At 64.2% G+C, this 57671-nt stretch carries 53 protein-coding genes (2 of these 53 cut by a window edge); 36 read left to right on the forward strand and 17 right to left on the reverse strand.

Going from position 1 to position 57671, the window contains the following annotated elements; translation table 11 throughout:
* Together FHR22_RS06525 and FHR22_RS06530 are read left to right on the forward strand one after the other, a co-directional pair.
* Positions 1 to 72, forward strand: the 3' end of a protein-coding gene (locus FHR22_RS06525; RefSeq protein WP_166940110.1) for an NAD(P)H-hydrate dehydratase. It extends 1281 nt beyond the left edge of the window; 72 of the gene's 1353 nt are visible here — the last part of the coding sequence; the start codon falls outside the window, past its left edge; the stop codon is at positions 70 to 72.
* 1 nt (position 73) lies between these two features.
* On the forward strand, positions 74 to 1273 hold the full coding sequence (locus FHR22_RS06530) for a class I SAM-dependent RNA methyltransferase (protein ID WP_166940112.1): 1200 nt from the start codon (positions 74 to 76) through the stop codon (positions 1271 to 1273).
* A gap of 2 nt (positions 1274 to 1275) precedes the next feature.
* On the opposite strand, the gene FHR22_RS06535 is transcribed toward FHR22_RS06530, so the two are convergent.
* The 3 genes from FHR22_RS06535 to FHR22_RS06545 all read right to left on the reverse strand — a co-directional run bounded on the left by FHR22_RS06535 (position 1276) and on the right by FHR22_RS06545 (position 3496).
* A complete protein-coding gene (locus FHR22_RS06535) occupies positions 1276 to 1710 on the reverse strand; it encodes an MAPEG family protein (protein ID WP_166940114.1) in 435 nt (144 codons plus the stop codon).
* A gap of 12 nt (positions 1711 to 1722) precedes the next feature.
* Positions 1723 to 2157 carry an MAPEG family protein gene (locus FHR22_RS06540; protein WP_166940825.1) on the reverse strand — a complete coding sequence of 145 codons (435 nt, stop codon included), beginning with the start codon at positions 2155 to 2157 and terminating at the stop codon, positions 1723 to 1725.
* A 145-nt stretch (positions 2158 to 2302) separates the two neighbouring features.
* A complete protein-coding gene (locus FHR22_RS06545; protein WP_166940116.1) occupies positions 2303 to 3496 on the reverse strand; it encodes a type III PLP-dependent enzyme in 1194 nt (397 codons plus the stop codon).
* A gap of 254 nt (positions 3497 to 3750) precedes the next feature.
* On the opposite strand from FHR22_RS06545, the gene FHR22_RS06550 reads away from it, so the two are divergent.
* A complete protein-coding gene (locus FHR22_RS06550; RefSeq protein ID WP_166940118.1) occupies positions 3751 to 5412 on the forward strand; it encodes an FAD-dependent oxidoreductase in 1662 nt (553 codons plus the stop codon).
* On the opposite strand, the gene FHR22_RS06555 is transcribed toward FHR22_RS06550, so the two are convergent.
* The 5 genes from FHR22_RS06555 to FHR22_RS06575 all read right to left on the reverse strand — a co-directional run bounded on the left by FHR22_RS06555 (position 5405) and on the right by FHR22_RS06575 (position 9764).
* Positions 5405 to 5809: a hypothetical protein gene (locus tag FHR22_RS06555; RefSeq protein ID WP_166940120.1), complete on the reverse strand. Its 405-nt coding sequence runs from the start codon at positions 5807 to 5809 to the stop codon at positions 5405 to 5407. The two genes, FHR22_RS06550 and FHR22_RS06555, sit on opposite strands and share 8 nt — an antisense overlap.
* Before the next feature lie 4 nt (positions 5810 to 5813).
* A complete protein-coding gene (locus tag FHR22_RS06560) occupies positions 5814 to 6986 on the reverse strand; it encodes a carboxynorspermidine decarboxylase (protein WP_166940122.1) in 1173 nt (390 codons plus the stop codon).
* A 16-nt stretch (positions 6987 to 7002) separates the two neighbouring features.
* A complete protein-coding gene (locus FHR22_RS06565) occupies positions 7003 to 7353 on the reverse strand; it encodes a DMT family protein (RefSeq protein ID WP_166940124.1) in 351 nt (116 codons plus the stop codon).
* On the reverse strand, positions 7350 to 8447 hold the full coding sequence (locus FHR22_RS06570) for an alpha/beta fold hydrolase (RefSeq protein ID WP_166940126.1): 1098 nt from the start codon (positions 8445 to 8447) through the stop codon (positions 7350 to 7352). The genes FHR22_RS06565 and FHR22_RS06570 overlap by 4 nt, the downstream gene beginning before the upstream one ends.
* A 108-nt stretch (positions 8448 to 8555) precedes the next feature.
* Positions 8556 to 9764 carry a saccharopine dehydrogenase family protein gene (locus FHR22_RS06575; protein ID WP_166940128.1) on the reverse strand — a complete coding sequence of 403 codons (1209 nt, stop codon included), beginning with the start codon at positions 9762 to 9764 and terminating at the stop codon, positions 8556 to 8558.
* A gap of 66 nt (positions 9765 to 9830) precedes the next feature.
* Between FHR22_RS06575 and FHR22_RS06580 the strand changes: the two genes are divergently transcribed.
* The 5 genes from FHR22_RS06580 (at position 9831) to FHR22_RS06600 (ending at position 13972) form a co-directional block, all read left to right on the forward strand.
* Positions 9831 to 10820 carry a threonine ammonia-lyase gene (locus FHR22_RS06580; protein WP_166940130.1) on the forward strand — a complete coding sequence of 330 codons (990 nt, stop codon included), beginning with the start codon at positions 9831 to 9833 and terminating at the stop codon, positions 10818 to 10820.
* A 52-nt stretch (positions 10821 to 10872) separates the two neighbouring features.
* Positions 10873 to 11343 carry a hypothetical protein gene (locus FHR22_RS06585; protein ID WP_166940132.1) on the forward strand — a complete coding sequence of 157 codons (471 nt, stop codon included), beginning with the start codon at positions 10873 to 10875 and terminating at the stop codon, positions 11341 to 11343.
* Between the two features lie 124 nt (positions 11344 to 11467).
* A complete protein-coding gene (locus tag FHR22_RS06590; RefSeq protein ID WP_166940134.1) occupies positions 11468 to 12688 on the forward strand; it encodes a BtaA family protein in 1221 nt (406 codons plus the stop codon).
* A gap of 2 nt (positions 12689 to 12690) precedes the next feature.
* Entirely contained in the window at positions 12691 to 13338 is a 648-nt protein-coding gene (locus FHR22_RS06595) for a class I SAM-dependent methyltransferase (protein WP_166940136.1), read from the forward strand.
* Between the two features lie 40 nt (positions 13339 to 13378).
* A complete protein-coding gene (locus FHR22_RS06600) occupies positions 13379 to 13972 on the forward strand; it encodes a GNAT family N-acetyltransferase (RefSeq protein ID WP_166940138.1) in 594 nt (197 codons plus the stop codon).
* Positions 13973 to 13974: 2 nt separating this feature from the next.
* On the opposite strand, the gene FHR22_RS06605 is transcribed toward FHR22_RS06600, so the two are convergent.
* Positions 13975 to 14664: a nitroreductase family protein gene (locus FHR22_RS06605; protein ID WP_166940140.1), complete on the reverse strand. Its 690-nt coding sequence runs from the start codon at positions 14662 to 14664 to the stop codon at positions 13975 to 13977.
* Positions 14661 to 15875 carry a 5-aminolevulinate synthase gene (gene hemA, locus FHR22_RS06610; protein WP_166940142.1) on the reverse strand — a complete coding sequence of 405 codons (1215 nt, stop codon included), beginning with the start codon at positions 15873 to 15875 and terminating at the stop codon, positions 14661 to 14663. Before hemA ends, FHR22_RS06605 begins: the two co-directional genes overlap by 4 nt.
* Before the next feature lie 204 nt (positions 15876 to 16079).
* Between hemA and FHR22_RS06615 the strand changes: the two genes are divergently transcribed.
* A complete protein-coding gene (locus FHR22_RS06615; RefSeq protein ID WP_166940144.1) occupies positions 16080 to 16604 on the forward strand; it encodes a hypothetical protein in 525 nt (174 codons plus the stop codon).
* On the opposite strand, the gene murI is transcribed toward FHR22_RS06615, so the two are convergent.
* Positions 16601 to 17407 carry a glutamate racemase gene (murI, locus tag FHR22_RS06620; protein WP_166940146.1) on the reverse strand — a complete coding sequence of 269 codons (807 nt, stop codon included), beginning with the start codon at positions 17405 to 17407 and terminating at the stop codon, positions 16601 to 16603. The two genes, FHR22_RS06615 and murI, sit on opposite strands and share 4 nt — an antisense overlap.
* Before the next feature lie 173 nt (positions 17408 to 17580).
* Between murI and plsY the strand changes: the two genes are divergently transcribed.
* The 14 genes from plsY to FHR22_RS06695 all read left to right on the forward strand — a co-directional run bounded on the left by plsY (position 17581) and on the right by FHR22_RS06695 (position 37146).
* Positions 17581 to 18183, forward strand: a complete 603-nt coding sequence (plsY, locus tag FHR22_RS06625; protein ID WP_166940148.1) for a glycerol-3-phosphate 1-O-acyltransferase PlsY — start codon at positions 17581 to 17583, stop codon at positions 18181 to 18183.
* Positions 18180 to 19265: a DNA-processing protein DprA gene (gene dprA / locus FHR22_RS06630; RefSeq protein WP_166940150.1), complete on the forward strand. Its 1086-nt coding sequence runs from the start codon at positions 18180 to 18182 to the stop codon at positions 19263 to 19265. The genes plsY and dprA overlap by 4 nt, the downstream gene beginning before the upstream one ends.
* A 114-nt stretch (positions 19266 to 19379) precedes the next feature.
* On the forward strand, positions 19380 to 20993 hold the full coding sequence (locus tag FHR22_RS06635) for a VWA domain-containing protein (protein WP_243853495.1): 1614 nt from the start codon (positions 19380 to 19382) through the stop codon (positions 20991 to 20993).
* Positions 20994 to 21007: 14 nt separating this feature from the next.
* Entirely contained in the window at positions 21008 to 21520 is a 513-nt protein-coding gene (locus tag FHR22_RS06640; RefSeq protein ID WP_166940152.1) for a hypothetical protein, read from the forward strand.
* 135 nt (positions 21521 to 21655) lie between these two features.
* A complete protein-coding gene (locus FHR22_RS06645) occupies positions 21656 to 22648 on the forward strand; it encodes a hypothetical protein (protein ID WP_166940154.1) in 993 nt (330 codons plus the stop codon).
* 130 nt (positions 22649 to 22778) lie between these two features.
* Positions 22779 to 25334, forward strand: coding sequence for a type I DNA topoisomerase (topA, locus tag FHR22_RS06650; RefSeq protein WP_166940156.1), 2556 nt, complete (start codon positions 22779 to 22781; stop codon positions 25332 to 25334).
* A gap of 430 nt (positions 25335 to 25764) precedes the next feature.
* Positions 25765 to 28068, forward strand: a complete 2304-nt coding sequence (locus tag FHR22_RS06660) for a TonB-dependent receptor (RefSeq protein ID WP_166940158.1) — start codon at positions 25765 to 25767, stop codon at positions 28066 to 28068.
* 93 nt (positions 28069 to 28161) lie between these two features.
* Positions 28162 to 28566: a hydrolase CocE/NonD family protein gene (locus FHR22_RS06665; RefSeq protein WP_166940160.1), complete on the forward strand. Its 405-nt coding sequence runs from the start codon at positions 28162 to 28164 to the stop codon at positions 28564 to 28566.
* Complete coding sequence (locus FHR22_RS06670) at positions 28563 to 28745, forward strand: hypothetical protein (RefSeq protein ID WP_166940162.1); 183 nt, start codon at positions 28563 to 28565, stop codon at positions 28743 to 28745. The genes FHR22_RS06665 and FHR22_RS06670 overlap by 4 nt, the downstream gene beginning before the upstream one ends.
* A gap of 29 nt (positions 28746 to 28774) precedes the next feature.
* Entirely contained in the window at positions 28775 to 30835 is a 2061-nt protein-coding gene (locus tag FHR22_RS06675; protein ID WP_166940164.1) for a M13 family metallopeptidase, read from the forward strand.
* A 13-nt stretch (positions 30836 to 30848) separates the two neighbouring features.
* Positions 30849 to 32165 (forward strand): MFS transporter, encoded by a 1317-nt coding sequence (locus tag FHR22_RS06680; RefSeq protein ID WP_166940166.1) that lies wholly within the window; start codon positions 30849 to 30851, stop codon positions 32163 to 32165.
* Positions 32162 to 33973 carry a M24 family metallopeptidase gene (locus FHR22_RS06685; RefSeq protein WP_166940168.1) on the forward strand — a complete coding sequence of 604 codons (1812 nt, stop codon included), beginning with the start codon at positions 32162 to 32164 and terminating at the stop codon, positions 33971 to 33973. The genes FHR22_RS06680 and FHR22_RS06685 overlap by 4 nt, the downstream gene beginning before the upstream one ends.
* A gap of 109 nt (positions 33974 to 34082) precedes the next feature.
* The gene (locus FHR22_RS06690) at positions 34083 to 35207 is read left to right on the forward strand and encodes a lipase family protein (protein ID WP_166940170.1); all 1125 of its coding nucleotides are present in this window, start codon (positions 34083 to 34085) and stop codon (positions 35205 to 35207) included.
* A 133-nt stretch (positions 35208 to 35340) separates the two neighbouring features.
* The gene (locus FHR22_RS06695) at positions 35341 to 37146 is read left to right on the forward strand and encodes a vWA domain-containing protein (protein ID WP_166940172.1); all 1806 of its coding nucleotides are present in this window, start codon (positions 35341 to 35343) and stop codon (positions 37144 to 37146) included.
* A gap of 40 nt (positions 37147 to 37186) precedes the next feature.
* On the opposite strand, the gene era is transcribed toward FHR22_RS06695, so the two are convergent.
* From era to lepB, 3 genes are read right to left on the reverse strand one after another with little or no spacing between them, the layout of a single operon-like run.
* The gene (era, locus tag FHR22_RS06700; protein ID WP_166940174.1) at positions 37187 to 38080 is read right to left on the reverse strand and encodes a GTPase Era; all 894 of its coding nucleotides are present in this window, start codon (positions 38078 to 38080) and stop codon (positions 37187 to 37189) included.
* Positions 38077 to 38757: a ribonuclease III gene (rnc, locus tag FHR22_RS06705; RefSeq protein ID WP_208417500.1), complete on the reverse strand. Its 681-nt coding sequence runs from the start codon at positions 38755 to 38757 to the stop codon at positions 38077 to 38079. The genes era and rnc overlap by 4 nt, the downstream gene beginning before the upstream one ends.
* A complete protein-coding gene (gene lepB / locus FHR22_RS06710; protein WP_166940176.1) occupies positions 38754 to 39644 on the reverse strand; it encodes a signal peptidase I in 891 nt (296 codons plus the stop codon). The genes rnc and lepB overlap by 4 nt, the downstream gene beginning before the upstream one ends.
* A gap of 204 nt (positions 39645 to 39848) precedes the next feature.
* Here lepB and pgi point away from each other — a divergent pair, with 204 nt between their 5' ends.
* The 3 genes from pgi to FHR22_RS06725 all read left to right on the forward strand — a co-directional run bounded on the left by pgi (position 39849) and on the right by FHR22_RS06725 (position 43884).
* The gene (gene pgi, locus FHR22_RS06715; RefSeq protein ID WP_166940178.1) at positions 39849 to 41354 is read left to right on the forward strand and encodes a glucose-6-phosphate isomerase; all 1506 of its coding nucleotides are present in this window, start codon (positions 39849 to 39851) and stop codon (positions 41352 to 41354) included.
* 106 nt (positions 41355 to 41460) lie between these two features.
* Positions 41461 to 42807 carry a glutathione-disulfide reductase gene (gene gor, locus FHR22_RS06720; RefSeq protein ID WP_166940180.1) on the forward strand — a complete coding sequence of 449 codons (1347 nt, stop codon included), beginning with the start codon at positions 41461 to 41463 and terminating at the stop codon, positions 42805 to 42807.
* A gap of 60 nt (positions 42808 to 42867) precedes the next feature.
* Entirely contained in the window at positions 42868 to 43884 is a 1017-nt protein-coding gene (locus FHR22_RS06725; protein WP_166940182.1) for an NAD-dependent epimerase/dehydratase family protein, read from the forward strand.
* A gap of 86 nt (positions 43885 to 43970) precedes the next feature.
* Here the strand turns inward: FHR22_RS06725 and FHR22_RS06730 are convergent, their stop codons facing one another.
* Positions 43971 to 45380 carry a helix-turn-helix domain-containing protein gene (locus FHR22_RS06730; RefSeq protein ID WP_166940185.1) on the reverse strand — a complete coding sequence of 470 codons (1410 nt, stop codon included), beginning with the start codon at positions 45378 to 45380 and terminating at the stop codon, positions 43971 to 43973.
* 214 nt (positions 45381 to 45594) lie between these two features.
* Here FHR22_RS06730 and FHR22_RS06735 point away from each other — a divergent pair, with 214 nt between their 5' ends.
* The 10 genes from FHR22_RS06735 (at position 45595) to FHR22_RS06780 (ending at position 55431) form a co-directional block, all read left to right on the forward strand.
* Positions 45595 to 47127, forward strand: a complete 1533-nt coding sequence (locus FHR22_RS06735; RefSeq protein WP_166940187.1) for a carboxyl transferase domain-containing protein — start codon at positions 45595 to 45597, stop codon at positions 47125 to 47127.
* 94 nt (positions 47128 to 47221) lie between these two features.
* Positions 47222 to 47971 (forward strand): hypothetical protein, encoded by a 750-nt coding sequence (locus FHR22_RS06740; protein WP_166940189.1) that lies wholly within the window; start codon positions 47222 to 47224, stop codon positions 47969 to 47971.
* 10 nt (positions 47972 to 47981) lie between these two features.
* The gene (gene mce / locus FHR22_RS06745) at positions 47982 to 48422 is read left to right on the forward strand and encodes a methylmalonyl-CoA epimerase (protein WP_166940191.1); all 441 of its coding nucleotides are present in this window, start codon (positions 47982 to 47984) and stop codon (positions 48420 to 48422) included.
* A gap of 110 nt (positions 48423 to 48532) precedes the next feature.
* Positions 48533 to 50680, forward strand: a complete 2148-nt coding sequence (scpA, locus tag FHR22_RS06750; RefSeq protein ID WP_166940193.1) for a methylmalonyl-CoA mutase — start codon at positions 48533 to 48535, stop codon at positions 50678 to 50680.
* A complete protein-coding gene (locus tag FHR22_RS06755; RefSeq protein WP_166940195.1) occupies positions 50677 to 51120 on the forward strand; it encodes a hypothetical protein in 444 nt (147 codons plus the stop codon). The genes scpA and FHR22_RS06755 overlap by 4 nt, the downstream gene beginning before the upstream one ends.
* 21 nt (positions 51121 to 51141) lie before the next feature.
* Complete coding sequence (gene bioB, locus FHR22_RS06760) at positions 51142 to 52179, forward strand: biotin synthase BioB (RefSeq protein ID WP_166940197.1); 1038 nt, start codon at positions 51142 to 51144, stop codon at positions 52177 to 52179.
* Positions 52176 to 52427, forward strand: coding sequence for a hypothetical protein (locus tag FHR22_RS06765; protein WP_166940199.1), 252 nt, complete (start codon positions 52176 to 52178; stop codon positions 52425 to 52427). Before bioB ends, FHR22_RS06765 begins: the two co-directional genes overlap by 4 nt.
* Positions 52424 to 52816, forward strand: coding sequence for a lysozyme inhibitor LprI family protein (locus tag FHR22_RS06770; protein WP_166940201.1), 393 nt, complete (start codon positions 52424 to 52426; stop codon positions 52814 to 52816). The genes FHR22_RS06765 and FHR22_RS06770 overlap by 4 nt, the downstream gene beginning before the upstream one ends.
* Positions 52817 to 52942: 126 nt before the next feature.
* The gene (locus FHR22_RS06775; protein WP_166940203.1) at positions 52943 to 54949 is read left to right on the forward strand and encodes an ATP-binding protein; all 2007 of its coding nucleotides are present in this window, start codon (positions 52943 to 52945) and stop codon (positions 54947 to 54949) included.
* A gap of 110 nt (positions 54950 to 55059) precedes the next feature.
* Positions 55060 to 55431, forward strand: a complete 372-nt coding sequence (locus tag FHR22_RS06780; protein WP_166940205.1) for a tRNA-binding protein — start codon at positions 55060 to 55062, stop codon at positions 55429 to 55431.
* Here the strand turns inward: FHR22_RS06780 and FHR22_RS06785 are convergent, their stop codons facing one another.
* Together FHR22_RS06785 and FHR22_RS06790 are read right to left on the reverse strand one after the other, a co-directional pair.
* Positions 55432 to 56814, reverse strand: a complete 1383-nt coding sequence (locus FHR22_RS06785) for a peptide MFS transporter (RefSeq protein ID WP_166940207.1) — start codon at positions 56812 to 56814, stop codon at positions 55432 to 55434. It lies immediately after the preceding gene.
* A gap of 380 nt (positions 56815 to 57194) precedes the next feature.
* On the reverse strand, positions 57195 to 57671 hold the 3' portion of the coding sequence (locus tag FHR22_RS06790; RefSeq protein WP_166940209.1) for a cyclase family protein. It continues 288 nt past the right edge of the window; 477 of the gene's 765 nt are visible here — the last part of the coding sequence; its start codon lies off the right edge, out of view; it ends in the stop codon at positions 57195 to 57197.

Genomic DNA, 57671 nt, shown 5'->3' on the forward strand with positions numbered 1-57671 from the left:
GTGGGCTGGCATATCGCGCAGGCAGCGCGTATAGGCCCCGGCCTTGTCGCCGACGACCTGGTCAGGAAATGAAATGAGTGAAGCTGCGCTGATCGAGCGCATCGCCGCGCGCGGCGATGGCGTGACGGGCGACGGGCGCCATGTGATGGGCGGAGTCCCCGGCGACCGGGTGCGCGACGACGGCATCATCGTCCCCGGCCCGAACCGTGCCGATCCGCCGTGCCGTCATTTCGGTAAATGCGGCGGCTGCCAGCTCCAGCATGTCGCTGAACCGGCGCTGGCCGACTTCGTGCGCGACCGCGTCGTTGGCGGGCTCGAGGGCCAGGAAATGAGGGGCGTCCATGTGCTGCCCGCGCTGCTATCGCCGCCGCAGAGCCGCCGCCGCGCCACGCTGACGGCACTCCGGACCGGGAAGCAGGTCGCGATCGGCTTCAACGCGGCGCAGAGCAACCAGATCGTCGACATGCGGATGTGTCCGCTGCTCCTTCCCGAACTGTTCGCGCTGATCGCGCCGCTGCGCGAGCTGTTGGGCATCATCGCGCAGCAGCGACGGCCGGTGAAGGTCAAGTTGCAGATGCTCGATCAGGGTGCCGAGGTGATATTGGAAGGCGTGAAGGCCGAGGGGCTTGACGCTGCGATGGGGCTGCAGGACTTTGCCGCCGCGCACGCGCTGGCACGGCTGGCGATCGATCAGGGCGACGGGATCGAAACCATCTGGCAGCCCGAACCGCCGACGATGCGCTTCGGCGACATATTGGTCGAAGTACCGCCCTTCGCCTTTTTGCAGGCGACGGATGCGGGGCAGGCTGCGCTGGTCGATGCGGTCCGGCGCGCGATTGGTGATGCGGGCGCGGTGGCCGATCTGTTCGCGGGTGTCGGCACCTTTGCGCTGTCGGTGCAGGCGGGCCGGAAAGTCTATGCCGCCGAGGGCGCGCGCGATGCGATCGCGGCGCTGACCGGCGCCGCGAACCGTGCACGGGCGCTGGTCGCGACCGAACATCGCGACCTGTTCCGGCGGCCGCTGATCCCTGCCGAGCTGAATCGTTTCGGCGCGGTGATCCTCGACCCGCCACGCGCGGGAGCGGAGGAGCAGGTGAAGCAACTCGCGGCGTCCGACGCGCCTGTCATCGCCTATGTCAGCTGCAACCCGGCAAGCTTTGCCCGCGACGCGAAGATGCTGGTCGCGGGCGGCTATACGCTCGACTGGGTCCAGCCCGTCGGCCAGTTCCGCTGGTCGACGCATGTGGAGCTGGCCGCGCGCTTTTTGCGCTGACGTCAGTTCAGCACGAAGCCCATGAAGGCGTGGATGCACAGCGCCAGGAGCGACAGGCTCGCCAGTGCGAAGATGCCGAAACGCCAGATCACGCGGTTGACGGTCACCTGGATCAGGCTGTGGACGATGCGCAGCACGACATAGGCCCACGCGATCTGCGCGTTGAGCCCGCCGCCCATGCCGCCGATCGCGAGCGCCAGCGCGACGGCATAGAAGACCGTCGGCTGCTCCATCAGATGGTTGTAATTATGGGCTTTCCACTGGACCTCGGGTGGCAGCAGGTCGTCGAGGCCCTTGCCGGTGCCGCCGACCATCTTCGCGGCATCGATCTTGGCGCGCTGCATCGCGGGAATGCGCGTCGCATACATCCAGACCCACATCACCATCGACCAGAGCGCAAGCGTCGCAACGGGCCCCAATATCGCGTTATTATCCATTATCTTTCCCCCTCAATTGCCGAGCGTCGCGATCACCGCCAACAGCGTCAGCGCGAGCAGGCACAATGTCGACAGCGCGAAGATGATGAAGCGCACCGGGATGCGGTTGACCGTCGACTGCCACAGGCTGTGGATGATGCGCAGGACGACATAGGCCCAAGCCAAACCGCGCGTATAGCCAACGTCGCCGCCTGACAGGTGCAGGAAGATAATGACGGCGTAGAAGAGCGTCGGCTGTTCGAGCAGGTGCGTATAATTGTGCGATTTCCAGTTGGTGAGCGGCGGCAGTACGCCTTCGAGGTCGACGCCGCGGCCACCGGGCGGCGCGGCTTTCAGGTCTATACCGGCTTTTCCGAATGCCTGGAAACGCGTCACAGCGGCCCAGATCAGCATGGCGAGCGTCCAGAGCACAAGCACGGCACCGGGCGCGAGAATATTGCCGGGCATCATCTTTCCCCCTGTTGTCTGCGGCGTCGTTTTGCCGCCCCTAGGCGGCGATGCTAGGGCACGCGAACGACAATGCAACAGCGGACAGGAAAAGGGCCGGTCGCATCGCTGCGCCGGCCCCTTCGTTTTGCGTGATCGGTTCGGTTCAGAACAGCTTGGTCACCGTCGCGGTGCGGCGTTCCTGTTCGACTTCGCCGGTATAGAGGCTGACCATCGGTTCGTCGCTGACAACGTGAGTTTCGTCGGCGCCGAAACCGTTGAACTTGGTGCGCATCGCACAGCCATAGGCGCCGAGCATGCCGATTTCGATGAAATCGCCTGCCTTGACGTCGGCCGGCAGGAAGAAGGGGCCTGCCATATGATCGAGATCGTCACAGGTCGGGCCATAGAAGCTGAACGGCACCATCTCGGCATCGCTTTCGACATCGCGTTGCAGCGAAACCGGGAAGCGCCAGCCGACATGCGCGGCATCGAACAGTGCTCCATAAGCGCCGTCGTTGATGTACAGTTCCTCACCGCGGCGCTTTTCGACGCGGACGATCAGCGAGCTATATTCGGCGGACAGCGCGCGGCCGGGCTCGCACCACAGTTCAGCCGAATAGCTGATCGGTAGGCTTTCGAAGCTGCGGTGAATCGTCTCGAAATAGGCGTCGAGCGGCGGGGGCTCCATGCCGGGGTAGGACGACGGGAAGCCGCCGCCGACATCGATGATGTCGACCGTGACCGACGCCGCGACGATCGCGGCGCGGACGCGTTCCATCGCCTGCGCATAGGCGTGCGGGGTCATGGCCTGGCTGCCGACATGAAAACAGATGCCGAGCGCGTCGGCGGCCTGACGGGTCGCCATCAGCAGCTCGACGACTTCGTCGGCCTCGGCGCCGAACTTGGCGGCGAGGCTGAGCTTCGAATGGTCCGAAGAGACGCGGAGGCGAACCAGCAGGTTCAGATCCTGCGCGCCCTCGGTTGCCCGGACGATCTTCTCGAGCTCGTCCATTGTGTCGAGCGAGAAGGTGCGGACGCCATGCTTCCAATAGGCTTCGGAAATCGCTTCTTCGGCCTTCACTGGATGCATGAAGCAAAGCGTTGCGTCGGGCAGGGTGCGCGCGGTCAGCCGCACTTCGGCGATCGAGGCGACGTCATAATGCGTCACACCCGAATCCCAGAGGACGTGCAGCAGGTCGGGCGACGGATTCGCCTTGACCGCATACATGGTCGTGCCGGGAAATCGCTCGATGAAGAAACGCGCTGCGCGCCGCGCGGCGTGCGGGCGGACAAGCGTAACAGGTTCGACCGGCGAAAGTGCCTGAATCAGCCCGTGGGCGCTATGATGCTGGTGCAACTCAAGGGACCCCCAAAAATAACGTTCAACTTACAAGGCTGCCTTGCGGTTATTGGAAGTCCCCCTGGGGCAGCGGAGGGCGATATATGCAGGGGGGTCCCCCCTGTAAAGACCCTATCGCGCAATTTTGTAATAGAGCGGTAACCGTGGGGCCGAACCGGGGCCCATCTGCGCCAAACCGCGCAAATGCGAGACAAGGGCGAACCGCCACGTTAGGGATGGCGCATCGCCCAGCCCGAAGAGGATTTCCCCCCATGGTCTCCCGCGTCGATGTGAATCATGACTTTTCCGACACCGAACTCGATGAGCTGAGGGCGTTCGGCAAGGTCGAATCGCACCGGGCCGGCGACCTTCTCGTCGAGGAAGGCGCTATGGCGCCCGATTGCATCGTGACGCTGTCGGGGCATACCGACATCTTTGCCTCGACCGACGAAGGGCGAAAGCGCGTCGGGTGGATGGAGCGCGGGCAATTCGCGGGCGACCTGTCGGTGCTGACCGGGCAACGCCATTTGTCGCGCGTCGAAATGGGTGTCGACGGCGAGATATTGCGCATCGCCCACGCCGACTTCCAGCGCCTGATCGCCGGCAATTCGCATTATTCGGATATTTTCGTGCGCGTCCTGTCGGCGCGGCGCGAGTTTAGCAATCACCGTGGCTTTGCGGTGACGATCGTCATCGGTGCGGCGATGGACCGCAGCGTCTATGCGCTGCGCGACCTGCTGATGAAGCATGGCGTCGCGCACCGCTGGTTCGACCCTGCCGACGGACCGGTCGCCGGGCATCTGCTGGCCGAGCGCGGGCTGACCGACGCGCAATTGCCCGCGGTCATCCTGGGCGCCGCCGACGTGCTGATCCAGCCGACGCCCGAGCAACTTGCGGCGGGGCTCGGGCTCGATCTGCTGCCCGACGGCGCGACCGCCGACGTCATTGTCGTCGGCAGCGGCCCGGGCGGGCTGGCGGCGGCCGTCTATGCCGCGTCGGAAGGTCTGACCGCGATCGCGATCGATTCGCTGGCTCCCGGCGGGCAGGCGGGTACCTCGTCCAAGATCGAAAACTACCTTGGCTTCCCGACCGGGATATCGGGGAATGAACTGGCGCGCCGCGCGACGGTGCAGGCGCAGAAGTTCGGCGCGCGGCTGGTTTCGCCCGTGCGCGCCGCATCGATCGTCCGCGACGGCGACGCCTATTGCCTCCATCTCGCCGACGGCCGCAAGCTGCGCAGCCGTGCGGTCGTGATCGCGAGCGGGGCGCAATATCAACGACTGCCGATCGATGGCATCGAGAGCTACGAAGGGCGCGGCATCTATTATGGCGCGACCCCGATGGAGGCGCAGCTGTGCGGCAACGCCGAGGTGACCGTCGTCGGGGCGGGCAATTCGGCAGGGCAGGGCGCGATCTATCTCGCCAGTGTCGCCAAGAAGGTCCATGTGATTTTCCGCCGGTCGAGCCTGCGCGACACCATGTCCGAATATCTGGTCAAGCGGCTGGAAGAGCATCCGAATATCGAAATCATCCCGTCAACCGACGTGACCGCGCTGCATGGCGAGGAGGGGCTTGCCGGGCTGACCTATCGTTGCCGCGAGACGGGGGCCGAAGGCCATTGTGATTGCCGCTTCCTGTTCCTCTTTCTCGGTGCGAGCCCGAACACCGGCTGGCTGCCCAAGGAAATGGTGTGCGACGAACGCGGCTTCGTCAAAACCGGCACCGACATCGCGCCGATGGAACTGGTCAAGGCAGGCTGGTCGCTCGACCGCATGCCCAGCCGCTATGAAACGAGCTGGCCGCGCATTTACGCGATCGGTGACGTGCGCAAGGGATCGGTCAAGCGCGTCGCCTCGTCGGTTGGCGAGGGATCGGTGGTGGTCAGCGACATCCATCAGGCGCTGGCGGAAGTGCAGAACGACGCGCTCAGCTGACGGGCGCTCGAACCTCGACGCTCTCTTCCCGCTCCTCTTCGTGAAACGATTGAAGACTACGAGACATGACGAAGGTGCCCGAGTAGTCGTCTATGGACCAGCAGCCCTCCACCTGTTGGCCATCGGTACTGAGCGTGCCGTCATAGGTCACCGCATGGCCATAGGCGCCGTCACCATCATAATATTTGCGAAAGCTCACCGCCGTGCCGGTTCGCACGCCGCGGATATCGGCACGTTCGTCGACGCTCGCCAAAAACTCGGAGGCTTCGGAAGTCGAGCCGGTCAATAGGCCCGCGTTGTCGCCTATTGTCGCTACAAAACCCATCGGCGGCTCCCAAGGCTCCGGGTACCAATATTGCCCGGTCCATAGCCCGGTCATATCCATCGGGTCTTGCATGGCCTCACCCCAGCCGCGTCTTGAAATCCTCGTAACCGAATTCGCGGATCAGCTTGAGTTCGTCACTCTCGCTGTCCCACAGCCAGATCGAGGGCAGCGGCACGCCGTTGAAGCTGTTCGTCTTGACCATCGAATAATGCGCCTGGTCGAGGAAGGCGAAGCGTTGGCCGACGCGCGCGCCGCCAGGCAGGCGATAGTCGCCGATCACGTCGCCCGCGAGGCATGACGGCCCGCCGAGGCGCGTCGGCATGCCCTCGCTGCCTTCGTCGAGCATGGCGGGACGATAGGGCGCTTCGATCACGTCGGGCATGTGGCAGGTCGCCGAAATATCTGTGATGCCGATCGGCATCCCGTTGTCGAACAGGTCGAGGATTTCGCCGACGAGGATGCCGGCGTCGAGCGCGATCGCTTCACCGGGTTCGATCATCACCTCGCAGTCGGTCGCGGCGCGCACCTGCTTCAGGAAGGCGATCAGATCATCGATCTGGTAGTCGGCGCGGGTGACATGATGGCCGCCGCCGAAATTGATCCATTTCAATTGGCCGAAGAAGGGACGGAGCATCGGCTGCACCGCGTTCCAAGTCCGCTGGAGCGGCGGGAAATCCTGTTCGCACAGGCTGTGCATATGGATGCCGTCGACACCCTCCAGATGTTCCGGGAGGAGCTGGGTTACCGGGAATCCAAGCCGGCTGCACGGCGCGGCGGGATCATATTTCGCCACTTCGCCCTCGCTGTGCATCGGATTGATCCGCAGCCCGACGTCGAAGCTTTCGCCCTTCGTGCGCAGCTCATCGAGCAGCGGCCGGAAACGGGCGATCTGGCCAGGCGAGTTGAAGATCAGATGATCGGACAGGTGCACGATCTCGGGAAGGTCGGCCTCCTTGTAGCCGGCGCAATAGGTCGCGACCTCGCCGCCATATTCGGCACGGCCGAGCTTCGCTTCATACAGCCCTGAGGCGCAGACACCGTCGAGATATTCGGCGACCGTCGGTCCCAGCGACCACATCGAAAAGGCCTTGAGCGCCGCGAGTACGCGCGCGCCCGATGCCTCGCCGATATGGCGCAGAACCGCAAGATTGGCGCGCACCTTTGCCGCATCGACGACGAAAGCGGGCGAGGGAACGCGCGCGAGGTCGAAATGGGCGAAAGCTCCGGGGTCGCCGGCTCTGGTTTCCATTGGATTCTTGTTCCTGTCAGGCCGCAATCGGCCCCTTGAAGATGAAAAAGGCGCCGCCCGCGATCAATGCGAAGCCGACCAGATGGTTGATCGTCAGCTTTTCGCCAAGCCAGAAAACGGCAAAGCCTGCAAAAACGAGCAAGGTAATCACTTCCTGCATCGTCTTCAATTCGGCGGTCGAATAGACGGCATGACCGATCCGGTTCGCGGGTACGGCCAGGCAATATTCGAAGAAAGCGATCCCCCATGCGACCAGAATCGCGAGCCACATCGGGCGCGAAACATCGCCGAGATGACCGTACCACGCAAAGGTCATGAAAATGTTCGAGATGACGAGCAGGCCGACCGGCGCGAGATAGGGCGTCATTTCGTCTCCTTCATATCCTTCGTTAGCGGGAGCACGTCGCGCAGCAGCGCGGCGAAGAACAGCCCCGGCTGCTCGACCATCGGCATATGCGCCGAATGTTCGAGCCAGACGAGGGTCTTCGACGGCGCCTTCACTTTCGCAAACCAGCCGGCCGCCACCGGCGACGGCACGGTATAGTCGTGCCGCCCGAGCAGGAAGACGATGGGCACGTCCATCTTCCCGACCTTCGCAAAGCTGATATCGGCGAGGCGCGGCCAAAGCGTCGTCACCGAAAATTCGCTGCCCTTGCCCCACGCTTGTATGTCGGCCGCCGTATATTCGGGTGACAGGCGCGGGGTCTGGAAATAATATTCAAGGTCGGGCTTGTTGTAGACCAACGAGCCATAGGGAATAGCATATTTGCGCCAGCCGTCGGCCTTGGCGATCGTGAAGTCGCCTGCCGGGTAAGGGGCGAGTGCGTCGATTGCAGCGACCGCCTCCTTATCGCCTGCGGCGAGTGCCTTGGCGCGGGTCCATGCCATGCCGGCCTTTTCGCCCGCGCGGAAATCGATGCCCTGCCCGACGCCGACATAGGCGTAGAGCAGGTCGGGGCGTTTCACCGCGACCGACAGGCCGATGATAGAGCCCCAGCTATGCCCCATCAGCACGACCTTGCGCTTGGCGTAACGCTTCTTGAGGAGTTCGATCAGTTCGATGGCGTCGTCGCGATAGCGATCGGGCGTCATCGTCGGGGCGAGCGCGCCGGGATCGTTCAGCGGATAGGAGCGTCCGGCCCCGCGCTGGTCATATTGGACGATGGTGAAGACATCCTCCCACGGCCGCTGGAATGCCCAGGCAAAGGGCATCTCGACCGCACCCGGGCCCCCATGGACGAAGATGAGGATAGGATTGTCACGGTCGGCGCCGCGGACGTTGACGACCTGCCGCGTCCCGCCGAGTGTGACTTCGAACGTTTCCTGCACGCCATTGGGCGTCACGATCTTGCCGATATCGGCGACGATCGCACGCGCCGGGGTGTAGGCGTCATCGGATTGGGCGGCGGCGGGCGCCGCCAAGGCGGCGAGCAATAGCGTCACCGCGATGCGGATCGTCATGGCATATACCCTTTGTCATCCCCGTGAAAACGGGGATCCAGTTCTGGCGTTGCTACCGGGTTCCCGCTTTCGCGGGAACGACAAAAAAGAGATTGGCTGGCAAGCGGATCAGAAATCCAGCGGTCCGTCCAGTTCCTTTACCTGCCATGGCAGGCCGTGCCTGTTCAGCATGTCCATGAACGGGTCGGGATCCATCTGCTCCATGTTGAACACGCCGTCGCCGGACCAGCTGTTGGTGACCATCATCGCGGCGCCGATCATCGCGGGGACGCCGGTGGTGTAGCTCACCGCCTGGTTGCCCGTTTCGGCGAACGCGTCCTCATGGTCGCAGATATTGTAGAGATAGAGCGTCTTTTCCTTGCCGTCCTTGCCGAGGCCGGTTGCGATGACGCCGATGTTGGTCTTGCCCTTCGTCGTCTCGCCGAGGCTCGAGGGTTCGGGGAGGACGGCTTTCAGGAACTGGAGCGGGACGATCTCGCGGCCTTCGTAGATGACCGGGTCGATGCGCGTCATGCCGACATTCTGCAGCACGGTGAGGTGGGTGATATAGGCCTCGCCGAAGGTCATCCAGAACCGGATGCGCTGGATCTCGGGCAGGTGCGTCTTCAGGCTTTCGATCTCCTCATGATACATGAGGTACATCGTCTTTTCGCCCACCGCCTCGAAGTCGAATTTCTGCTTCACCGACATCGGGGGAGTTTCGACCCAGTCGCCGTTTTCCCAATGGCGCGCGACCGCGGTGACTTCGCGGATATTGATCTCGGGGTTGAAGTTGGTCGCGAAATGCTGGCCGTGATCGCCGCCGTTGCAATCGAGAATGTCGAGCGTGTCGATGCGGTCGAAATGATGCTTCCGGAGCCAGGTGGTGAAGACGCTGGTCACGCCGGGGTCGAAGCCCGAACCGAGCAACGCCATCAGCCCGGCGTCCTTGAAACGGTCCTGATATGCCCATTGCCAGTGATATTCGAACTTCGCCTCGTCGCGCGGCTCGTAGTTCGCGGTGTCCATATAATGCGCGCCGGTCGACAGGCACGCCTCCATGATCGTCAGGTCCTGATAGGGCAGCGCGAGATTGACGACATGCGTTGCGCCGATCGAGCGGATGAGCGCCGCGGTCGCGTCGATATGGTCGGCATCGACCTCTGCGGTCTTGATCGTGACCCCGGTGCGGGCCTTCACCGATTCGGCGATCGCATCGCATTTGAACTTGCGGCGGCTGGCCAGCGTGATGTCGGGAAAAATGTCGGGGTTCATCGCCATCTTGTGCACCGCGACCGAACCGACGCCGCCTGCGCCGATCACCAGAACCTTGCTCATCGAAAAATCTCCTGTCGCGATCGTATGTCGCCTTGTCTTGTATGGCCGGCCCTATAGGACGAAGCCATGACAGAACAAAGCCCCGATCCCTTGCTGAACCCGAACCGCGCGCCGACGCTCGCGGGTGTCGAACGCGCGGCGGCGAAAGTCGCTGCATTGCTGCCGCAAACCCCGCTGCTCCCGCTCGAAATCGAGGGCAAGACATTGTGGTGCAAGGCCGAGTGCTTGCAGCCGGTGGGCGCATTCAAGATTCGCGGCGCCTGGCACCGGCTGACCGACCTGACGCCCGAACAGGCGGCGGCGGGGGTGGTCGGCGTGTCTAGCGGCAATCACGCGCAGGGCGTCGCCTGGGCCGCCAAGCGGCTGGGCATCCCGGCGACGATCGTGATGCCGAGCAACGCGCCGCAGATGAAGCTTGCGGCAACGCGCGCGCTGGGCGCCGAGGTCGTGCTTTACGACCGCGTCACCGAATCGCGCGATGTCGTCGCGGCGAAGCTGCTCGAAGAGCGCGGCGGGAAGCTGGTTCATGCTTATGGCGATCCTTGGATCGTCGAAGGGCAGGGAACCGCTGGTATCGAGGCGCGGGCGCAGCTGGCAGCGCGTGGGATCGACGGCCCCGACAAGGTGATTGCCTGCTGCGGTGGCGGCGGACTGTCGGCGGGGCTCGCGCTGGCCTGCCCCGACGCAGAAATCGTGGCGGTCGAGCCCGAGGGCTGGGACGACCTGACGCGCAGCCTGGCGGCTGGCGAAATCCTGTCGGTCGAGGATTTGTCCTACCCGACCGAATGCGATGCGCTGCAAACGCCGCAGACTTGGCCGATCAACTTCGCAGTGCTGCAGGCGCGCGGGGTGCGCGGGGTCGTGGTGACCCGCGAGGAAGTGCGCCATGCGATGCGCGTCGCGTTCGAAAAGCTCCATCTGGTGGTCGAGCCGGGCGGAGCGGCGGCGCTGGCAGCAGTGCTCGCAGGCAAGGTTGACCCGGGCGTGGCGACGTTGGTCACCCTGTCGGGCGGCAACGTCGATCCCAAACATTATGCGGAGATATTGGCGGGATAAGCTGGGATATTTATTCGTCGCCGTGCGTTTGGACGAAATAAGGAGACACGAGATGCAAAAGAGCATGATCCTGGCCGGCGCCGCCGCGCTGACGATATTGACCGGATGCGAGAAGGCCGAGGCGCCGGCTCCCGCCGATACCACGACGACCGAAGTGCCGGTCGAGACGGTGCCTTCCGAAACATCGCCGACCGACGCAGCGCCGGCCGATGGGGCGGCGATGGACCCGGCTACGGCGCCGCATCGCTTTGCAAGCTGGGCGGGCAAATGGACGGGCGTCGAAGGCATGTATGTCACGATCACCCCGGGTGAACCGGGCAAATATAAGCTGGAAATGCAGTCGGACCTCGACACGAAGGGAACTTATGACGGCAATGACAGCGAGCATGGCATCAAGTTCAAGCGCGGTAAGGAAGAACTGAGCCTGCGCCGCGGCAACGGCGACGAGACCGGGCTCAAATATCTCGCCGGCAAAAAGGAATGCCTGATCGTCAAGGATGGCGAGGGCTATTGTAAGGATTGATGGCCGGAACGGCGACGGGATTTTTACATCCTGTCGCCGGTTTGTCATCGAAACGACGCGGAAAACGCATCAAAGCCTGTCATGCGCAGCCCCGGATCCACCTTTCTCCGGGAGACCTCGACCTATGGCCAGTCAGCCCAATCGCAAGATCGCCGCCGCCGTCGTTCGCGAGGACGGCGCGCAGAAACAACGCTTGCTCGATCGCGCTTTTGCGCTGGCTTTCAAGGGGCTGGTTTACGCTCAGATATGGGAAGATCCGGTCGTCGACATGGAGGCGCTGGCGATCGAGCCGGGCGACCGGATCGCCACGATCGCGAGCGGCGGCTGCAACGTCTTTTCCTATCTGGTCGCCGATCCGTCGGAGATCGTCGCGGTCGACCTCAACACCGCGCATGTTGCCCTCAATCACCTGAAACGCGTCGCGATCCAGCGGCTTCCCGATTATGGAAGCTTTCGCCGCTTCTTTGCCGAGGCCGATAGCAGCGCCAATATTAGCGACTATCACGCCTTCGTCCGCGGCCATCTCGACGACACGACGCGTCGTTACTGGGAGGGCCGTGATCTGCGCGGCCGCCGCCGCATTGATGGCTTTGCCCATGGGGTTCACAAGCGCGGCCTGCTCGGTGGTTTCATCGGTCTCGCACATCTGGTGGCGCGGATGCACCGCGTCGATCCGCGCGCATTTCTCGCCGCAAAGACGATCGAGGAGCAGCGGGCGATCTTCGATGCCAAATTCGCGCCCTTCTTCGACCGGAAATTTATCCGCTGGATCACCGATCAGCGCTCGTCCCTCTTCGGACTCGGTATTCCGCCGGCGCAATATGATGCGCTCGCGGACGGCAAGCCGATGGCCGACGTGCTGCGTGCGCGGCTTGAAAAGCTGGCGTGCGACTTCCCGCTCGAGGACAATTATTTTGCATGGCAGGCGTTCGGGCGCCGATATGGCAGGGGCGCTGCCGCCCCGCTGCCGCCCTATCTCCAGGCTGAAAATCACGCGGTGATAAAGGCGCGTGCCGCGCGGGTCACGATGCTGCATGCGAACATGACCGACATGCTCGCCGCCGCCGGTGATGCGAGCTTCGATCGCTATATCTGCCTCGATGCGCAGGACTGGATGAGCGACGCGCAACTGACGCAGCTGTGGACCGAAGTCACGCGCACCGCGCGCCCCGGCGCCCGCGTGCTGTTCCGGACCGCTGCCCAGCCGACCTTGCTGCCCGGACGGCTGCCCCCCGCATTGCTCGACCGGTGGGACTATCGTGAAGCGGCATCGCGGGACTATGCGCGCCGCGATCGGTCGGCCATTTATGGCGGCGTCCATCTCTATGTTTTGAAGGGCGTATGATGATGAATGACGCGCATGGCAGTTTGATGGATGGCATCTATCGCTACCAGCGACATTTCTATGATTTCACGCGGAAATATTTCCTCGTCGGCCGCGACGAGATGATCGCGAATCTGGCGCCGCCGCCGGGCGGCGCGGTGCTCGAAATCGGCTGCGGGACGGGGCGGAACCTCGTGCTGGCGGGCCGGGCGTGGCCCGGGGCGCAATTGTTCGGCATCGATATTTCCGAAGCGATGCTGGAAACCGCGCGCGGCGCAATGGCCAAGGCGGGGCTGGCGGACCGCGCTGTCCTGGAGCGCGGCGACGCGCGTGATTTCGACCCGGAGGCGCTGTTCGGGCGCCGGGCCTTCGACCGCATCTTCATCAGCTATGCGCTGTCGATGATCCCCGACTGGGCCACGGCACTTGCCCATGCGGCACAATTTCTCGCGCCCGGTGGGCGGATCGAGATCGTCGACTTCGGCCAGCAGGATCGCCTGCCCGGTTTGTGGAAACGGGCATTTTTCGGCTGGCTCGCCTATTCCCATGTCGTCCCGCGCGCCGATCTGGCGCCGGTGATCGCCGGGCTTGCCCGCGAAACCGGCATGGCGGGCCATTGCTGCAGTATGGCGCGGGGCTATGCGATTCGCGGCGGTCTCGCGCGCACCTGATTTGCTGCTATTCTCCCGCGCGGCATCGGCGGAGGGGCGAATGAACGACACGATCGAACGGGCGGCTGGCGATCAGCTTCGGGGCGTCATGGCGACGCTGGCGCTGGCGTTTCGGACCGACCCGGCGCTGGCGTGGATATTGCCGGGCGCCGACCATCGCGCGCGGGCCTTGCGCAGCCTGTTTCGCACTCTCGTTCCCGCTGACGCGCGGGCCGGCGTCGCCCTTCGTTCGTCAGGCGACGAGGCGGCGGCGCTGTGGCGCGCGCCGGGGGAAGCGCATAGCGGGACGTTCGAATTTCTGCGCACCGTCCTGCCGCTCGTCGCGACCTTCGGTACCGCGCTGCCGCGCGGGCTGAAAGTGCAGGGTGGCATCGACGCGCACCGGCCGAAGGGACGCTTCTGGTATCTCCACTATGTCGGCGTGCGGCCCGAACATCAGGGCAAGGGGCATGGCGGGCGGATCATCCGCGCGCAGACCGCGGTCGCCGATGCCGAAGGCCTGCCATGCTGGCTCGAAACCGCAACGCCGGGAAATGTGCCGCTATACGAACGGCTGGGCTTTATTACCGAGATCGAATGGGACGTGCCCGGTGGCGGGCCGCACTTCTGGGGGATGATGCGCCCGGCCGGTTGATATCAGTCGTCGAAGCCCACGAAGCGAACCGCATCGTCCACGCTCTTGCGGTTCGATACCACGGCGTTGGCCGGGAAATCGTCGTCGGGCCACCCCATTGCGACGCAGATCATGATGACCTGATCGTCGGGGATATGCGCATGTTCGCGCACGACGGGCGATTGCATAATGCCCTGGCTGTTGATCACGCAGCCGAGCCCGCGCGACCATGCCGCGTTGACCAGCGCATTGGTCACCGCGCCGCAGTCGAACGGCGCGATGTCGCTGCCCAGCAGCACGCGGTCATAGGTAACGACGATGCTGACGGGCGCATCGAATTGCCGGAAACCGCGCAGCACCCAATCCTGCCGGGCATCCTTGTCTTCGCGCGCGATGCCCATCGCGCCGAACAATTGCTTGGCGATCTCGATCTGGCGCGCGCGATGATCGTCGGCGATGCCGTCGAAACGGCGGAATTCGCGGCTGTCGGGTTTTCCGCCAAGGATGCCGTCGGTGTTGCCCTGGCGGATCGCGGCAAGCGGGGCGCCGGTGATGACCGAGAAATTCCAGCACTGATTGTTGAAGGAAGAGGGCGCGCGCATCGCGACCGCGATCACCTCGGCGACCAATTCCCTGGGCACCGGCTTGTCGAGGAAGCCGCGGATCGAGCGGCGCCCGACGACGACTTCGTCAAAGCCGGGCAAGTCCGTCACGCAGCCTTGCGCAGTTCCAGCCGATCCCAGATTTCGGCGAGCGCGTCGGTCAGTTCGCGCATCATCGCTTCGTCATGCGCCGGACCCGGCGTGAAGCGCAGGCGTTCGGTGCCGCGCGGGACGGTCGGGAAATTGATCGGCTGCACATAGACGCCATATTCGGCGAGCAATATGTCGCTGATCTTCTTGGCGCGCACCGGGTCGCCCACCATCAGCGGCACGATGTGCGTCGTCGAATCCATCACCGGCAGGCCGGCGTCGCGGAAGCATTGCTTCAGATAAGCCGCGGCCTCCTGCTGCGCTTCGCGTTCGACGCTCGACGCCTTCAGATGGCGGACGCTGGCGAGCACGCCCGCGACGAGCACCGGCGACAGGCTGGTGGTGAAGATGAAGCCCGGCGCATAGCTGCGGATGACGTCGATAATATTCTTGTCGGCGGCGATATAGCCGCCCATCACACCGAACGCCTTGCCCAGCGTACCTTCGATGATGGTGATGCGATCGGCCGCTTCATCGCGGTCGGAAATGCCGCCGCCGCGCGGGCCGTACATGCCGACGGCATGGACTTCGTCGCAGTAAGTCAGCGCATTATATTTGTCGGCAAGGTCGCAGATCGCGTGGATCGGGGCGACGTCGCCATCCATCGAATAGACGCTTTCGAACGCGATCAGCTTTGCCGCGTCGGGATCGTCGGCGGCGAGCAGTTCCTCGAGATGCGCGAGGTCGTTGTGGCGCCACACGCGCTTTTCGCAGCCCGAGTTGCGGATGCCCGCGATCATCGAGGCGTGGTTGAGCTCGTCCGAATAGATGATGCAGTTCGGGAGCAGCTTGCCCAGCGTGCCGAGCGTCGCCTCGTTCGAGATATAGCCCGAGGTGAAGAGCAGGGCGCCGTCCTTGCCATGCAGGTCGGCGAGTTCGGCTTCGAGGTCGACGTGATAGTGGGTGTTGCCGCCGATGTTGCGGGTGCCGCCCGAACCGGCGCCGACGTCGTGCAGCGCCTCCTCCATCGCGGCCACGACTTTCGGATGCTGGCCCATCGCGAGATAGTCGTTCGAGCACCAGACGGTGATCGGCTTCGGCCCGTTATGGCCGGCAAAGCAGCGGGCGTTCGGAAAGGCGCCGCGGTTGCGCAAGATATCGATGAAGACGCGATAGCGCCCCTCTTCGTGCAGTCGGTCGATCGCCCGGGCGAAAATATCGTTATAATTCACGGTTCAGCCCCGCTTGTCAGACTGGTCGCCGTTCCCCGCCAACGGCACTCAATAGGCGGGCCAATAGCGTTGAAGCTGGCCGAAATCCAGTGCGAACGATTCGCAAGTTACCGGGTCGATTTATGTGATCGAAAACACCACGGCATTGACGCCGAACCGCTAAACCGTGAAACGTGAACGACAAAATTTGATGGAGTTGCCCGAATGCGCCTTGTGATGATGATGATCCTGCCCGTTGCCGCACTCGGCACCGGGATTTCGGCGGCGAAGGCGCCGCCGCCGCCGTTCGAGGGGACATGGATGAGCTGCGAGACCTATCAGGGGTCGTCGATCTGCGCTTACACGGCGCTTGCGCAGCGCGGGACGCGGGTGTGCGGCGTGCAGAGCGATTTTGCGACCAACAGCTATTATGTCCAGCGCTTCATCGGAACGGCGCGGGGCAATGTCGTGGAGATCGACAAGATCTGCGGCGATCCCGGGTCGGAAACCGACACCTATTGCGCGGGACAGGCACCCGCCGGCGCCGAGAAGGTGGGCTGGGGAACGTCGGATCGGCAATTGTCGCTGTGCAAGGGAACGCTGAGCGGAGGAAAGAAGGGCGAAGCGTCCGCTTGCACGAGTGCGTCGGCGCGCAATGGCCTGCCGAAAGTTTCCAAGCTGAATGGCGAAGGTCCCGAAGCCGAAGACCGCGCATGGATGGCTTCGTGTTTGCAAGGAGAAGGCGGCTAGATCGTTTCGATCCGGCCGATGCCATACGGGGCCAGCGCCGCGAGTGGCGGCGGCGGCCGGTCGGCGCTGCGCGTGAACACCGCGATCCCGGGCGTTGCCGTCTGGGGCCACTCCTGCCCCTCGGTCAGATGGGCGATGCGGCGCGCGATGCCCGCGGCGCCGTCGATCAGCTTTACGCCGGGACCGGCCGCCGCCTGAAGCTCCTCCTCAAGCAGGGGGAAATGGGTGCACGCGAGCACGATCACGTCGATGGCATCGCCGCCGGGCTGGTCTCGTAGTCCCGCGACCGCACGCGCGACGACGGCGGGATCGATGGGGTCGCCGCGCAGCTTCGCCTCGGCGCCGGTGACGAGGCCGGGGCTGCCATGACGCAGCACGATCTTGTCACCCGCAAAGCGCGCGCTGAGATCGTCGACATAAGGCTGGCGCACTGTCGCTTCGGTGCCGAGTACGCCGATGACGCCGCTTCTCGTCAGCTCCGCCGCGGGCTTGATCGCGGGCACTGTGCCGACGATCGGCAGGTCGAGCGCGGCGCGCACATGCGCGAGCGCGATCGTCGATGCGGTGTTGCACGCGATCACCGCCAGACGCGGCTGGTAGCGTTCGACGAGACGCCCGAGCAGCGCGGGAACGCGCGCGGCAAGCTCCGCCTCGCTCTTCTGGCCATAGGGCAGGCCGGCATAATCGGCGGCATAGACGATCGGCGCGGTCGGCAGCAGCGCGCGCGTCGGCCCGAGCACGGTGAGCCCGCCAAGGCCGCTGTCGAAGAAGAGGAGGGGCGCGTCGCGAGGCGGTGATGACATGCGTGCGGCGTTAGCAGGAGGAGGGGCGGGGCTCAATTGTTCCGTTCCCTGCTTCCGTCATCCCGGCGAAGGCCGGGATGGATGCTGGTCCATTTTGATCGTCATCACTATCGAATCCATTGATTGCGCCGAACAACATCGCCACACTGGCCGCGAATGGAGCGGGGACTTTCATGACGATATTCTTGTTGATCGGTGCGGGCTATTTGCTGGGCTCGATCCCCTTCGGGGTCATCCTGACCCGGCTGTCCGGCGCAGGCGACCTCAGGCAGATCGGGTCGGGCAATATCGGCGCGACCAACGTGCTGCGCACCGGGCGCAAAGGGCTGGCAGCGGCGACGCTGATCCTCGACGGGGCAAAAGGCGCGGCGGCGGTCCTGCTGGCGCGCCATTTCGCCTCCGAATTCGGCCAGGATGGCGCGATGATCGCCGGCGCGGCGGCGATGATCGGTCATTGCTATCCAGTGTGGCTGAATTTCCGGGGCGGCAAGGGGGTCGCGACGTTGCTCGGCCTCGCGCTCGCGCTTGCCTGGCCGATCGGGCTGGTATTCGCTGCGGTGTGGCTCGGCACCGTGCTGCTGCTCCGCATCTCGTCGCTCGGCGGCATGCTCGGCGCGATTTCGGCGCCGGTTGCGGCGCTGGCGTTCGGCTATCCGGTTTACGCCATCGGCCTTGCCGGTCTCGCGGTGATCGTGCTGTGGCGCCACCGCGAGAATATCGCCCGGCTGCGCGCGGGAACCGAGCCGCGGATCGGCGGAAAGAAAGACGCGGCGTGACCCACGCCGAACGGCTGGCGCGGCTGCGGTTGATCCGCACACCGCATGTCGGCCCGGTCAGCTGGCACCAGTTGATGCAGCGTTTCGGGTCGGGCGAGGCGGCGCTCGACGCGCTTCCGGATCTCGTGCTGCGCGGCGGGGCAGGGAAGGCGCGCATTGCGCCCGCCGAGGTCGCGCTGCGCGAGTTCGACCGCGCGGCCGAGCTCGGCGCACGCCATGTCTTCAGCGACGAAGCCGATTATTCGCGGCTCCTGCGCGAGGTTGACGGGGCACCGCCGGTGATCGTCGTGCGCGGCGATGCGGCGATGGTCCACCGGCCGTGCGTGGCGATCGTCGGGGCGCGCAACGCCTCGGCGGCCGCCTGCCGCTTTGCGCGCCAGCTTGCCGCCGATCTGGCGGCGCGCGATGTCACGGTGGTGAGCGGGCTGGCGCGCGGCGTCGACACCGCGGCGCATATCGGCGCGCTTGGCGGGGCGACCGTCGGCGTGATCGCGAGCGGGATCGATATCGCCTTTCCCCCCGAAAACGCCGCGCTGCAGGAGAAAATCGCTACCGACCAGCTTCTGATCGCCGAACAGCCGCCTGGGGCCGAACCGCTGGCGCGGCATTTCCCGTCGCGCAACCGGATCATCGCGGGGATGGCACATGGCACGGTGGTGATCGAGGCGGCGCCGCGATCGGGGTCGCTGATCACCGCGCGGCGTGCGGGCGATTATGGGCGCGAGGTGATGGCCGTCCCGGGCTCGCCCCTCGATCCGCGGGCGCAGGGCTGCAACATGCTGATCCGCGAAGGCGCGACGCTGATCCAGAATGTCGACGATGTGATCGAGGCGGTCGGGCCGATCGATACGCGGATGGTCCGCGAACCGGTGCAGGCCTTTCGCGCGACGCCTATCGCGCCGGAGGCGGGCGACGGCGACCGGCGCGGCATCGCCGAACTGCTCGGGCCGACGCCCGTCGCGATCGACGAGATTGTCCGCCAATCGGGCCAGCCTCCGACGACAGTGCAGCTTGTCCTGCTCGAACTCGAACTCGCGGGCCGGATCGAGCGGCATGCAGGCGCCAAAATTTCCCTGCTGTGATGCGCCGCACAGCGAGCCAAGATGCAGTAATATAACGATTCGTCTTGGTTCAGCCACGGTTCAGCGGCCGAACGACAGGCTGATGATATGGTATCACATGCGGGGAGATTGTGGATGCGTAGCCGATATCTGACCGGAGCGACGATGCTGGCCGTTTTGGCATCTGCACCCGCGCCGCTGCCGATCGCGGCCGCTTATGCGAAGCCCGCCGGCGGCCAGCAGGGCTTCTGTCGCACCGCCGACCCGCTGCCCCGGCTCGATCCCGAAGTTCAGCCGCAGCAGCAATCGAACGGCGATCTCAAGACGAGCGGCACGAGGGCCGATCGCGAACGGAGCGACGAAGCGATCCCACCGCCACCGCCGCCGCCTCCACCGCCGCCGACGCCCACGCCATCCGCTCCGCCACCGAGCTATGCCGGCGATGACGATAGCGCGAGCGTATCCGAAGTGATCGTATCGGCCACACGGGTCGGTGGATCGAAAGCCGGATCATCGGCCTCGTCGGGCAAAAGCGAGCGCAGCGCCGAGCCCGCCTCGCCGGTCCCTGGATCGTCCGCCGACATGCGGATGCCGATGCCGCCGATCGAGCCGTCGCGTCCTTATCCCCAGCCGCAATCGGGCCTATTGACCGCCGGCGAGCATGACGACTTGCTCAACCCCGAACTTTACGCCGCTTATGTGAACCGCAGCAATCTGGGGCAGGAAATCCGGGTGCTGCCGCGCGTCGACACGATGCGCGTGGTCACGGTGAAGGTGAGCGACCGCAGCGGTCAGCCTATCCCGTTTGCCGACGTGATCGTGACCTGTTCGGACGGCAACAGCATCACCATGGCGACGCAGGCCGACGGCAGCGCCGTTTTCTTCCCCGGGCTCGACCGGCTGAGCGACCGGATTACGGTAACCGCCCGCAAGGCAGGGCAGACGATCGCCAATGCGCGGCCGGTGCTGGTCGCGGACGCCGCGGGAGGCCAGACCGTCGGGCTGACCGCGAACGCGGCGGCGTCGAAGGTCTCGAAGCTCGACCTGATGCTGGTCGTCGACACGACCGGCAGCATGGGTGACGAGATCAGCTATCTGCAGGCCGAATTGCGGTCGATCATCGCCGCGATCACCGCGAAGCATCGCGACCTCGATATCCGCGTCGGCTTTGTCTTCTACCGCGATATCGGTGACGAATATGTCACGCGCACCATCGCGTTCGACAGCGACATCGGGCGCGTGCAGGGCCAGCTTGCCCGGCAATATGCCAGCGGTGGCGGCGATTATCCCGAGGCGATGGACCAGGCGCTGATCCGTGCGGTCGGCCAGCAATGGCGGCCCGACGCGGCGAAATCGCTGCTGCTCGTCGCCGATGCGCCGCCGCACGACGAACAGTTCGGGCGGACGTGGGCCGCCGCCGAGGCCGCGCGCGCCAAGCGTATCCAGATCACGCCGGTTGCCGCATCGGGGGTCGCCGACAAGGCCGAATATGCGATGCGCGCGATGGCGGCGGCGACCCAGTCGCGTTACCTGTTCCTCACCGACGACAGCGGCATCGGCAACCCGCACGCACCGCCGGCGATCGACTGCTACCTCGTCACCCGGCTCGACGCACTTGTCCGCCGCGTGATCGACAGCCAGATCAGCGGCCGCCGGATCGAGCCCGAGGAACAGGAGATCATTCGCAGCGTCGGCAAATATGACGCGGGCAAGTGCATCCTGCCGGCCGACTTCAAGTGGAAGAATTGATCGGGGGATAGGCGATGATGATCTTGTCGCTGTTCGCTGCGCTGGCGACCGCCCCTTTGAACAATGAGCCTGTCGTGTCGCGCCAGGAGCGGGACGCGATCGTCGAAGCGGCGGGGTTCCGCCCCAGTCTTGGAGGCGCGTTCTGGATATGGCGCGATCCGTCCGATCCCGAAAGCGAATGCGATGCCGCCGCCGTCGACATTGTCGAACTGCGCGACCGGAACGACGACGGACGCGCCGACGCGTTGATCGCGGCGGACGGGCCTTGCTACGACAATCAGGGACCCGGTCACCTGCTCGTCGCGGCAACCGGATCGGGGTGGCGGCTGATTGCCGCCGATCTTGGGCGAGAGCCCCGCTTCTATCCGCGTACCGGGATCGAATGGCCCGACATCGAACATGGCGATGCCGATATACGCGGTTGCCGGGCCTTCGACCGTTGGGACGGTGTCGCCTATGCCGCCGGTGGAACATCGCGCGAAGGGCATGTCTGTGAACTGCGCCCGCCTTTCGCACAGAAGAAGTGAAACAGGGTTGCGGAAGGTGATGGTGCGCCTCCCGGCTTGACTTGCTCCTCCAACTGACCGATGCGAACCCCGTGGGTCGCTTCGGGGAACCCTTGCCGCTCGATTGGACCGGTGAGGGTCGGAGGACCAGAATCCATGAAAAAACTGCTGCCGGCTGTTGCCGTACTGGCGCTGCTCGCCCAGCCCGTTCACCTTGCCGCGAAGGAGGTGGAGCCCGTCAGGATATCGGGGCCCGCCAATGCAAAGGGTGTTACCGCCGTGACCGTCGGTGCTTTCAATGTCGGTTTCATTTTTGAATCGATCGATCGCACTGCGGCATCGGGCGGATTGATGGGCGCGTTCGGCGGGACGACGAAGGCGAAGAGTGAACTGGTCGGGGTGACGCCCGAAATGATGCAGGCGATCACCGACGCGGCCTATGCCGATTTCGTGTCGCAGCTGACCGCCGGCGGTTACACCGTCCAGCCCGCCGCCGATCTGTTCGGCCACGCGTCGCTCGCAAAAACCAAATCGCAGGCGGTGCCGCTCGATATCAACCTTGCGCTCGAAAAGGGCAGCAAGGGGAAGGCGACCTATTTCAAGCCGTCGACATTGCCCTCGCTGCTGATGATTCCCGGTGACTTCATGGGCAGCGGGATGAGCAGCATGGGCATCAACATGTCGGCGGGGCAGGCGGTCGGCGCGCTGAACAATTATGCGCGCGAAAGCGGCGTCGGGGTGATCGACGTCGTCTATCTGATCGATTTTTCGCAGCAGAAGCGGCCGGGCGCATTCAGCTTCGGCGGGCTTCAGGTCAACAGCGCGCTGTCGGTCAGCGCCGATTATTCGCGCATGACGCTGATTGCGCCGAGCGGCAAGCAGTCGGTGATCACGGTCAAGGCACCGGTCGCAGTCGAGGGCGAATTCGTCGAGAAGAGCGACGCGTCGAGCGGCACCGACAAGGCGCTGCAGTCGGGCGCCAACGTCGCGGGCGGTGTCGCCGCGGTGATGGGTTTCGGCGGGCTGCGCTTCGGCAAGACGCGCAAGTTCGAATTCACCGCCAAGCCGGGCAATTATGAGGAAGGCGCCGCGAAGGCCGCAAGCCTGGCGAGTGCGATGCTGCTCGGGCGGCTGGGCGCGCTTCGCTGATCGATCAATCGTCGCCCCCGGTGAAAGCGCGGGGGCGACGATAAGGTTTCAAATCCCCCTTGACGGGATGGCCCGGCGCCCGCCACCCTCGCGCGTACGTACGTAAGAGTTTCCGGGGAACGAATTTTTCATGCAATTGGTAATTGTGGAATCGCCCGCCAAGGCGAAGACGATCGAGAAGTATCTGGGTCGCGATTTCAAGGTGCTGGCCAGCTACGGCCATGTTCGCGACTTGCCGCCCAAGGACGGGTCTGTCGATCCCGACGACGGCTTTGCGATGGAATGGCAACTCTATCCCGACAAGGCAAAGCGGCTGAAGGAAATATCCGACGCCGCCAAGACTGCCGACCGCCTGATCCTCGCGACTGACCCCGATCGCGAGGGCGAGGCGATCAGCTGGCATGTGCAGGAATTGTTGCGGCAGAAAAAGGCGCTTCCCGCCGCGGTCGACCGCGTGACCTTCAACGCGATCACCAAGCAGGCGGTGACCGACGCGATGGCGCGTCCGCGCGCGCTCGACGAGGATCTGATCGACGCCTATCGCGCCCGCCGTGCACTGGACTATCTGGTCGGCTTCACCCTGTCGCCGGTGCTGTGGCGCAAGCTGCCCGGCGCCAAGTCGGCGGGGCGGGTCCAGTCGGTTACGCTGCGCATGGTCGTCGAACGCGAGCGCGAGATCGAGGCCTTTGTCGCGCAGCAATATTGGTCGGTGACCGGCCTGTTCGAAATGGGCGGGACACCGTTCCGGGCGCGTCTGGCGCGATGGCGCGGCGACAAGATCGAGCGGCTGACGATCGGCACCGAAGCCGACGCGCGCGCCGCCGAGGCCGATGTGAAGGCGGGTCATTTCACCGTCGACCTGGTCGAGACCAAGCCGCTGACGCGCAACCCGCCGCCGCCCTTCACAACCTCGACCTTGCAGCAGGAAGCGGCGCGCAAGCTCGGTTTCTCGGCAAGCCACACAATGCGGATCGCGCAGGCGCTCTATGAGGATGGCGCGATCACCTATATGCGTACCGACGGCGTCCAGATGGACGGCAGCGCGATCAGCGCGGCCCGCAAGGCCATCGCGACGCGTTACGACGGTGGTTATGTCCCCGACCAGCCGCGCCAGTATCAGACCAAGGCGAAGAATGCGCAGGAAGCGCATGAAGCGATCCGCCCGACCGATTTTTCGAAGGACAAGGCCGGCGGCGGCGACCATGCGCGCCTTTACGACCTGATCTGGAAGCGCGCGATGGCGAGCCAGATGGCGTCGGCGCGGCTCGAACGTACGAGCATCGACCTGACCGACGGCACCGGCAAGACGATGTTGCGGGCGTCGGGGCAGGTCGTGAAATTCCCCGGCTTCCTCGCGCTTTACGACGAAAGCCGTGATGATGCGGGCGACGATGACGACGCACGCCTGCTGCCCGCGATGGCCAAGGGTGACGCACCGGCAAAGACCGGTGTCGAAGTCGAAAGCCATGAGACACAGCCGCCGCCGCGCTATTCGGAGGCAAGCCTCGTCAAGAAGATGGAGGAACTCGGCATCGGGCGTCCGTCGACCTATGCGTCGATCGTCCAGGTGTTGAAGGACCGCGGTTATGTAACGGTCGAGAAGAACCGCTTCATTCCCGAAGAGAGCGGCCGGCTGCTGACCGCGTTCCTTGAGCGCTTCTTCGAACGCTATGTCGAATATGATTATACCGCCGGGCTCGAGGAAGAACTCGACGACGTGTCGGGCGGCCGCGCCCAGTGGCAGGCGGTGCTCGAACGCTTCTGGCGCGATTTCAAGCCGCGCACCGGCGAGGTGATGGAGCAGAAGCCGTCGGAAATCACCGCGGCACTCGACGAATTCCTCGGTCCCTATCTCTTCCCCGACAAGGGCGACGGTACTGATCCGCGCCTCTGCCCCAATTGCGGCACCGGGCGGCTGGCGCTGCGCGGCGGCAAGTTCGGACCGTTCATCGCGTGCAGCAACTATCCCGATTGCAAGTTTACGCGAAAATTCGCGCAACCGGGCGGCAGCGATGCGGGCGATACGGGGCCAGAGACGATGGGCAATGATCCCGACAGCGGGCTGGAAGTGACGAAGCGCAGCGGGCGCTTCGGCCCTTATATCCAGCTTGGCGACGGCAAGGAGGCGAAGCGTTCGTCGATCCCGAAGGACATCCCCGGCGAGGATTTCGACCTCGATTATGCGCTGCGGCTCTTGAGCCTGCCGCGCGAAGTCGGGACGCATCCTGAAAGTGGCAAGCCCATCATGGCGGGGCTGGGGCGTTATGGCCCCTATCTTCTCCACGACGGCAAATATGCGAAGCTGACGGGGACCGCCGAAATCTTTGACATCGGCATGAACGCCGCGGTCGTCCGTATCGCCGAAGCAGCGGCGGGCGGCGGGCGCGGGCGGACGAAGGCCGAGCCGCTCAATACCTTTGGCCCGCATCCGACGAGCGGCGGCGAGATGAAACTGATGGAAGGGCGCTTCGGCCCCTATGTCACCGACGGCACGACCAACGCGACGCTGCCGAAAACCGCCGATCCGGCCACGCTGACCCTCGAAGAGGCGATCGCGCTGATCGATGCGCGTGCGGCGAAGGGTCCGGCGAAGGGCAAGAAGAAGGCGGCGCCGAAGAAAAAGGCACCGGCGAAGAAGCCGGCCGCAAAAAAGGCGCCTGCGAAGAAGGCTGCGTCCACGGAGTGATGTCATCCCGGCGAACCCGAGGCCGAGCAACACCTGAGATGATACGGATATCGACGCCATCATCGAGCAAGTGCGTGGCGAAGCGGTAGCGCAAGGCGCGCGGTCCGGCGCGCTTGTCGATACCGGCTGCCTCGGCCGCTTCGACGACGACGCGATAGAGTTGGCGCGTGCCGATCGGGGCCGAGGCTCTCGGTCCGGGGTCGATATCGCTGACCTCGAGCGCCGACACTTCGGCGACGCGCAGCCCGGCGCCATAGGCGACCGACAGGGCGGTCTGATACTTGAGGCAGCGCGTGGTGCCAGGGTAAGAATGGCTCCTTCTATGCGTCAGTATTAATCATTTGCGCCGGTAGAGAGGGAAAGCGTTAATTCGTCCCCGGCGGGCATATAAAGATCATAGCGAGCATCCCCGTCGCAAAAGGGGACTGTAATGAAGAGCAAATATGTAACCGGATGTGCTCTCGCTCTGGTGTGGACGGCGCCGGCATTGGCGCAGGATCGCGACGCTGCCGGCAGGCAACAGGCCGGACAGGGCGACGATGAAATCATTGTCACCGCGACCCGCCGCGAGACCACCCTGCAGGACACACCCGGCGCCGTCAGCGCCATCGGCGAGGAGCAGATCCTGAAGCGCAATCTGGTCGGAATGAACGATTATCTCCAGTCCGTGCCCGGCGTCAGCTTTCAGGAGCGCGGCAACGGTCAGAACACGATTACCATTCGCGGCATCAGCACCGGCAGCCAGATTTCCACCAACACTCCGACCGGCAGCTATTTCGGCGAAGTTCCGGTGACCGGCATGGGCACGCAGATCAACGGCAACCAGGCCGGCAACTCCGATCCCAAGATGTTCGATATCGAACGCGTCGAAGTTTTGCGTGGGCCGCAAGGCACCTTGTTCGGATCGGGCGCGCTCGGTGGCGCGGTTCGCGTCATCCCCAACTCTCCGAAACTGACGGAATTTGAAGGCCGCGTTAATGCGGAATATTCCAACACGGCGCGTCGCGGTGGCGACAACTACACGGTGAACGCCATGGTCAACCTGCCGATCGTGCGGGATCGGCTGGCAGTTCGCCTGGTTGGCTATCGGGTTTTCGAGGACGGCTATATCGATAATGTCGCCGCAAGCCAGCCGACAGACGCTATCGATTATGCTGCGGGCCTTGGCGTGCAATCGCGCGATCGCGGCAACGTCGGTGCGTCGAAAACCACCGGTTTTCGCGGCAGCATCCGCTGGGAGCCGGTAGCGGGCCTGTCGTTCGAAGCGATGCATCTTTATCAGAGGATCGAGCAGAACGGCTTCGGATATATCGACACCAACGTATCGCCGACCGATTATCTCCAGGCGACACCCCGCACCGGTCCCGACAGCACGGCGGACGAGTTCGCAAATACTACTCTCAACCTCTCCAATTTCATTGCCGAATATAGCTGGGACTGGGGTACGTTGATCAACTCCACCTCATATGTGGATCATAAAGCGAAAAGCCACTTTTCTCTGGGCTATGTCGATCCTGCAAGTCTGGCGGGTACCTATTCCGCCGGTCGAAAATATAATAAGGTTTTCGTAAACGAAACGCGTTTCACGTCCGATTGGGGTGGGCCGCTCGCCGTTGTTGCGGGTATTTATTATGAAGACCGCTCGGAGCATGTTTACGCCAATCTGCGCTACAGCGGCACCGTAACCACTGGTCCGGCCTATGACGATATTGCGGCGAGCCTGAGTGAAGGGCCGGAGCGCGAGCTGGTGACCAAACAGTTCGCAGCGTTCGGAGAAGCGGCATTCACGCCCTGGGATCCGCTGACTTTGACGGTCGGCGCACGTTATTACCGGTTCAATACTTCCTATCCGATCTTCCGCGATCAATATGTCGAACCCGTGATCGTGAATGGCTTGCAGGGCTTCAAGAGCAACGTCGACGGCGTGAACTGGAAAGTGAACCTCGCCTACAAGCCGAGCGACGAGATTTTCGTATATGGCCAATGGGCACAGGGTTTCCGTCAGCCGCAGGTCCAGAATCTTCTGGATCCGCTCGACGATCCCAATGGTGACGGCATCGTGGATTTCGTCGATGGGACCCAGCGTAGCATCCCGCCCGGCCTTCTCGATCCGGACAAAGTCGATACCTATGAAGGCGGCTTCAAGTTCCAGTCGCCCAGCGGCAACGTTCGCGGGTCTCTGACCGGTTATTATACCGACTGGAAGGGCATTCCGGTCATCCTCCTCACATTCCCGCGCCGCGCCGGATTCTATTTCAACGCCGGCAGCGCGACGGTGAAGGGCGTAGAATTCGAACTGTCAGGTCGTTTGCCGGGCAATTGGCATGCCCAGTTCTCGATGTCCTGGTCCAAGGCTACATTGGGTAACGACGCGGATTCCCTTGCGCTGTCTGGCGGCATCAGGGACGCCCAGCTTCCCGGCTCGCCCAACCACAATGCTTATGCCGCACTGGAAAAGCAGTTCGATATTGGTGGCAATGAGGCGTTCATCCGCGGCGACTGGACCTATGTCTCCAGCTACTACAGCAACCTGAATGAGACCGGCAAGGTTGGCGACTACCATCAGTTCGGCCTCAATGCGGGCATCACGATCGACAGGATCAAGCTGGGCGTTTTCGCCAAGAATCTGACCAATCGCGATGACTTCACCTGGGTCGACAATCTCTTGGGCGGCGGCCGTGCCTATCGCCTCCGCCCGCGCACCATCGGGGTCAATGTCGGGTTTGATTTCTAAGGTTCGGCCCCGTCAGAGCCACAAAATGACGGAGGCGGCGATGGCAATGATGGTCATGAGAGTCTTGACATTGCGATCGAAGCGGGTCGTGCCGTGCTGTCGTTCGATCGGCCCGCCCATGCCTATGGCCGCGACAGCTATGTCAGCGATCCGGCGAAGCCGGTGCCGCGTTTCATCGACGGGCGCACCAATGTGCCGAGCGATGAAACGCCGGTGCTGGATGCGCCCGCCCATGTGGAGGATGTTCCGGTCGCGGACATCATTGCCGCCGCCACCGGCAGCGATTTTGTCGTGAAACGCGTCGGCGTCTATCCGGCCCGTTATCCCGGGACGCCGGCTCTGGGCGGTTACCTGTTGCCAATCGCGATGGATATTTTTCGCGGCCGCTATCGCGGCAGTTTCAGCACACCCAGCGCGTTTCCCGCCAATGTGCCGCAACGCTATCGCTTCGACCTGCCGAACCTGAACCATATGTGCCGGCCGGGCACCGGATCATGATCCAGATCCCGTCCGGCCAGTTCCCGCTCCACGACCGCAATCCACAGAGTTTCGTGCCGAACATCTTCTACGCGAAGGCGGAAGACTATCGCGCCGCGCCGGTATCGATCCTGCGCTCCGGCGATCGTGCGATCGCGATCTGGCTGCCGCTGGTGACGCTGAACCCGAAGAGCCAGTGATTGCGATATTCTTGAGAAAGGACCCGGATATGCGTAGTTTCTCCCTCGCCGCGCTGCTCGCCGGCACAATGCTGCCCGGCGTCGCCATGGTCTGCGCACAGGAAGTGCCGCCCGCCCGGGTCCCGGCGCCAGCGCCGACGCACGCCAAGGCGCAGATCGGCACTTTCGGCTTCGACGAGGCCGGCATGGACCGTTCGGTTAAACCCGGCGACGACTTTTTCGCTTATGCCGTCGGCACCTGGTACAAGAACACGCCGATCCCCGCCGACAAGCCTGCCTGGGGTTCGTACATCCAGCTCCAGGACGAGACCGACACGCGAATTCGAGGGCTCTTGCAGGCGGCGCAGGCCGATCCGGCGAACAAGCTCGGCCGGGCTTACGCCAGCTATCTCGACACCAGCCGGGTCGAGGCGCTCGGCCTCGAGCCGATCCGCCCCTGGCTCGACCGCATCAAGGGGCTGAACGACCGCAAGGGTTATTCGGCGCTGGTCGCGGACGCGGACGAGATGAAGATCGGTGGTCCCGTCGCCTATTGGGTGTGGCAGGACGACCGGCAGCCGACCCGTGCGATGCTGATGATCGAACAGGCCGGTCTCGGCATGGGCGACCGCAGCTTGTATCTATCTCAGGATCCGGGGGTCGTGGCGATCCGCACCGCCTATACCGCCCATCTCGCTAGGCTGTTGACGCTGGCCGGCGAACCCGATGCCGATGCGCGGGCGCAGGCAGTGATGGCGCTCGAGACCGAGATCGCCAATGTCCATTGGGTGCGCGAGGACGCGATCGACATGGTGAAAACCTATCACAAGTTCACCATCGCGCAGACCGCGGATTTCTCGACCCCGACCTTCGATTTCCAGGCGATTCTCAAGTGCCATGCCCCTCGCGTAACCGAAGTGCAGATCCGCGAGCCGAGCGCGGTGAAGAGCATTGCAGCGATCGTCGACAAGGCCCCGCTCGCGGTGCTCAAGGATCAGCTGCTCCTGCGCAGCCTGGATGGTTTTTCGGAAGCGCTGCCCGAGCGGATCGAGAATGAGAGCTTCGCCTTCTTCGGCACTGCTCTTGCCGGCACGCCGCAACAGCCGCTGCGCTGGCGGCGCGCCGCGGCCTTCGCGACGGACGCGCTGCGCGACGAGGTCGGCAAGGCCTATGTCGCGCGCTATTTTCCGCCTCGTTACAAGGCGGAACTGACCCAGCTCGTCGACAATATGAAAGCCGTGCTGCACGACCGGATCGACCGGCTCGAATGGATGCAGCATGAGACCAAGCTGCGCGCCAAGGAGAAGCTCAGGCGCCTGACCGTCCGGATCGGCTACCCCGACAAATGGCGCGACTATTCTACGCTGGAGATGCGGGCTGACGACCGTTTCGGCAATCGGGTGCGGGCCAACCGGTTCGACTTCCGCTATATGATGGATCGCGCCAGCGAACCGACGCGCAGCTGGGAATGGGGCTATGTCGGCGCGCATGTCGTCGATGCCAATGCCAATTACAATCTGTTGCAGCTTACCTTTCCCGCTGCGTTCCTGCAGGCGCCGAACTTCGATCCGGGTGCGGACCCGGCGATCAACTATGGCGCGGTCGGCGCGATCGTTGCGCACGAGATCACGCATAATTTCGACAACACCGGTGCAAAATACAATGAGGACGGGATTCAGACGAACTGGTGGACGCCGCAGGATGTCGAGGCGTTCGAGGCGGCGGGCAATGCGCTGGTCGCGCAATATGACAAATATGAAGTGCTGCCCGGCCTCAACGCCAACGGCCGCGTTTCGCTGGGCGAGAATATCAGCGACCTGGCCGGCCTGACCATCGCGTTCGAAGCGTATGAGCGCACGCTCGGCGGCAAGCCCGCGCCGGTGATCAACGGCCTGACCGGCGAACAGCGCTTCTTCCTGGGCTGGGCGCAATTCTTCCGCATCAAGCCGCGCGACGAGTATCTGCGCCAGTATGTGCGGACCTGGCAGCACTCGCCGGACCGGCTCCGCGTGCTCACCGTGCGCAACATCGATGCCTGGTATAAGGCGTTCGATGTAAAGCCTGGCGACAAGCTGTATCTGCCACCGGAGCAGCGGGTGAAGGTATGGTAGAACGGGTGCGTCGATGAGTGCGTGCGCCGCAAGGCTCGACCGCCTGCCGCTCAGCCGCTTCCACCTCAGCCTGTTGCTGATCGGCGGCCTGGGTTTCCTGTTCGAGGCGATGGACGTCGCGATCATCGCCTTCGTCCTGCCGGCGATCCGCGAACAATGGGATCTGAGCAACCAGGCGGTGGGGCTGCTGGCCGGTTCCGCCTCGATGGGCGGCATCGCCGGCGCGTTCCTGGGCGGCTGGCTGGGCGACCGGTTCGGGCGCAAACAGGTAATGCTCTATGCGCTGGCCGTCTACACGCTGGCGACGCTGGGCTGCGCGATGTCGACCAGCTGGACGCAGTTCCTGTTCTGGCGGATCATCGCGGGGTTCGGCACTTCGGCCGAGGCGATCATCATCGTCCCGTACCTGATCGAATTCGTGCCGCCGGCGGTGCGTGGACGCTTCATCGGCACGCTCAGCGCATTCCTGTCCCTGGGCTTTCTGTGCGCGGCGGTGCTCGGCTATCTGCTGGTGCCGGGTTCGCCCGAAGGCTGGCGGCGCGCACTGTTCGTGGGCGTACTGCCGATCCTGCTGCTGCTCTGGTGGCGACGAACATTGCCCGAATCCCCACGCTGGCTGGAATCGCAGGGACGCGATGCCGAAGCCCTGGCGGTGATCGAACGGATCGAAGCCCGTGTCGCGCGTTCCAAGGCGCTGCCGCCGGTCCCGCCGCATGCTGCGGCGCCAGACGCGGCACCCGGCCGCGCGCGGGTAGGCGATCTGTTCCGCACCGCACTGAGGCCCCGAATGCTGAGCGCCATCATCCTGTTCTTTGCGATAGGCTTTTCCCATTATGCATTCTTCAGCTGGATGCCGAGCTTGCTGGTCGGGCGCGGCATGAGCATTTCATCGAGCTTCGCTTATTCGCTGGCCATCTATGGCGCGCAGCTTCCCGGTTATCTGACCGCCGCCTGGGTCAATGACGCGTTCGGCGCGCGCCGGACGATCATCTGGTATATCACGGCCAGCGCGCTGGCGTCGTTTGCGCTGGCGCTGGCCGGCAGCAATCAGGCGATCCTGATCGGTAGCATTGCCTTGTCCTTTTCGATGAATGGCGTGCTGGCCGGCGTCTATGCGTTCGTGCCGACCCTGTTCCCGACCGGCCTGCGCGCGACGGCGCAGGGCATCGCCGGGGTCGCCACGCGCTGCGCTGCAACGATCTCGCCGATCCTGATCGGGTTGAGCTATGCCGATATCGGGTTCGCGGGTGTCTTTATCGGGATCGGCATGGTGCTGATGCTCGGGGTCGTGCCGATTGCGATGTTGAGGAAGGCCGGATCATTATTATGAATCATCTTGAACAATTGCAGGCGTATCTGCGGGCGCATGACATCGATGGGCTGGTGGTCCCGTCCACCGACGAGTATCTGAGCGAGTTCACGCGCGAGCCGTACAAGCGGCTCGAGTGGGCGACGCGTTTCTCCGGATCGACCGGGATGGCGATCGTACTGCGCGACGATGCGGCGATCTTCGTCGACGGCCGTTACCGGTTGCAGGCCGAGCGTGAGACCGTGGGCCTGGCCATCACCGTTTGCGACACCGGCGATGCCGCCCAGATCGAGTGGCTGAGCGGCAAGCGCGAGGCGGTGCGAACACTTGGCATCGATGCCCGGGTGACATCGCTGAACGAACTGGCGCGGCTGGAACGAATCGGGGAAAGCTGCGGCATCGCGGTCGCTTCGCTCGCCGCCAATCCGATCGACGCGATCTGGACGGACCGCGAAGACGCACTGAGCGGGTCCGAGATTTTCGACTATGCGCTGGAATTCGCAGGTCGCTCTGCGGCGGAGAAGATCGATCGCATCGCGGCGCATCTGGGCGATCGGGGCGTTGCCGGACATCTGGTCAGCGATCCGGAGGATGTCGCCTGGCTGCTCAATGTCCGCACTGACGATTGCCGCCGGCTCGATCGCCAGGGCTGGCAGATCCTGCCGATCCCGCTGACCCGCGCGTTCGTGGCGGATGACGGGCGGACGATCTGGTTCGTCGATGCCGCGCGGCTGGCGCCGGCGCTGCGCGAACGCGTTGCGGCCGACGGGATCGTGCTGCGCGAGCCCGAGGCGATCGAGCCGTTCCTGCGCCAGTTGCCGCAAGGCCGCTATAGCGCGAATCTGGGCCGGACATCGGCGGGCCATGCGGCGCTGACGCGCCAGGCCGGCGCACTGACCGACGATCCCGTCGTCGCCCATACGCGCTGGCGCAAAACGTCGCAGGAGATCGCAGCGGCCCGGCCGGGCTATGACAAGGATGGCCTGGCCACGATCAGGTTCCTGGCCTGGCTGCACGGATCGATCGGCAGCCAGAATATTTCGGAAATGGAGGCGGCTGCCCGGCTCCATGCATTTCGCGGCGAGGATCCGGCCTATCGCGGGCCATCGATGCCGTTCATGTCGTCCGCGGGACCGAGTGCGGCGATGCCCCATTATGTGCCCAAGGCCGAAACCGCGCTGCGGCTGAATGATCATCCGCTGTTCCTGCTCGATTCCGGCGCGCAATATCTCGGCTGCTCGACCGACAACACGCTCACCACCGCACTCGGCCGTCCCGAAGCGCGGCATGTGCAGGCGCATACCCTGGTCATCAAGGGCTGGATCGCGTTAGCCACCGCGATCTTCCCGGTCGGCACGAGCTCGGTCCAGCTCGATGCGATCGCGCGCCAGCCGCTGTGGGACGCCGGGATGGATTACCGCCACGGCACCGGCCATGGCGTGGGCAACTATATGAATATCCATGAAGGTCCGCACATCCGCCCGCAATTCGATCATCCGATGATCGCGGAGATCGATCTGGGCATGATCATCGCCAACGAACCCGGCCTGTACCGCCAGGGGGACTTCGGCATCCGCGTGGAAAGCCATATGGCGGTGGTGCCCGGGTCGTTCGAGGGCTTCCTGGCGTTCGAGACGCTTTCCGCCCTGCCGATCGACCCGAACCTGATCGATCCCACACTGCTGAGCGCCGCCGAACTGCAATGGCTGCAGGATTATCATCGTGGCCTGTGGGGCCGGTACCAGGACCGACTCGACGAAGCGGCGGCGGCATGGCTGGCGGACTGGGTCGCGAAGTTCGACGCGATGCGGGTGGCGGAGGCGACCTGATCGGCTGCCAATGTCGACTTCCAGCGCGTTATGGCAAAGGTGCCCCGCGAAGGCCGGGATGACGCTGGCGTTGAGGCATGTTAGGGTAGCGCATCGGGGAGACATGCCCATGCGCCACCTGTTCGCCGCCATCCTGCTCGCCATCCTTTCGATGCTTGCATTGCCCGTTGCCGCCCAGCCGTCGCATTATCTGATTTCAGCCCAGCCGATGACCGATACGCCGTCCGGCGTGCAGGCTTGGCGCATGCAATATTGGACGACGAACGGCAGCGGCCAGCGCTTCGCGGTTACCGGTATCGTCGCCGCGCCGATGGAGGCGATCCCGCCGCGTCCGCGTCGCGTCATCGCGTGGACGCATGGCGCCTGGGGCGTTGCCGAAAAATGCGCGCCATCGCTCAGCCCGAATTTCTTCGAATATTCGGCGGGCATGGATGCGGTTCGCAGCGGCTATGTCGTCGTCGCCCCCGATTATATCGGGCTCGCCAGCCCGACGATGCACCCGTTCCTCGTCGGCACCGACACCGCATATGCCGTGCTCGACGCGGTGCGTGCGGCGCGTGAGATTCCGGGAGCGGCGGCAGGCAGCAGCTTTGCCGTCTGGGGGGAGTCGCAGGGCGGCCATGCGGCGCTGTGGACCGCGACGGCGGCGCGCTCCTATGCTCCCGACCTGACGCTCGTCGCCACCGCGGCGGCGGCTCCGCCGACCGATCTTGCCGCAAATCTGCGCGATGGAAGCGACAAGAATGCGCGCGCATTACTGCTGTCCTTCGCGCTGCACAGCTGGTCCACCCTTTATGGCTTCCCGCAAGACGGGATCACCAACCGGACCAATCAAGGCATCATCCGCCGGCTCGCCGAAAACAACTGTGTCGCCTTCAACAAGAAACCGAAGCTCGGCACGATCCTCGGCATACTGACCATCGCCCGCGCCACGAAAAACAAGGACATTGCGAAGATCGAGCCCTTCGGCGCCTTCGCGCGCGCCAACAGCGTCGATCCCGTGCGCGTTCCGGGCCCCCTGCTGATCGCGCAGAGCAGCAAGGACACGATCGTCGCGCCGGCGGTCACGCGCAAATTCGCCAAGGCCGTGTGCCGGCGCGGAACGCCGCTGCGCTGGATCGACATGACGGGCGATCATGGTGCGAGCGCTCGCGATAGTGCGCAGGAAACGATCGGCTGGATCACCGCACGCTTTGACGGCAACCCGCCGCCGAACGACTGCCGCCGCATCTAGGGTCAGGACCCTGGGGCCTGACCCCGATTAGAGTGTCCGAAACCGGGGCGGGAAACCCGTATTTTCCGTTACAGCACGGTCTGTAATCGTGATAGCTTCGCCTCCCGATAACAAGGGTTTGGGGAGAGCGGACATGGCGAGCATCAAATTCTTCCACACATCGTTGATCGCGCTGGCAATGCTGGCGACCGCGGCGCCGATATCGGTGATGGCGCAGGATGCCGTGCAGCAGGACGATGAAGACGCCAACCTCGACAGCATCATCGTCAGCGGCGCCCGTATCCGTCAGGGCGGCGCGCAGGATATCCAGCATTTTCGTTCGATGGCGCTGACCGCGATCAGCTTGCCGCGGCCCGAATCGCTGAGTGTCGAGGGATTGCTCGGCGAGCATGATCTGACCTTGCCCGCCCGTGGTGCCTGTGCCGAGCTTTTCTGCCTCAATGTGCAGGCGATGCCGGCGAGCCTGCCGACGCGGCCGGACGACCTGCTATTCCTTGGCATGGCGTTCGACAGCAATATCGATGCCGAAAGCTGGAAGCGCGAACCGCTCAGCATCATGGCCGTCGTCGATCGCTCGGGCTCGATGGACGGATCTCCGATTGCCAATGTGAAGGCGGCGCTGCACCAGATGGTCGACGAACTGGGGCCGAAGGACCGGCTTGGTATCGTCATCTATGGCACCAATTCGAACGTCCATCTTTCGCCGACGGCGGCGCAGGGCAACAAGCAGGTGTTGCACGCGGCGATCGATACGATCGCGATCGACGGCTCGACATCGATGGAGGCGGGGCTGACGCTTGGCTATGCCACCGCCATTGCCGAGGCCGGGCAATTCGGCGGCAAGGTGCGGATGATGCTCTTCACCGACGAGCAGCCCAACACCGGCCGTACCGATGCGGGCAGCTTCATGGCGATGGCCGAGGACGCGTCGAGGCGCGGGATCGGGCTCACCACCATCGGCGTTGGCGTGCAATATGACGGCGCCCTCGCCACGAAGATATCGAGCGTCCGCGGCGGCAACCTGTTCTTCGTCGCGGGCCCTGAAAAGGGCGGCGAGCTGATGCGGAAGGAATTCCGCAATATGGTGAGCGAGGTGGCGCACGACCTCATCATGACGCTGACGCCGCATGCCGGATATCGGATCAGCGGCGTCTTCGGCGTTCCCGACGGGCTGATGACCGAGGGCAAGGACGGCGCGATCGCGGTCACCGTGCCGACGGCCTTTCTGTCGTCGAACGGCGGCGGCATCTACGCTTCGCTCGGCAAGGCCGAAGGCCGGGCGCATTTGCCTACGGCGACGCTGGCGGACGGCTCGCCGCTGATGGATGTGTCGCTGACCTATGTCAGCGCGCTCGATGGCAGCAAGCATGGCGATGCGCTGAGCATCGGCGCGCCGACGGCGGAGCCCGCGGCCAATCTGCGGCTCGCGCAGACGCTGGTCGATCAATATCTTGTGCTCGATGCGGCGACGCGGGCGTTTCACCGCGACGGCAATGCGAAACAGGCCTTCGCGCTGCTCGACGGGCTGCAGACGCGGCTTGCCGGGGTTGATTATGCCGATCTGAAGGATGAGCGCGAGCTGGTCGACACGATGCGCAGCAAGGCGGCGATCTATGCAGGTTATGGCGGCGAGGTACCGAAGGACATGCAGCCGATGCGCGTGCTCGGCAAATGGCGCGTCGTTGCGCTGAACGGGGTCGAAGACCTGTCGCGCAACGACGTCGTCGAATTCACCGACAATGACGAGTTTATCACCTATTTCCAGCGCCCGCTGCGCGGCGATGACGAAATGTACCAGGGTTTCCAGATCAATGAGCGGGAAATCTATATCCCCGAAGGGGATCTGCGCATGCGCTACTGGATCGATGGTGACCGGTTGCGGATGAAGTCGTCTGACGGCAATGTGCGGATCGTGCTGGAGCGCGAAACGAAGAGTTGAGGCATGGGGGCGCTTGGGGCGGCGCGGTCGGGCGCCGCCATCAATCGACCCAGTCGAGCCCCATGTCGCGATAGACGCTGCGGTCCTCGTCCCAGTTGGCCTTCACCTTGACGTGCAGGAACAGATGGACCTTGCGTCCCAGTATCTCCGCCAGCTCGGCGCGTGAGCGGCTGCCGATTTCCTTGATGCGCTCGCCCTTGTGGCCGAGGATGATTGCACGTTGGTTATCGCGCGCGACCAGGATCTGTTGGTGGATTTCGGCGCTGCCGTCCTTGCGGGTCGAAAATTTCTCGGTCTCGACGGTCGACTGATACGGCAATTCCTCGTGAAGCTGGCGATAGAGCTGTTCGCGGGTGATTTCGGCGGCGAGCATCCGCTCGGGCGCGTCGCTGACCTCGTCCTCGGGGAAATGCCATGGTCCCTCGGGCATCAGCGCGGCGAGGTTCGCCTTGAGTTCGGGGACTCCGTCGCCGCTGCTTGCCGAAATGAAGAAGGTTTCGTCGAACGCGACACGCGAATTGAGGTCGGTCGCGATGGTCAGCAACTTGTCCTTCTTGGTCAGGTCGACCTTGTTGAGGATCAGATATTTCCGCTCGGGCCGGTTCGCAATGCCTTCGAGCACGCGCTCGACCCGGCCCGTCAGCTTCGCCGCGGCATCGACCATGACGAGGATCGCTTCGGCCTGGTCCAGGCTGTTCCACGCCGCCGCGACCATCGCGCGGTCGAGCCGGCGGGTCGGCGCGAAGATACCCGGCGTGTCGATCAGCACGATCTGCGCCTCGTCCTCCATTGCCACGCCCATCAGGCGCGTCCGCGTCGTCTGCGCCTTTGGGCTGACGATCGCGACCTTCTGGCCGACGAGCGCATTGACGAGGGTCGATTTGCCCGCATTGGGCGCGCCGACGACCGCGACGAAACCGCAACGCTGGATCATAACTTCATTCCTTCGAGTTCGGCGAGAAGCGCCGTTGCGGCCGCCTTTTCGGCCGCTTGCTTGCTCGCGCCTTCGGCTTCGGCGCGCGCCAGCTTGCCGATGCTGACCGCGACGCGAAAGCGCGGCGCATGGTCCGGGCCCTCGCGCGCGACGATTTCATATTCGGGCGGGCGACGCTTGCGCGCCAGCGCCCATTCTTGCAGCGCCGCCTTGGGATGCTTGGGCGCCGCCTGCTGGCCCTCGATCATCGCGCCCCAATGCGTCAGGATGAACGCCCGCGCGGCGCCGGCGCCCTGATCGAGGTAGAGCGCGCCGATCAGCGCCTCGATTGCGTCGGCGGCAATGTTGTCGCTGTGGCGCCCGCCGTCATTGCGGGCTTGCGGACCGAAACGGACGAGCGCCGAAAGGTCGAGCCGGCGCGCAATAGCGGCGCAGGTTTCGCCCGACGCCAGCGCGTGAAGCCGCGACGACAGCTCGCCTTCGGCTGCGGCGGGAAAACGCGTATAGAGTTCCGACGCGATCACGAGCCCGAGGACCCGGTCACCCAGAAATTCGAGCCGCTGATAATCGGCGCGCCCGGTGCTGCCGTGGGTCAGGGCCTGGTCATAGAGTGCCAGGTCGCCCGGGGCGCAGCCGATAATCCCGGCGAGCGCCCCGGTGTCGAGTGGGTCGCTCAAAAACCGTCCCCGATGCGGCTCCAGCGCGCCGCGGTGAACCAACTGATCGGGTTGAACCAGCTCGCCGACCCGTCGGTCGAGAACATGCCGACCAGCGCATGGCCGACGAGATTCTTTTCGGGGACCAGGCCGATGCCCTGGTTTTCGATCGCTGGGAAACGGCTGTCGGCGCTGCGGTCGCGGTTGTCGCCCATCAGGAACAAATGGCCTTCGGGGACGACGACGAGCGGCGTATTGTCCTCGGGGATCGTCGTGATATCGAGGATCGCATAGCTTTTGCCGCCGGGCAGCGTTTCCCTGAACTGCTTGTAGCGGCACTGGCGCTGGCCGTTCACGACCTCTTCGAATTCGGGCGAATAGCAGGGCAGGGTGCCCGTTGCGCGCGACGCCTCGATCATGTTCGCCGTCACCGGAATGACGAAATCGGGCATCGTCTCGCGCTTCACCGGCGCGCCGTTGAGCCAGACGATGCCGTCGCGGACCTGGACGCTGTCTCCCGGCAGCCCGATCACGCGCTTGATATAATCATTGTCGGCGACCGGCGGCGCCTTGAACACGACGACGTCGCCGCGTTCGGGAGTACGCGCGAAAATACGGCCGGGGATCAGCGGGACGCTGAACGGCAGGCTGTATTTCGAATAGCCATAGGCCATTTTGTTGACGAGCAGATAGTCGCCGATCAGCAACCGCGGCTGCATCGATTCCGACGGAATGTTGAAGGGCGACAGGAAAAAGCTGCGGAAAATCAACACCGCGATCGCCAACAGGGCGAGAAAGCGGACGGTGTCGACCGCCTCTTCCTTCGCCGATACCGGCGCTGGCGTCGGCGAGGTCGGGGAAGGCTGGCTGGCGGGCGCGTTATCGGCGGTAAAGCTGGCTTCGGTCATCTCGCGGCATTGGCGATGAATAGGTTGCCACGTCAAGCGAATATCGGCGGATGACGCTGGCGCATGCGCGGCCATGAGCTTAGGTAAAGCGCACATCTCACTCCCGTTCGCATCGAGCGAAGCCGGGATGCCCGCCGGTGTTGCACAAGACTGGATGGGTGTCTCGACTTCGCTCGACACCAACGGAATTACAAGGAAGCTCTGATGACCGCAGCGTCCAACGCCTGGCAGGCCCTCGCCGACTGGCAGCCACGGCAATTGACCGATCTCGTGGCGATCGATCCCGAAGCGCGATTGCAGGCGCTGGTGCGCAGCGTCGCCGATATAAGGTTCGATTTCGCCAAGACCCATCTCGACGATGGCGCGGTCGCAATCCTTTCCGGCCTTGCCGAAGCGCGGGATTTCGCGGGTCGCCGCAAGACGCTCTTTTCGGGCGGCATCGCCAATCCCACCGAAAACCGCGCCGCCGAACATAGCGCCGAGCGTGGCGACGGGGCGCCCGAGTCGGTGCATGCCGCGCAAGCGCTGCACCAGCGGATGCGGATGCTGATCGACGCGATCGAGGCGGGGGCGTTCGGCGAGATCCGCCACCTGCTCCACATCGGCATCGGCGGTTCGGCGCTCGGCCCCGACCTGCTCGTCGACGCGCTGGGCCGCGACAGTTCGCGTTACGATGTTGCGGTGGTTTCGAACGTCGACGGCGCGGCGCTGTCCGAAGCGTTCGCCAAGTTCAGCCCCGAACATACCCTCGTCGCGGTGGCTTCGAAGACCTTCACCACCACCGAAACCCTGCTCAACGCCGCGTCGGCGCTGCAATGGCTGGAAGAGGGCGGCGTCGACGATCCGATCGGCCGCGTGATCGCGCTGACCGCGATGCCCGAACGCGCCATCGAATGGGGCGTCGACGAAACGCGCATCCTGCCGTTCAATGAAACCGTTGGTGGCCGCTATTCGCTCTGGTCGTCGATCGGTTTTCCCGCGGCGCTCGCGCTCGGTTGGGACGCTTTTGCCGACCTACTCGAGGGCGCGGCCGAAATGGATCGCCATTTCCGGCTCACCAATGGCGCCGACAATATCTGCCTGCTCGCCGCCTTTGCCGATCAGGTCTACGCCAATCGCCTGGGTTGCCAGACGCGCGCCGTCTTTGCCTATGACGAACGGCTGCGCCTGCTGCCGGACTATCTCCAACAGCTCGAAATGGAATCCAACGGCAAGTCGGTGACGCTGGGCGGCGAGCCCGTTGGGCGCCACAGTGCACCGATTACGTGGGGCGGCGTCGGTACCGACGCGCAGCATGCCGTGTTCCAGTTGCTTCATCAGGGCACGCATCTGATCCCGGTCGAATTCGTCGTCGCGCGCGAGCCCGACCATCTGCTCGACGACGCGCATCATGAAACGCTGGTCGCCAATTGCATCGCGCAGGGGGCAGCGCTGATGACGGGGCGGGCGAGCGACGATGGCGCGCGAAACTATCCGGGAAACCGACCCTCGACGACGATCCTGCTCGATCAGGTGACGCCGCGCAGCCTGGGCGCGCTCATCGCCTTTTACGAGCATCGCGTCTTCGCCAACGCTGTCCTGCTCGGGATCAATCCCTTCGACCAGTTCGGCGTCGAACTCGGCAAGGAAATGGCCAAGGGGCTTGCCGAAGGAACGGTCGAATTCGATCCCGCGACGCGGGCGCTGATGCACGCGGCGCTCGGCGACTGAGCGGGCGAGCACTGTCACTGAGCGCAAAATTCGATTGGCAAGGCGTCGAACCATAACCACATAGGCCGCACCAGCATTCTTTCATCACAAGAGCGGGGGCCGTTTAATGAGCGCGTTTGACTATGATCTGTTTGTCATCGGGGCGGGATCGGGCGGCGTTCGCGCGTCGCGCGTCGCGGCATCCTATGGCGCGCGCGTCGCGGTGGCGGAGGAGCATCGGGTCGGCGGTACATGCGTGATTCGAGGATGCGTTCCCAAAAAGCTGCTCGTCTATGGTGCCCACTTTGCCGAAGATCTGAAGGACGCGCGCCATTTCGGCTGGGACGTTCCCGATTGCCATTTCGACTGGGATCGGCTTCGTGACAATGTGCTGGCCGAAGTCACGCGGCTCGAAGGCCTCTATGGCCAGACGCTCGACAATCACAAGGTCATGGTTTTCAGGAGCCGTGCCACCGTCGTCGGGCCGCAGAAGGTCCGGCTGGCCGACGGGCAGGAAATCAGCGCCGAGCGCATCTTGATCGCGACCGGCGGCTGGCCCTTCGTTCCCGAATTTCCGGGCAGCGAGCATGCGATCACCTCGAACGAGGTCTTTCATCTTGAAAAATTGCCGAAGCGGATCGTGATCGCGGGTGGCGGTTATATCGCCAACGAGTTCGCGGGTATCTTCAACGAATTCGGCAGCAAGGTGACGATCGTCAACCGCGGCGACACGATCCTGCGCGGCTATGACGAACAGATCCGCGACCGGCTGCTGCAGATTTCGATGACCAAGGGCATCGATTTCAAGTTCAACGCGCCGTTCCAGTCGATCGAGAAGAACGACGACGGGACGCTGGCCGTCCATCTTGAAAATTGCGACGCGATCATCGCCGATGCGGTGATGATCGCGACCGGGCGGACGCCCAACACGAAGGGGCTCGGGCTCGAGGATGCGGGGGTCGCGCTCGACGCGCACGGCGCAGTCAAGGTCGATGAGACCAACCAGTCGTCGGTGCCGAGCATCTATGCCGTCGGCGACGTGACCAACCGCATCCAGCTGACCCCCGTCGCGATCCGCGAGGGCCAGGCATTCGCCGACAGCGTTTTCGGCGGCAAGCCGACGGTGGTCGACTACCACAATGTCCCGAGCGCCGTATTCAGCCATCCGCCGATCGGCGCGGTCGGGATGACCGAGGCCGAGGCGCGCAACAAGCTGGGCAGCATCCGCACCTACACCAGCGATTTTCGCGCGATGAAGAATGTCCTCGCCGGCCGCAACGAGCGGGCGCTGTACAAGATGATCGTCAACGCGGCGACCGATCAGGTGGTCGGGCTCCACATGATCGGCCCTGACGCCCCCGAAATCCTGCAGGCTGCTGCCGTCGCGGTGAAGGCGGGGCTGACCAAGGCCGATTTCGACGCCACCGTTGCGCTGCACCCGAGCATGGCCGAGGAACTGGTGCTGCTGAAATAGCGTTTCGGGCCCGCGCCGAAACGCGCTATCTTTCGGTCAGCAGGGCAGGGGGATTGTCGCATGGCGGGCACGGCATTGGTCACCGGGGGCAGCGGCTATATCGCGGGCTTCCTGATCCGGCAGTTGATCGCGAATGGCTGGACCGTTCATACGACGGTCCGCAACCTGAAGCGCGAGGCAGATGTCCGCGGCTGGCTTGATGTCGATAACGACAAGCTCAAATTCTTCGCCGCCGATCTGGAGCATGACGCCGGCTGGGCCGAGAGCATCGCCGGATGCTCGCATGTCGCGCATGTCGCGTCGCCTTTTCCGCTCGGCGTGCCGAAGGATGCAGACGAACTTGTCGTTCCGGCCCGCGAGGGGGCGTTGCGGGCGCTTCGTTTTGCACGGGCGGCTGGGATCAAGCGCTTCGTCCTGACCTCCTCGATGGCGGCCGTGGCCTATGGCCATGACAACGGCGGCGACATCTACAGCGAGGCCGACTGGACCAACCTCGATAACCCCGATGTCATGCCGTATCCGCGGTCGAAAACGGTTGCCGAGCGCGCGGCGCGTGACTGGGTGGCCGCCGAAGGGAGCGACATCGAATTCGCCTCGGTCAATCCCGCGGCGGTGTTCGGGCCGCTGCTTTCGGACGACCTGTCGACCTCGATCGAGCTGGTGAAGCAATTGCTCGAGGGCAAGGTGCCGATGTGTCCCGACATCGGTTTCGGCATTATCGACGTGCGCGACGTCGCCGACCTTCACTATCGCGCTCTGACCGCCGAAGGGGTCAAGGACGAACGCTATATCTGCTCGGGCCCATTCCTGAAGATGATCGATGTCGCGAACATCCTGACCGCGAACCTTGGCGATAGGGCGAAGAAGGTGCCGACGCGCAAGATGCCCGACTGGCTGTTCAAGCTGTTCGCGCTCGTCCGGCCCGAATTGAAGCAGCTGGTTGCCGAGCTTGGCAATGTTCGGGGCGGCGATAGCCGCCATGCGATGCAATCGCTCGGCTGGACGATGCGCTCGCCCGAGGATGCGATCCTCGCGACGGCGCATAGTCTGATCGAGCGGGGGATTGTGAGGGTGTAAAATCCCCCTCCCGCAAGCGGGAAGGGAGAGTTGTCACGCATTCGCGCCTTCCTCGATTTTCTCGACGAGGAATTGACGATCGAGCCTTAGCCGATCCGGTACGGCACGACATCGCGCCGGTCGGGATCGACCAGGATCGGCCGGTCGCTCGGCGGAAAGGCGCGCTGGTCGCAATCGTCGCGCGGACAGATGCGGCACGACAGGCCGATGCGCGTTGCGGCCTGCGGCGCGGCGACATCGACGCCATCGGCATAGACGAAATCGCCGGCATATTGCGCCTCGCACCCCAGCGCGACGGCGTAACGGCGCGGGCTGCGCGCATAGCTGCCCGACGGCTTCACCAGCCCCTTCGCCATCGACACATAGCGCAGCCCGTCGGGCGTTTCGGCGAGCTGGAACAATATGCGGTCGGGGATCGCCGCCGCCTCGTGGACGATCCACAGCGGACAGGCGCCGCCGAAGCGTGCGAACTGCAGCCGCGTCGCGCTGTGCCGCTTGGTGATATTGCCCGCCATGTCGACGCGGCAGAAGAACATCGGAATGCCGCGCGCGCCGGGACGCTGAAGCGTCGACAGGCGGTGGCACGCCTGTTCGAAGCTGACGCCATATTCGAGCCGCAGCCGGTCGATGTCGTGCCGTACCGCCCGCGCGCTGGCCCGAAACGCGCCATAGGGCATCAGCACCGCGCCCGCGGCATAGTTGGCGAGGCCGACGTGAAGCAACTGGCGCGCCGCGGGCGTGCGCAGCGGCGAGGCTTCGACGACCGCGGCAATTTCATCGGTGAGCGCGAGCGCCGCAAGCTGGTGCGCCAGTTGGAAGCGCCGGCTTTCGGCGGGCAGCGACGGGTCGATCACCAGATGCCGCATCGTCGCGTCGAAATCGCGCAGCGCCTGGCTCTGGCGATAGACGATCGAAATGCCGAGCGCATTACGCATCCGCCGCTCGATCATTTCGACGGGCGGGGAGGGTGGCGATCCGCTGAGGCTCGCCGCCAGCGCCTCGGCGGCGCGGTCGATGCTGTCGACATAATTGCCCGCATCATGGAACCAGTCGCGCACTTCTTCCCATGGCAGGCGGCTGCCTTCGGCGGTGCCGCCCGTCAGCGCCTCGTCGATCATCTGTAATCGCTGTCCGGCGCGGCGATAGGCGGCATGCAGCGCGACGAACTGGTCGGCGAGCTGCGGCTGCTGCAAAGCGGCGCGTTCGAGCTGCTCGGGGGCGAGCGGCTGCGTCGCGAACAGCGGGTCGGCCGCGGCCTCGCGCAACGCACCATGGCGCCGGTCGCCGGCGTCGGCCGCGACTTCGTCCCATTCGAGCGGGAACAGCTTTTGCAACCGGTCGAGCAGCGCCGGGGTCAGCGGCCGGTCATCATGTTCGATTTGGCTGAGGTAGGAAATCGAGATGCCGAGCGTCGCGGCGAACTCGGCCTGTTTCAGCCCGCGCTCGATGCGGACCCGCCGCAGCCGCGTTCCTGCAAAAATACGCTGGCGCGTCATGAAAGGACACTCTCTCAATCGTCCCCGACGCAGGTGCCGGAACGTGCCCCTCCGTGTGGACCCAGAAAAGACCACGCCCCGACACCCTGAAGACTGTGCGGAACGCGTAAATCCATAGTTTGCAAAATCACATTTTGCAATTTTGCAAATTCGCATTTGCTTGCACGCGGGAGAGGGGGCAGATGGCGCCTTCCCGATCCGATGGAGAAGCCGAGTGTCCGCCAACATCGCCGAAATGGAACGCCGCCGTGCCGCCGCCGCCCTGGGGGGCGGCAAGAAGCGCATCGATGCGCAGCACGCCAAGGGCAAGCTTACCGCGCGCGAGCGCCTCGACGTCTTGCTCGACGAGGGCTCGTTCGAAGAGCTCGACACCTATGTCGAGCATAATTGCACCGACTTCGGCATGCAGGACCAGATCATTCCCGGCGACGGCGTCGTCACCGGCTCGGGCACGATCAACGGCCGCCTCGTCTATGTCTTCAGCCAGGATTTCACCGTCTTCGGCGGTTCGCTGTCCGAGCGGCACGCCGAAAAGATCATGAAGGTCATGGACAATGCGATGAAGGTCGGGGCGCCCGTCATCGGCCTCAATGACTCGGGCGGCGCGCGCATTCAGGAGGGCGTTGCTTCGCTCGGCGGCTATGCCGAAGTGTTCCAGCGCAACGTGCTGGCATCGGGTGTTGTGCCGCAGATTTCGCTGATCATGGGCCCGTGCGCGGGCGGCGCGGTTTACAGCCCCGCGATGACCGACTTCATCTTCATGGTGAAGGACTCCTCCTATATGTTCGTCACCGGACCCGATGTGGTGAAGACGGTGACCAACGAGGTCGTCACGCAGGAGCAACTCGGCGGCGCGATCACCCACACGACCAAAAGCTCGGTCGCCGACAATGCGTTCGAGAACGACATCGAGGCGCTGCTCGCGGCTCGCGATTTCTTCGACTATCTGCCCGAGAATAACCGCAGCGGCGTCCCGGTCCGCCCGACCAGCGACCCCTATGATCGCGCCGAGGCGAGCCTCGACACGCTGATCCCGCCCAATGCGAACCAGCCGTACGACATGCACGAACTGATCCGGAAGACCGTCGACGAGGGCGATTTCTTCGAGGTGCAGCCGGCGCATGCCGCAAACATCATCTGCGGCTTCGGCCGCATCGAAGGCCGCACGATCGGCATCGTCGCGAACCAGCCGCTGGTGCTTGCGGGTGTGCTCGACATCAACTCGTCGAAGAAGGCCGCGCGCTTCGTGCGTTTCTGCGATGCGTTCGAAATCCCGATCATCACCTTCGTCGACGTGCCCGGCTTCCTGCCCGGCACCGCACAGGAATATAATGGCATCATCAAGCATGGCGCGAAATTGCTCTTCGCCTATGCCGAGGCGACGGTGCCGAAGATCACGGTCATCACGCGCAAGGCCTATGGCGGCGCCTATGACGTGATGGCGTCGAAGCATCTGCGCGGCGACCTCAACTATGCGTGGCCGACCGCCGAGATCGCGGTGATGGGCGCGAAGGGCGCGGTCGAGATCATCTTCCGCAGCGACATCGGCGATCCCGAAAAGATCGCGCAGCGCACGAAGGAATATGAGGACCGCTTCGCGAACCCGTTCGTCGCGGCATCGCGCGGCTATATCGACGAGGTCATCCACCCGCATAACACGCGCAAGCGGATCGCGCTGGGGCTGCGCAAGCTGCGCAACAAGCAACTCGAAAACCCGTGGAAGAAGCACGACAATATCCCGCTGTGACACCGAGCACTAAAATTCCCTCGTGGATGAGGTAGTTAGGGATCGCGGCCCGAAAGACGGCCGCGATGTCTGACTGATCAAATGAGGTTCCAAAATGCGTAAATCCGTTCTTGCAGCCGCCGTCGCCCTGTCCGCGCTCGTATCGCCCGCGGCGTCGGCGTTCGATCCCGACACGCCGGTCGGAGAGAAAGAAGAAGCCTTTCCGGTGACGCTTGGCAGCGACGAGGATACGACGATCGCGCTCGGCTTCCGCGCCGCCTTCGGACTGGCACGTGGCGCGGAGCCCCAGGTGGCGCGGACGATCGACGGGCAGGACTATGTTTTCCGGCCGGTCGCCATCCACCTGCTGCCCAACAATGTCGGCGTGCTGCTGAGCATCGGATCGCTCGAAGACGCCGGGCACAGCGAAAGCGGATTGAACGCGATTCATTATCTGAAATCGAGCCCGGCGGGCTGGGTAAAGCAGGGCGAGTGGATCGGCCTCGGCGCGACTGGTACCGTCGGCAATGGCGCGACGAGCTGGGCTTTTTCGACCCTTCTCGGCCGCAACCCTTATCTGATTACCGCCGGCGGCGGGGTGTGGCAGGGCTGCGCGATCGGTTCGGCGGCGGTGACCGAACTGACGCCGGACGGTCCAGTCGATCGCGGCGGCTTCACTGAGGGTATGAGCTCGGGTGCGGGGCTGGGCCAGACCGAGCAGGACTATGAAGGGAAGATCGCGGCCGCGGTTCCCGACAAGAGCTTTACCGTCGCCTACACGGGAACGCGCGCGTTCGAGCAGCAATATGTACTGAAGGGCGGCAAATATGAACTGGTCGGCAAGGACCAGGTTCCGGGCTGCTGAGGAGAAAAAGATGAAACTGGGCCGCCTCAACCATATCGGCGTCGCGACGCCGTCGATCGCCGACAGCATCGTCTTTTACCGCGATGTGATGGGTGCGACGCAGATTCACGAACCGTTCGACCTGCCCGAACAGGGCGTCAAAGTGTGCTTCGTCGATACGCCCGGTGCCGACGGGGCGCCGAACGGCACACAAATCGAGCTGGTCGAGCCACTCCCGGGTAATGCATCGATCGCGGCTTTCCTGCAAAAGAACCCCGCAGGAGGTCAGCATCATATGTGCTATGAGGTTCCGGATATTCACGCCGCCAAGGCCGAGTTTGAGGCGCTGGGCAAGCGCATCCTCGGCGAGCCGCGGATCGGGGCGCATGGGACGTTGATCTTCTTCCTCCACCCCAAGGATATGGGCGGGGTGCTCACCGAGATTATGGAAACGCCGAAGGGCGATCATTGAGTTTCATTTCATCGTCACCCCGGATTTGATCCGGGTCCCGCTTCTTCGACGTCGCAAGCGGGATGACGGATCAAGTCCGGCATGACGAAAAAACGAGTAGAGATACGCATATGACCGACAAACCGACCATCGACCAATGGGCCGCCGCCGCCGACAAGGAAGTGAAGGGCAAGGACCTGACCTGGGCGACGCCCGAGGGGATCGACGTCAAGCCGCTCTACACCGCCGCGGACGTCCAGACCGAGCCGGGCCTTCCCGGCTTCGCGCCCTTCACGCGCGGCGTTCGTGCCTCGATGTATGCGGGGCGGCCGTGGACGATCCGGCAATATGCGGGCTTCTCGACCGCCGAGGAATCGAACGCCTTCTATCGCCGCAATCTCGCCGCGGGCCAGAAGGGCCTCAGCGTCGCCTTCGACCTTGCGACCCACCGCGGCTATGACAGCGACCATCCGCGCGTCGTCGGCGATGTCGGCAAGGCGGGCGTCGCGATCGACAGCGTCGAGGATATGAAGATCCTCTTCGACGGCATCCCGCTCGACCAGATGTCGGTGTCGATGACGATGAACGGCGCGGTGATCCCGATCCTCGCCTTCTTCATCGTCGCGGGCGAGGAGCAGGGGGTCGAGCGTAAATTGCTCGACGGGACGATCCAGAACGACATCCTCAAGGAGTTCATGGTTCGCAACACCTACATCTACCCGCCCGAGCCGAGCATGCGGATCATCTCGGACATTTTCGGCTACACGAGCCGCGAGATGCCGAAGTTCAACAGCATCTCGATCAGCGGCTATCATATGCAGGAAGCCGGCGCGACGCAGGTGCAGGAGCTGGCCTTCACCATCGCCGACGGCGCCGAATATGTGCGCTATGGCGTCGCCTCGGGTCTCGACATCGACAAGTTCGCCGGGCGCCTGTCCTTCTTCTTCGCGATCGGCATGAACTTCTTCATGGAGATTGCGAAGCTGCGCGCCGCGCGCGTGCTGTGGCACCGCGTGATGACCAACCTCGGCGCGCAGGACGAGCGGTCGAAGATGCTGCGCACGCACTGCCAGACCAGCGGCGTCTCGCTCACCGAGCAGGACCCCTACAACAACGTCATGCGCACGACGATCGAGGCGATGGCAGCGATGCTCGGCGGCACGCAGTCGCTGCACACCAACGCGCTCGACGAAGCGATCGCGCTGCCGACCGATTTCTCGGCGCGCATCGCGCGCAACACCCAGATCGTCATCCAGGAAGAGACCGGGATGACCAAGGTCGTCGACCCGCTCGGCGGCTCCTATTATGTCGAGGCGCTGACGCAGGAACTGGTCGACAAGGCGTGGGAGATTATCGAGCGGGTCGAAAAGGAAGGCGGCATGGCGAAGGCCGTCGCCGCCGGCTGGCCCAAGGCGATGATCGAGACCGCCGCCGCGGCGCGGCAGGCGCGCGTCGATCGCGGCGACGATGTGATCGTCGGGGTGAACAAATACCGCCTGAAGGACGAGGATCTGCTCGAAACGCTCGAGGTCGACAACACCAAGGTCCGCGAGGCGCAGGTCGCGCGGATCAACAAGACCAAGGCGAGCCGCGACGAGGCCGCATGTCAGGCTGCGCTCAAGGCGCTGCGCGACGCGGCCGCGGGCGAGCAGTCGATCGAGAACAATCTCCTCGCCCATGCGGTAGAGGCGGCACGCGCCCGCGCGACGCTTGGCGAGATTTCCTCGGCGATGGAGGAAAGCTTCGACCGTTACGGCACCCAGCCGACCCCGGTGAAGGGCGTCTATGCCGCGCCTTACGAAGGCGACGGCCGCTGGCAGCAGGTGCTCGACGGCGTCGCTGCGGTCGAACGCCGCATGGGACGCAAACCCAAATTGCTCGTCGCCAAGATGGGGCAGGATGGCCATGACCGCGGCGCCAATGTCATCGCCTCGGCCTTCGGCGACATGGGTTTCGACGTCGTGTCGGGGCCGTTGTTCCAGACCCCCGACGAAACCGTCGTGCTCGCGCTCGACAGCGGCGTCGACGTCGTCGGCGCATCGAGCCTTGCCGCCGGGCACAAGACGCTCATCCCTGAACTGATCGGCAAGCTCAAGGAAGCCGGCCGCGGCGATATCAAGGTGATCGCGGGCGGCGTCATTCCGCCGCAGGACTATCAATATCTGCGCGACGCAGGCGTGCAGGGCATTTATGGTCCCGGCTCGAACGTCGTCGAATGCGCCGCCGATGTGCTGCGCCTGCTAGGCCATAATATGCCCCCGTTGGAGGATGCCGCATGAACCGGATATTTTGCCTGACCCTCGCCGTATCGATCGCGATGCTGAGCCCCGCGGCTCATGCGAAAACCGAAAGTCGGCCGAGCGAATATCGCCCCGGCGTCACCGTCGAGCATATCTACAAGCAGGATATCGAATATTTCTTCACCAACTGGTACGGCCGGGTCGAAGCATCCGACGGGCCATGGCGCGACATTTATTTCGAAACCGCCGAAAAATACGTCAACAAAGGGATCATGCGCGTCAACTGCGCCGATCCCGAGGCCGATATCGACTTCACGCTCTATGACGTCGGCGAATATGGCGACGCGGCCGAGCGGCGGCAGGTGACGGTGTCCTACGCCGACCGCAAGCCATGGGCCGACGGCAATTATCAGCCGCTGTCGGGCGAAACGCCGCCGATCGAGTTCTACGACGCGGCGCGCACGCATTTCTGCAAATAATATCCAGCGAAAGATTGTCTCATGAACCTCTCCGTTTCTTCCGAACAGGGCGACATGTCGCGCAACGACTGGACCCGCGCGGAAATCGCCGAACTGTTCGACCTGCCCTTCGATGAACTGATGTGGGAGGCGCAGGGCATCCATCGTCGCCATCACGCGCACGGCGAGGTTCAGCTATGCACCTTGCTCAGCATCAAGACCGGCGGCTGCGCCGAGGATTGCGGTTATTGCTCGCAGTCCGCGCACGCCGAGACGGGCTTGAAGGCGACGAAGCTGATGGACGTGCGCGCGGTGCTGCAGGCAGCGGCCGAGGCGAAGGATGGCGGATCGCAGCGTTTCTGCATGGGTGCCGCGTGGCGCAACCCCAAGGACCGCGACATGCCCGCGATCGTCGAGATGATCGAGGGCGTGCGCCAGATGGGCATGGAAACCTGCATGACGCTCGGCATGCTGACGAAGGAGCAGGCGCAGACGCTCGCCGTCGCCGGGCTCGATTATTACAACCACAATGTCGACACGTCGCCTGAGAATTACGAGAATATCATCTCGACCCGTACCTTCCAGGACCGGCTCGACACGCTCGAGGAAGTGCGCAGCGCCGGGATCAACGTGTGCTCGGGCGGCATCGTCGGGCTCGGTGAGACGCGCAGCGACCGCGTCGGCTTCATCCACGCACTCGCGACCTTGCCGCGGCATCCCGAAAGCGTGCCGGTCAACGCGCTGGTGCCGGTGAAGGGCACCGTGCTCGGCGACATGCTGGCCGACACCCCGCTGGCGCAGATTGACGAGATCGAATTCGTCCGTACCGTCGCCGTCGCGCGCATCACGATGCCGCTCAGCATGGTCCGCCTGTCGGCGGGCCGTGAAAGCATGTCCGAAGCCACGCAGGCCCTCTGCTTCATGGCGGGCGCGAACAGCATCTTCACCGGCGACAAGCTGTTGACGACGGGCAACCGCGGCGACAGCGCCGACGCCGCACTGTTCGCCAAGCTCGGCCTGAGGCCGATGGTGAGTGAAGAGCCGATGCGCCAGAGTGCCGAAATGCAGGCGGCCGAGTGACCCGCAAGCCGCTCGTAGCGGTGCTGACTTCCGTGCTGTTGCTGCCCGCTTCTTGCGCATGCGGGATCACTGCGAACCGGATGCAGCAGGCACGGCAGGGAATGGACGTGGAAATGGGCGGACCGCTCTGGCTCGAAAATCTTCTCTGGCTCGGCGCGCTGGCGTTGATGCTGTTTTGGGCCCGCCGGATCAACCGCCTTTATGACATCAGCGCTGGAGAACCGGCGCCGAAGGAGACTGTTGAATGATCTTCGCCTCGCTACTGCTGCTGTCCGCAATGGCAGCCGACCCCGAGATCGATTGCGATAACGCGATGTCGCAGCCTGACCTCAACGGCTGTGCCTATCAGGAATATGAACGGGCCGACGCGGCACTCAACGCGCAGTGGAAGATCACCGCGGCGAAGCTCAAGGAACAGGACAAGGGGTTCGACCGGACCTATGACAAAAGGCCCGGATTTTTCGACACCGAGCTGGCGGCGCAGCGCGCCTGGCTGACCTATCGCGACCAGCATTGCGCGAGCGAGGGCTATTCGATGCGCGGGGGGTCGGCGGAATCGATGGTGATCAGCGGCTGCCGCGCACAACTGACCGAGGCGCGGACCAAGCAGCTCAAGGATCTGATCGCGGATTATTGAAGCGGAACTTGGTCCCCCTCCCGTCTGCGGGAGGGGTTAGGGGAGGGCGTGTTCCTCCAATTATGTCGATTTCCCTTGCGGACAGGCCTCTCCCGGCCCCTCCCGCAAGCGGGAGGGGAGAATAGAGTGTTCAAGAAGATCCTGATCGCCAATCGCGGCGAAATCGCCTGCCGCGTCATCAAGACCGCGCGCCGCATGGGCATCGCCACCGTCGCCGTCTATTCGGACGCCGATGCGCGCGCGCCTTTCGTCCAGATGGCCGATGAAGCGGTGCATATCGGCCCCTCGCCCGCGTCTGAATCCTATCTGATCGCCAACAAGATCATCGCCGCGTGCAAGGCGACGGGCGCCGAGGCTGTCCATCCGGGTTATGGCTTCCTGTCCGAACGCACCAGCTTTGCCGAGGCGCTGGCGAAGGAAAATATCGCTTTCATTGGCCCGCCGGTGAACGCGATCGCCGCGATGGGCGACAAGATCGAGTCGAAGAAGCTGGCGAAGGAAGCCGGCGTCAACGTCGTCCCCGGCTTTGTCGGCGAGATTCGCGACACCGAGCATGCGGTCGAGATTTCGAACGAGATCGGCTATCCGGTGATGATGAAAGCATCGGCGGGCGGCGGCGGCAAGGGCATGCGCCTTGCCCATGACGAAAAGGATGTCCGCGAAGGCTTCGAGGCGACCAAGCGCGAGGGGCTCAACAGCTTCGGTGACGACCGCGTCTTCATCGAGAAATTCATCCTCAATCCGCGCCACATCGAAATCCAGATCCTCGGCGATCAGCATGGCAATGTGCTGTACCTCAACGAGCGCGAGTGCAGCATCCAGCGCCGCCACCAGAAGGTGGTCGAGGAAGCGCCATCGCCTTTCGTCACGCCCGAAATGCGCAAGGCGATGGGCGAGCAGTGCGTCGCGCTGTCGAAGGCCGTGGGTTACTATAGCGCGGGCACGGTAGAGTTGATCGTCAGCGGTGCCGATCCGACGGGCGAAAGCTTCTATTTCCTCGAAATGAACACGCGCCTGCAGGTCGAACATCCGGTGACCGAAGCGATCACCGGCATCGACCTCGTCGAACAGATGATCCGCGTCGCGGCGGGCGAAAAGCTCGAACTGACGCAGGATGATATCAGGATCGACGGCTGGGCGATCGAGAACCGCGTCTATGCCGAGGATCCGTACCGCGGCTTCCTGCCCTCGACCGGGCGGCTCGTCCGTTATCGCACCCCCGTTCCGGCGTGGGAAGGCGACGAGCGCGGCGTCGATGGCGTACGGGTCGATGCGGGGGTCGAAGAGGGCGGCGAAGTGTCGATCTTCTATGACCCGATGATCGCCAAGCTCGTCACCTGGGGGAAGACACGCGACGAAGCCGCCGACTTGCAGATCGCGGCGCTCGACCGTTTCGAGCTCGAAGGGCTCGGCCACAATATCGATTTCGTCTCCGCGATCATGCAGCACCCGCGCTTCCGTTCGGGCGACCTCACGACGGGTTTCATCGCCGAGGAATATCCCGAAGGGTTCCACGGCGCCGAAACCGATGATCATATCGTCCGGGCCCTCGCGGCGATCGGGGGCTTCATGGCGAGCGCCGAGGCGGATCGCGCGCGCCGCACCGACGGCCAGCTCGGCGACCGGCTCGACCCGCCAGCCAAGTGGGAGGTCACGGTCGGCGGCAAGAACCACAAGGTCAAGCTCGGCCACAAGCATATCAAGGTCGATGGCGAGAAGGTCGATATCGCGCTCGAATATACGCCAGGCGACAAGCTGGTCGTGGCCGAGATCGACAATGAAGAGCTTGCGGTGAAGGTCGCAAAGACGCGCGGCGGGTGGAAGATGACGACACGCGGCGCGATCCACGACGTGCGTGTGCTGCCTTGGCACGTCGCGCCGCTCGCGACCCACATGATCGAGAAGATTCCGCCCGATCTGTCGAAATTCCTCATCTGCCCGATGCCCGGGCTGCTCGTCGCGCTGCACGTCGACGAGGGCGATGCGGTCGAGGCGGGGCAGCCGCTCGCAACGGTCGAGGCGATGAAGATGGAAAACATCCTTCGCGCCGAAAAATCGGGGACGGTAAAGACGGTCAACGCCGCGCAGGGCGACAGCCTGGCGGTCGACGCGGTTATTTTGGAGATGGAATAGTCGTCGGTTCAGCTCCTTTCCATATTTTCGTCATTCCCGCGAAGGCGGGAATCCCGCTACAAGGATGAGGAAGCGGGATTCCCGCCTTCGCGGGAATGACGGAGATAAGGATGCATCTGAATCACGCTGCCGATACGCCAGCGGCCTCTGAAATCACCTTCGACGATTTCCTCCGCGTCGACATTCGCATCGGCACGATTATCGAAGCCGAGCCCTTCCCCGAAGCGCGCAAGCCCGCGTTCAAGCTGAAGATCGATTTTGGCCCCGCGATCGGCGTCAGGAAAAGCAGCGCCCAGATCGTCGACCGCTATACGCTCGACGAATTGCCGGGGCGGCAGGTTGCGGCCGTCGTCAACTTCCCGCCGCGCCAGATCGGCAAGTTCATGTCCGAAGTGCTGACGCTCGGCTTTTCGGATGATGAAGGCGAAGTGATCCTGTTCGCGCCCGACCGGTCCGTTCCCGACGGCTCACGCCTTTTCTGATCAGGCGGCCGCCGGCTCGCCCATCAGCCGCTTCGCGAGGAACAGCTTGAACAGCACGAAGGCGACCAGCCCGACGACGGCCGTCGCGACGTGGAACAGCCAGAAACTCGTGGTCGGCATCGACGAATACCAGCCGCCGACGGTGCCGACGACGTAATTGGCGGCGAAAAAGGCGAGGTAATAGATGCCGATGATCGTCGCGTTGAGCGCGCGCGGCGCCAGCTTGGTGAACAGCGCCAGGCTGACCGGCAGGATATGGGCAAAGCCGATGCTGTTGGTGACATGGAACATCAGCGGCCAGAACAGCCCGATCTTGCCGCCGCCCTGCGTTGCGGCCGCCATGAACAGGCAAAGCCCGCCCGCGATGGTGAAAAAGCTGCCGATGATCATCTTGCCGAGTTCGTCGGGCTCGCGGTAGCGCTTGCCGTACCAGACGTAAAAACCCGCAACCGCGACCAGCATGCTGAAGCTCGCGGTCGCATCGATCGTGATCATCCAGCTCGTCGGCCATGTCTGGCCAAAGAAGGTCAGCTGGAAATGCTGGTCCGCCCAGACCAGATAGGCGTTGAAAATCTGCTGGTTGGTCAGCAGCGCGAGCGCCAGCACCGGGACGAGCAGGAGGACGGCGGCGACGCGCTGCCAGTCCTGCCGCGTCATCGGTATCGCCGCAGGGGCATCTTCGGCTTTCGTTTTTGAAGGCAAATTGTCGGCGGGAAGCCAGGGCTTCGCCATGATATAGAGGATGAGCCCGGCGACCATCACCACCCCCGCGGTGCCGAAGCCCCAGTGCCAGCTCACCTTTTCGCCGAGCGTCCCGGCGACGAGCGGCGCGACGATCACGCTGACATTGATCGCGATATAGAAAATCTGGAACGCCATCGCGCGGCGCAGGTCGTTCGGGCCGTAAAGCTCGCCGACCTGGCTCGCGATATTGCCCTTGAACAGCCCGACGCCGACGATCAGCGCGACCAGCGCGAACAGGAAGCTGCCCTCGAACGCCATCAGGAAGTGGCCGAGCGCCATGAACAGGCCGCCGAGGATCAAGGTCGTGCGGCGCCCGAGCCAGCGGTCGGCGATGAAGCCGCCGATGATCGGGGTCAGATAGACGAGCGAGGTGTAATCGCCGAAGAGGCGCGAGGCGAGCGGCTGGCCATCGAGCCCATAGAAATTCTTGACCCAGTCGAGCCCGATCACCCCGGCGGCATGTTCGGGGAGCAGCAGATATTTGACCATGTAGAGCACGAGCAGGGTCTGCATCGAATAATAGGAAAAGCGCTCGCATCCCTCGACGAAGGCAAGATAGCCGAGGCCCTTGGGATGACCGAGGAAGGCGCGGTCATTGCGGTCCGCCTCGAAATCGGGGGTCGCTTCGGCGATGGTCATTCGATATTGCTCCGATAGATATTCTCGGGCTGACGCTTAAAGTTTCAGTTGAAACTTGCCAGTGGCGTTCGACGAACGACGGGGGCTGGCGGCTTTTGGCCGTAAGCTGCCATCTCCATCATCGTCACCCCGGACTTGATCCGGGGTCCCGCTTGAAGCCGAAAACTGCAGCTGCTTCAAAAAAGCGGGATCCCGGGTCAAGCCCGGGATGATGGAAAAGGGCAGGAAGCGGCCGGTAGCTGACGCTAACAAAATACCGTCGCCCCCGCGAAGGCGGGGGCCGCTGTCGGCCTGGTGCAAGCTGGCTAGCGGCCCCCGCCTTCGCGGGGGCGACGGTTTCTGGTCGGCGTGGGAATGTCCGCTCCCCACCAAAGCGGCCTTCAATCGAGCAGCGCGACGGCGCGGATCCACCCCGCGCTGGCGCGTTCGATCTTCACCGGGAAGCAGCTGAGCGTCCAGCCGGTCGGGGGCAGGGCGGCGAGGCCCGTCAGCTTTTCGATCTGGTAATAGGGTCTGATCCGTCCCGCCTTATGGCCTTCCCAGATGATCGACGGGTCGCGCGTTTCGGCCCAGCGCCGCGCCGTATGGCTGAACGGTGCGTCCCAGCTCCACGCGTCGGTGCCGACGACCTTCACACCGCGCTCCGTGAGGTACAGCGTCGCCTCGGCGCCCATGCCGCACCCCTGGTCGGTGAAATTATCGGTGCCATAGATCGCGCCCGACTGGACCAGCACAATGTCGAGCGGCTGGAGCGCATGTCCGATCCGCACCAGTTCGGCCTCGACCTCGGCGCCGCTCACGACATGGCCCGCCGGGCGGTCGGAGAAATCAAGCTTCACGCCGGGACGAAAGAACAG

The organism is Sphingopyxis panaciterrae, assembly GCF_011762125.1.
In the GTDB taxonomy this organism is placed as follows: Bacteria; Pseudomonadota; Alphaproteobacteria; order Sphingomonadales; family Sphingomonadaceae; genus Sphingopyxis; species Sphingopyxis panaciterrae.

Coding starts and splice junctions, on each gene's coding strand:
- plsY (WP_166940148.1), top strand. CDS start 17,581: ATGACGATATTCTTGTTGATCGGTGCGGGCTATTTGCTGGGCTCGATC.
- FHR22_RS06530 (WP_166940112.1), top strand. CDS start 74: ATGAGTGAAGCTGCGCTGATCGAGCGCATCGCCGCGCGCGGCGATGGC.
- murI (WP_166940146.1), bottom strand. CDS start 17,407: ATGTCATCACCGCCTCGCGACGCGCCCCTCCTCTTCTTCGACAGCGGC.
- mce (WP_166940191.1), top strand. CDS start 47,982: ATGAAACTGGGCCGCCTCAACCATATCGGCGTCGCGACGCCGTCGATC.
- FHR22_RS06785 (WP_166940207.1), bottom strand. CDS start 56,814: ATGACCATCGCCGAAGCGACCCCCGATTTCGAGGCGGACCGCAATGAC.
- FHR22_RS06695 (WP_166940172.1), top strand. CDS start 35,341: ATGGCGAGCATCAAATTCTTCCACACATCGTTGATCGCGCTGGCAATG.
- FHR22_RS06685 (WP_166940168.1), top strand. CDS start 32,162: ATGAATCATCTTGAACAATTGCAGGCGTATCTGCGGGCGCATGACATC.
- FHR22_RS06635 (WP_243853495.1), top strand. CDS start 19,380: ATGCGTAGCCGATATCTGACCGGAGCGACGATGCTGGCCGTTTTGGCA.
- FHR22_RS06740 (WP_166940189.1), top strand. CDS start 47,222: ATGCGTAAATCCGTTCTTGCAGCCGCCGTCGCCCTGTCCGCGCTCGTA.
- FHR22_RS06615 (WP_166940144.1), top strand. CDS start 16,080: ATGCGCCTTGTGATGATGATGATCCTGCCCGTTGCCGCACTCGGCACC.
- FHR22_RS06725 (WP_166940182.1), top strand. CDS start 42,868: ATGGCGGGCACGGCATTGGTCACCGGGGGCAGCGGCTATATCGCGGGC.
- FHR22_RS06580 (WP_166940130.1), top strand. CDS start 9,831: ATGACAGAACAAAGCCCCGATCCCTTGCTGAACCCGAACCGCGCGCCG.
- lepB (WP_166940176.1), bottom strand. CDS start 39,644: ATGACCGAAGCCAGCTTTACCGCCGATAACGCGCCCGCCAGCCAGCCT.
- FHR22_RS06595 (WP_166940136.1), top strand. CDS start 12,691: ATGAATGACGCGCATGGCAGTTTGATGGATGGCATCTATCGCTACCAG.
- FHR22_RS06645 (WP_166940154.1), top strand. CDS start 21,656: ATGAAAAAACTGCTGCCGGCTGTTGCCGTACTGGCGCTGCTCGCCCAG.
- era (WP_166940174.1), bottom strand. CDS start 38,080: ATGATCCAGCGTTGCGGTTTCGTCGCGGTCGTCGGCGCGCCCAATGCG.
- FHR22_RS06690 (WP_166940170.1), top strand. CDS start 34,083: ATGCGCCACCTGTTCGCCGCCATCCTGCTCGCCATCCTTTCGATGCTT.
- FHR22_RS06660 (WP_166940158.1), top strand. CDS start 25,765: ATGAAGAGCAAATATGTAACCGGATGTGCTCTCGCTCTGGTGTGGACG.
- FHR22_RS06640 (WP_166940152.1), top strand. CDS start 21,008: ATGATGATCTTGTCGCTGTTCGCTGCGCTGGCGACCGCCCCTTTGAAC.
- FHR22_RS06535 (WP_166940114.1), bottom strand. CDS start 1,710: ATGGATAATAACGCGATATTGGGGCCCGTTGCGACGCTTGCGCTCTGG.
- FHR22_RS06590 (WP_166940134.1), top strand. CDS start 11,468: ATGGCCAGTCAGCCCAATCGCAAGATCGCCGCCGCCGTCGTTCGCGAG.
- FHR22_RS06670 (WP_166940162.1), top strand. CDS start 28,563: ATGATCCAGATCCCGTCCGGCCAGTTCCCGCTCCACGACCGCAATCCA.
- FHR22_RS06585 (WP_166940132.1), top strand. CDS start 10,873: ATGCAAAAGAGCATGATCCTGGCCGGCGCCGCCGCGCTGACGATATTG.
- FHR22_RS06570 (WP_166940126.1), bottom strand. CDS start 8,447: ATGACGATCCGCATCGCGGTGACGCTATTGCTCGCCGCCTTGGCGGCG.
- FHR22_RS06565 (WP_166940124.1), bottom strand. CDS start 7,353: ATGACGCCCTATCTCGCGCCGGTCGGCCTGCTCGTCATCTCGAACATT.
- FHR22_RS06575 (WP_166940128.1), bottom strand. CDS start 9,764: ATGAGCAAGGTTCTGGTGATCGGCGCAGGCGGCGTCGGTTCGGTCGCG.
- scpA (WP_166940193.1), top strand. CDS start 48,533: ATGACCGACAAACCGACCATCGACCAATGGGCCGCCGCCGCCGACAAG.
- FHR22_RS06555 (WP_166940120.1), bottom strand. CDS start 5,809: ATGCAAGACCCGATGGATATGACCGGGCTATGGACCGGGCAATATTGG.
- FHR22_RS06755 (WP_166940195.1), top strand. CDS start 50,677: ATGAACCGGATATTTTGCCTGACCCTCGCCGTATCGATCGCGATGCTG.
- gor (WP_166940180.1), top strand. CDS start 41,461: ATGAGCGCGTTTGACTATGATCTGTTTGTCATCGGGGCGGGATCGGGC.
- FHR22_RS06680 (WP_166940166.1), top strand. CDS start 30,849: ATGAGTGCGTGCGCCGCAAGGCTCGACCGCCTGCCGCTCAGCCGCTTC.
- topA (WP_166940156.1), top strand. CDS start 22,779: ATGCAATTGGTAATTGTGGAATCGCCCGCCAAGGCGAAGACGATCGAG.
- FHR22_RS06675 (WP_166940164.1), top strand. CDS start 28,775: ATGCGTAGTTTCTCCCTCGCCGCGCTGCTCGCCGGCACAATGCTGCCC.
- FHR22_RS06770 (WP_166940201.1), top strand. CDS start 52,424: ATGATCTTCGCCTCGCTACTGCTGCTGTCCGCAATGGCAGCCGACCCC.
- FHR22_RS06600 (WP_166940138.1), top strand. CDS start 13,379: ATGAACGACACGATCGAACGGGCGGCTGGCGATCAGCTTCGGGGCGTC.
- FHR22_RS06540 (WP_166940825.1), bottom strand. CDS start 2,157: ATGCCCGGCAATATTCTCGCGCCCGGTGCCGTGCTTGTGCTCTGGACG.
- FHR22_RS06780 (WP_166940205.1), top strand. CDS start 55,060: ATGCATCTGAATCACGCTGCCGATACGCCAGCGGCCTCTGAAATCACC.
- bioB (WP_166940197.1), top strand. CDS start 51,142: ATGAACCTCTCCGTTTCTTCCGAACAGGGCGACATGTCGCGCAACGAC.
- FHR22_RS06550 (WP_166940118.1), top strand. CDS start 3,751: ATGGTCTCCCGCGTCGATGTGAATCATGACTTTTCCGACACCGAACTC.
- pgi (WP_166940178.1), top strand. CDS start 39,849: ATGACCGCAGCGTCCAACGCCTGGCAGGCCCTCGCCGACTGGCAGCCA.
- FHR22_RS06560 (WP_166940122.1), bottom strand. CDS start 6,986: ATGGAAACCAGAGCCGGCGACCCCGGAGCTTTCGCCCATTTCGACCTC.
- FHR22_RS06730 (WP_166940185.1), bottom strand. CDS start 45,380: ATGACGCGCCAGCGTATTTTTGCAGGAACGCGGCTGCGGCGGGTCCGC.